Here is a 57,671-nt window from a genome sequence, read left to right as displayed (position 1 = left end):
CTCGACCGCGTCTACGGCGGCGACCGGCCGCACCCAGCCACCATCGGCTCGGTCAAGAGCGTCGTCGGCCACCTCAACACTGCGGCCGGACTCGCCGGCCTGGCCAAGGCGATCCTCGCGCTGGAGCACGCCGCCGTGCCGCCGCAGGCCCCGTTCGAGAAGCCCAACCGCCGGCTCGCCGGGACCGGCGGCCTGCGGATCGCCGCTGGCGGCGACGGCTGGCCCGTACCGGACGGCCCGCGCCGGGCCGCGGTCAGCTCCTTCGGCATCGGCGGCACGAACGCCCACGTGGTGCTGGAGCAGGCGCCCGACCTGCCGGCCCTGCCCGCCGGTAACGGCCGCGACGAGCACCAGGTGCCTGTGTCCGCCCGTACCGAAGAGGCCCTGCAGCAGCTCGCCGCCTCCTTGGCGGACGCCCTGGGCGGCCCCGGCGCCCCGGAGCTGGCCGACGTCGCGCACACCCTGCGCACCGGCCGCAGCCACCGCGCCGTCCGCGCCGTGCTGACCGCGCGCACCACGGCCGAACTGGCGGAGCAACTGCGCAAGCTCGCCCGGGAGGGCACCGCGGCAGCCGCTACCCTGGTCGGCCCCTACCAGGCGTGGATCGAAGGCACCGGCGAGCTGCCCGAACCGGAGCCCGCCGCCGGCCGGACCGGCCGGCGCGTCCGGCTGCCCGGCTACCCCTTCGCCCGCCGCCGGTGGCCTCGCCCCGACGCCCCGGCCCTCGCGCCGGACAGCCGGTCGCCCGAGGCGGCCACTGGCGCGCTCCCGGTCCGCACGGTGCGCCCCTTTGACCCGCTGGTGGCCGACCACCTCGTCGGTGGGCTGCCGGTCTTCCCGGCCGCCGCCCAGATCGACCTCGCACTGACCGCCGCTGGCCGACTCGCCGGCGGACCGGCGGCCGGCCTCGCCGACCTGGCGTTCCGCCGCACGGTCGAGGTGGTGGACCCGGTCGAGCTGCGGGTGGAGATCGAGGACGGACAGGTCCGAGTGGCTTCCGCGGACATCCACTCCCAGGCCCGGCTGCTGCCGGCCGGCGCACCGGAGCGGCCCGCCCCGCTCGACCTCGCCGCCCTGCGCCGCGCGTACCCCGAATCGGCGGAACCTGAAGCCCTCTACCGCTACTTCGCGGACAACGGCGTCGGCTACGGCCCGGCCTTCCGGGTCCTGCGCGAGCTGCACCACGGTCCCGCCGGGGTGCTGGCCCGGGTGACCGCCGCACCGGAGTCCGTGCCCGGCGAGACGGTCTCGCCCTGTGTCCTGGACGGCGCCCTCCAGTCCGTCATCGGCTGCGTCCTGCGCGAGGACCTGGCCGGCGAGACCTTCATCCCGTTCGCCATCGACGAGCTGACGGTGCACGCTCCGTTGCCCGGCCAGGTGTGGGTCACGGTCAGCCCGCAGCGGCTCGCCGGCGGCGGCCGGCGGGTGCGCCGGTACGACGTGGCCGTCGCGGCGGAGGACGGCGCCGTACTGCTGACGCTGCGCGGCCTCGCCCTGCGCCCGGTCACCGCCCCCGCTGCGGCCGGTGCGCCCGCCATGCCGCAGGACGTCCACCTGTTCGCCTCCATCGAAGAGGAGTTCGCCCTGCCCGGCCGGGACGCCGCCACGGCCGGACCCCTGGTGCTGATCGGCGACACGGCCCTCGACGGCGCCGACCTGGTGCTCCCGGCGCCCACCGACCCCGACGCCGCTGCGGCGGCTGGCGCCGAGCTGGCCGCGCGGCTGCCCGCCAGCGGTGGACGGCCGACCATCGTGTGGCCGGCCGCCGCCGACGACCCGCACACCGACCCCGCGGCCACCGCCACCGACGGCGCCCTGCGCGTCCTGGCCCTGCTGCGCGCCCTGCTGCGCCCGCTCGGCCGACGTGGCGCACACCTGGTCGTCCCCTACCCGGCCAGCTCCCCGGCGGGCGCGGTGACCGGCGCTGGCCTCGCGGCCCTGGGGCGCTCACTGACCGGTGAGAACCCCCGCTTCGACCTCACCGCCCTCGCCGTCGAGGACGGCGCCGGGCCGGCCCGGCTGCGCCGCGCGCTCGAAGCCCTGACCGTGCGCGTGCCGCTCTCCCGTGTGCTGACCGTCGCGGCTGACGGCGGGCTGAGGACCACCGTTTTGGCACCGCTCACCCCCGCCGCAGGTTCCCGGCCCGTCCTGCGCCACGGCGGGCGCTACTGGATCCACGGGATGGGACGCCTCGCCGCCCTCCTCGCCGAGCACCTGCTCGACCGTCACGCCGCACGGATCGTGCTCACCGGCCGGTCCGCCGCCGACGGCGCCCGCGGCGAGGAGCTGCGCCGGCTCGCCGACCGGGCGGCACGGACCGGCGGCTCCGTCGAGTACCTGCGGCTGGACCCGGCCGACCCGGCAGCCCTCGGCGACACCGCCCGGCGGATCGCGGCCGACGGCCCCGCCGTGAACGGCGTCTTCCACTGCGCCGGGGTCCTGCGCGACGGGTACGTCCTGCGCAAGACGGTCGCCGACGCCCGCGAGGTGATCGTCCCCAAGCTGGTGGGCGCGGCTGAGCTCGACACGGCCACGGCCGACTGGGACCTGGACTGCTTCGCCGTCTTCTCCTCTGTGTCGGGCGCCCTCGGCAGCGCCGGCCAGGCCGACTACGCCTTCGCCAACGCCGCCGCGGACGAGCTGGTCCGCCGCCGCGCGGACCGGGCCGGACGAGGCCGGTCGGTCTCGATCGCCTGGCCGTTCTGGGCGGACGGCGGGATGCGCCCGGACGGGCCGGCCCAGGAGGAGCTGGCCACCCTCGGCATGCGGGCCCTGCCCACCGAGGCCGGGCTCGCCGTACTGGAATCCTTGCTCGCCGGTCCCGCGTCCGCGCCCGTGGTGCTGTACGGCGACCGGGCGGCCCTCCTCGCCGCTTTCCCGCTGCTGACCTCCGAGACCCCAGCGGCCCCGGCCGCTCCGGCGCCGCCTTCGGCTCCGGTCGTGGAACAGGCGGCCCCGGCCGACGCGCCGGCCGAGGAGGTGACCGGCGTCCTGCACCGGCGGCTCGCGGAGGTCGTGGCCGAGGCGACCCGCACCCCCGTCGCAGACGTCACCGCCGACCGCCTCTTCGACGACTTGGGGATCGACTCCCTGCTGGCCATCCGGGTCGTCGAACTACTGGAACAAGACTTCGGGCGGCTCTCCAAGACCCTGCTCTTCGAGTGCCGTTCGGTGGCGGAGCTCGCCGAGTACCTGATGGAGGAGCACCCCGAGCGGTGCACCGCGCTCGCGGGCGGACCGAAGGAGCCCACCCCAGCAGCGCCCACCGCCCCGGCCGAGACCGCCGTTCCCGCCGCGCCGACCGTGTCCGCCGTTCCCGCCGCGTCGTCGGGGCCGTCCGCCGACGAACTCGTAGACCCCCGGGCGGTCGCCGTCATCGGCGTCGCCGGACGCTTCCCCGAGGCCGACGGCCTCGACGGGCTGTGGCGGAACCTGGCGGAGGGCCGGGACAGCATCACGGAGGTCCCGGCCGACCGCTGGGACGCCGAGGCCCTCTACGACGCAGACAAGACCCGCGTCGGCCGCACCCACACCAAGTGGGGCGGATTCATCGACGGGGTGGAGAACTTCGACGCCGCCCTCTTCAACATCTCGCCCCGGGAGGCGGGGATCGTCGACCCGCAGGCCAGACTGTTCCTGGAGAGCTGCTGGGCGGCCCTCGACGACGCCGGCTACACCCCGGACCGTCTGGTGTCCGCCGCGGAGGACCCGGTGCACCGGCGCGACGTCGGCGTGTTCGTCGGGGCGATGTACGGCGAGTACCAGCTCCACGAGGCGGAGGAGCGGCTCAGGGGCAATCCCGTGCTGGCCAACAGCGCCTACTGGTCCATCGCCAACCGGGTGTCCTACTTCTTCGACTTCCAGGGCCCGAGCGTCGCCGTCGACACGGCCTGCTCCTCCGCGCTCACCGCCGTCCACCTGGCGGTCGAGTCGCTGCGGGCCGGCACGTCACGGGTGGCGATCGCGGGCGGCGTCAACGTCCTCATCCACCCCAACAAGTACTTCATGCTCGGCCAGGGGAGATTCGCCTCCAGCGACGGGCGCTGCCGCAGCTTCGGCGCCGGCGGCGACGGCTATGTGCCGGGCGAGGGCGTCGGGGCAGTGCTCCTCAAGCCCCTGCGGGACGCGCTGCGCGACGGCGACCACGTCCACGCCGTGATCCGCGGTACCGCCGCCAACCACGGCGGCCGTACCAACGGCTACACCGTGCCCAACCCCCGCGCCCAGGCGGACCTGGTGACGAAGGCGCTGCGGGACGCCGGCCTGACCGCCCGCGACCTCGACTACATCGAGGCGCACGGCACCGGCACCGCGCTCGGCGACCCGATCGAGATCCGCGGACTTGCCTCGGCCTTCGCCCGGGACGGCATCAAGGGCCCGGGCAGCCTCCCGATCGGTTCGGTCAAATCCAACGTCGGCCACCTGGAGTCGGCCGCCGGTTCGGTGGCGCTCGCCAAGGTGCTGCTCCAGCTGCGCCACCGCACCCTGGTGCCGTCGCTGCACGCCACCCCGCCCAACCCGGAGATCGACTTCGACGGGGTCCCGTTCAGCGTGCAGCAGCAGCTCGCGCCGTGGCGCACCCACGACGGCGCCGCGCACCCGTTGCGGGCCGGGATCAGCTCGTTCGGTGCCGGCGGCGGCAACGCCCACCTGATCGTCGAGGAGGCGCCCGCGCCCGCCCCGCGTCCGGCAACCGGCCGCCGGGAGCCGCAGGTACTGTTCCTCTCGGCCCGGACGGACACCGCGCTCGCCGCTTACGCGCGGGACCTGAGGGACCATCTGCTCCGGGCTCGCTCCGCCGGCGAGGAGCCCTCGGCGACGGACGTCGCCTTCACCTTCGCGGTCGGGCGCGTCGACCTGGCCCGCCGCGTTGCCCTCCCGGCCGACTCGCTCGACCTGCTGCTCGCCGGTCTGGAAGCCCTGGCCGAAGGCCGGCCGCAGCCCGTCCCGCCGGCCGGCGAGGAGGTCGCCGCCTGGCTCTCCGGCCGGCGCATCGATCGCGAGGCCGCCTGCGGTGCCGCGCCCGTCGGCCGCCGCATCCCCCTGCCGCACTACCCGTTCGAACGTGTCCGCTGTTGGTACGACCTGCAGATCGCCCACCTGCACCGGCAAGGCCTCGGCAGTGCCGGGCAGGAACCCGCGTTCGCCCGGGACCACTTGCGCGACTTCGGCCGGGCGCCGTCCGACCGGCCGCAGGCCATGCCGAGTACCGCGCCGGCGCCGGCCGCCGTGCCCGTGTCGGCTGCCGAACGCGCGCAGGCCTCCGCGCCCACACGCGTACCCGCCCGGGCAGCGGTTCGCGCCGCCGTACCCGCGCCGGCTGCCGTACCCACCCTGACGCTGCGCGGTGCGGCCGAGCCGGCCCGCCGGCCCGCACCCGACCCGATGGAGAAGCCACAGATGACCAGCGACCGCAAGATCTCGCTCCGGCCGCTCGCTCCGGCCACGGCCGCGACGAGGCCCGCCGCACCGGCGACCCCGGCGGCTCCCGCCGCCGTGCCCGCCCCGCCTGCCGCACCGGCCCCTGCCGCCGTTCCGGCGGGCCGTCAAGAGGAGATCGCCGAGGAGATCGCCCGGCTGCTCGCCGGTGTGCTGTACCTCGAACCGGGCCAACTCGACCCGGAGGAGACCTTCCTGACCCTGGGCGTCGACTCGATCCTCGGCGTGGAGTTCGTCGCTGCCGTCAACGCCGCCTACCCGGTCGGCGTCAAGGCGACCGCCCTGTACGATCACCCGACGCCGGCCGCGTTCGCTCGGCACATTGCCGAGTCGCTCGGCGCCCCCGCCCCGGCACCGGCCTTCGCTCCGGCCGCTCCGGCCGCTCCGGCCGCTCCGGCCGCCCCGGCTGCTCCGGCCGCCCCGGCCGTGACGGTCGTGGCCGTCGACCCCGCCCCCGTCGCCCAGGCACTGCGCGAGGAGCTGGCGCGGACGCTGTACTGCGAGCCCGGCGACATCGACGACGAGACGAGTTTCAACACCCTCGGCCTGGACTCGATCCTCGGCGTGGAGTTCGTGGCGTTCGTCAACCAGACCTACGGGCTGGACGAGAAGGCCGGCATCCTCTACGACCACCCCAGCCTGGCCGCGCTGAGCCGCCACGTCGCCGGACGCGCCGCCCCGGTCCCGGCCGCCGCTGCGGAGCCCGCCGCCCTCCCGCTGCCGGTGCCCGGCGCCGGGGAGCCCTCCCAAGCGGACCTGGACGCGCTGCTCAGCGCCGTCCGCGACAACCGGCTGTCCATCGAGCAGGCGGTCACCCTGCTCACCCCGCGGCGCTGACCCCGCCCTCCCGCACCACCCCTACCGCCCGACCCGTACGAGAACCGAGGAACAGACACCATGACCCCCGACGAGATCTTCGCCGTCGTCCGCCGCAACCTGATCGACGTGATTCCGGATCTGCCCGAGTCGCAGATCACGCTGGACCACAGCATGCGAGAGCTGGGCGCGAACTCCATCGATCGGATGGACGTGGTCATCGCTACCCAGGACGACCTCGGCGTCCGGGTGCCCGCCGAGCAGCTGACCCGCGCCAACGACCTGCGGTCCCTGGTCGCCGTGCTCAGCGAGCACGTGTGAGTGACGACGCGCCCGAGGCCGCGGCGCAGCCGGTGGCGGTCACCGCGGCGGCCGTTCTCAGCCCGCTCGGCGACCGGCTGGACGGCTTCACCGCCACCCTGCTGGCGGGACGCAGTGCGGTGCGGATGCCGTCCGGGGACGGCTCCCCGGACGGCGGGCCACTGCCCGTCGCGGCCCTCGACGACTTCGTCCTCGGGACGTGGGCCGAGCGCCACCTCGCCGGCAACGGCGGGACCGCCGCCCTGCTGCGGCGGGTCGCCGGCCGGGCCGCGCTGCCGGCGAGGACCGCGGCCTGCGTGGCGCTGCGAGCCGTGCTGGATGCCGGACTCGAACCCGGCGGCGCGTGGGGCGAGGAGACCGCACTGCTGGTCGCCGGCAGCAACCTCGCCCTCGCCCACCAGGCCGCCACCGTGCTCGGCCACCACAGCTCGCCGGGGCGGCTACGGGCCTCGTACGCGCTGACCCACCTCGACGTGGACGTGGTCGGCACCGTCAGCGAGGTCACCGGCGTCCGCGGAGAGGGCTGGACGGTGGGCGGCGCGTCCGCCAGCGGCACGATCGCACTGATCCAGGGCGCCCGGATGGTTGCCTCGGGATGGGCGAGGCGGGTCGTGGTGGTGGCGCCGGCCGCCGAGCTGTCCCCGGTCGAGGCGGAGGCGTTCCGCCGGACCGGGGCCATGGCCCACGAGGCGTTGCGCGGTACGCCGGAACGGATGTGCCGGCCGTTCGACCGCGCCCGCCAGGGGTTCGTCCGGGGCGAGGCCGCCGCGGCGGTCGTCCTGGAGTCCGCGGCCGTCGCCCGGTCCCGCGGCACCGAGGTGCTCGCCGAGATCGCCGGTCACGGCCAGCGGTTGGACGCACGCCGGGGCACCGAGCCGGACGCCCGGGGCCAGGCCGCGGCAATGCGGGCGGCGCTCCGCTCGGCCGGCCTGACCGCGGAGGACGTCGACTACGTCAACGCGCACGGCACCGGTTCGGTCCTCGGCGACGAGGTGGAGGCCGCGTCGCTGCGCGAGGTGTTCGGCGAGCGCCGGTCACTGCGGATCAACTCCACCAAGCCCCTGACCGGGCACTGCCTGAGCGCCGCCGGGCTGGTCGAGGCCGTCGCCGTCATCGGCCAGCTGCGGGCCGGCCACACCCACCCCAACCCCAACCTCGACCAACCGCTGGACCCCGGACTGCCGCTGGTCGGCACCCGCGCCGAACGCCACCCGATGCGCACCGCCCTCAGCAACAGCTTCGCGTTCGGCGGCGTCAACGCCTCCGTCGTCCTGCGCCTGCCGGGCACCGCGCGCACGGCCGCGCCGGCCCACCCGAACCCTGACCACACCTGACCTTAGGGAGACCACCCCATGAAGCCGGTCGGCATCGAAGCCATCAACGTCTACTGCGGAGAGACCTACGTCGACGTCCCGACCCTGTTCGCGGCCCGGCAGCTCGACGACAGCCGGATCGACAACCTGATGATGGCCCGCAAGAGCGTCGCCCTGCACTGCGAGGACGCCGTCTCCTTCGCGGTCAACGCCGCCAAGCCCATCGTGGACGCGTTGTCGGAGGAGGAGCGCGGCCGCATCGAACTGCTGATCGTCGGCACGGAGTCCGGCGTCGACTTCGGCAAGTCGCTCGCCACCTACGTCCACGACCACCTCGGACTGCCCCGCTCCTGCCGCCTGTTCGAGACCAAGCAGGCCTGCTACAGCGGCACGGCAGCGACGCAGATGGCCGCGGCTGTGGTCGCCGCCAGCCCGTTCGACGGCGCCAAGGCCCTGGTGATCAGCAGCGACGTCGCCCGCCCCGTGCCGCACACCTACGTCGAGCCGAGCCAGGGCGCCGGCGCGGTCGCCATGCTGATCAGCGACCAGCCGGTCGTCGCCTCCTTCGACCGGGGCGCCAACGGCTTCCACAGCTACGAGGTGATGGACACCTGCCGCCCCGACCCGGAGGCGGAGGCCGGCGACGTCGACCTGTCGCTGCTCACCTACATCGACTGCCTCAAGAGCTCCTTCACCGACTACGCGCGTAAGGTCGAGGGCGCGGACCTGGTGGACAGCTTCGACCTGCTGGCCATGCACACGCCGTTCCCCGGCATGGTCAAGGGCGCGCACCGGGCCGTCCTGCGCAAGCTCAAGCGGATGTCCCCGCAGGCCATCGAGGACGACTTCACCGCCCGCCTGTCCGCGGCCGTCGAGTACCCGCGCCAGGTCGGCAACATCTACGCGGGCACCGTCTTCCTGGCGCTGGCCAGCACCATCGACAACGCCGTCATCGACCGGGAGCAGCGCGTCGGGATCTTCTCCTACGGCTCTGGGTGCAGTTCCGAGTTCTACAGCGCCGTCGTCACCCCCGAGTCGCAGCGCGCGGTGCGCGCCATGGGCATCCGCCAGGCCTTGGACAACCGCTACGAGCTGTCCGTGCCGGAGTACGACGAGCTGCTCACCGCCACCGCCGAGCTCAAGTTCGGCACCCGCGACTTCACCTTCGACCTGGACCGCTTCCCGCAGATCACCAAGGCTCGCTTCGACGGCGGCACGAACCGCCCCCGGCTGGTTCTGGAGGCCGTGCGCAACTACCACCGCGAGTACGTCTGGCTGGGGGCCGGCCGATGAGCCGCCAGGACGCCGTACGCGTCGTCCGCGGCCGCGGGCTGCTGCGGGCCGTGCTCGACCGCCCCGAGCGGCGCAACCAGATCGACGCCGACCTGCTCAGCTCGCTCGCCCGGGCCCTCGACCAGGCCGAGGGCGACCCGGACTGCCGGGTGTTCGTTCTGTCGTCCACGGGCGAGGACTTCTGTGCGGGCACCGACCTGTCCGGCGGCGACCCCGCTCCCGAGCCGCTGCCGGACGGCGCCGAACTGCCCTACTGGACCCTGCTGGAGCGGCTGACCCGCAGTCCGCTCGCCACCGTCGCGGTCGTCGACGGCCGGGCCACCGCGGGCGGGGCCGGCCTGGCCGCGGCCTGCGACCTCGTCCTGGCGGGGGAGCGGGCCCGCTTCCGGCTCACCGAGGTACTGGCCGGGCTCGTCCCGGCGATGGCCCTGCCCTTCGTCGCCCGCCGCATCGGCGAGCAGCGGGCGTTCGCCGCGACCCTGCGCGCCGAGGAGTTCGACGCCGGCACCGCACACCGGGCAGGCCTCGCCGACCTGGCCGGCCCGCGCGCCGAGGACCTGCTGCCCCCGGTGCTCGCCGGGCTCGGCCGGACCGACCGGAGCACCACCGCAGCGCTCAAGGACTACCGCGCCCGGCTGTTCCCCAGGGACGCCCACCTGGGCCACGACGCCTCGCGGCTGCTGATCGAGCGGTTCGCCGCCCCGGGGACCGGGCAGCTGCTGGCTCGGCTGCGCGAGGCCGGAGCGGCAGCATGAGCGCGGTCACGGCGAGCAACGGCGCCGCCGACGTGGTCCACCTGTCCTGGCAGGGACCGGTGGCCGTGGTCCGGATGGCCGACCACGAGGGCCGCAACACCTTCGGCCCGGCGCTCAGCCACGGCCTGGCCGACGCCGTCGACCGGGCGGTCGCCGAGGAACGCACCCGGGTCCTGGTCGTCGAGGGCATGCCCGAGCTGTTCTGTGCCGGCGGGTCCCAGCGGGAGCTGGTCCACTTCGCCCGGGGCGACGGCAGCTTCGACACCGACGACTTCTTCCGGGTCTTCGCCCGCTGCCCGCTGCCGGTGGTGGCCGCGGTCCAGGGGCACGCGATCGGCGGCGGCCTGGTGCTGGCGCTCTACGCGGACCTCGCGGTGTTCAGCGAGCGGTCGGTGTACGCAGCCAACTTCATGCGCTACGGCTTCACCCCCGGCATGGGCGCGACCCACCTCCTGCCCGCCCGCTTCGGCCACCAGCTCGGCACCGAGATGCTCTACACCGCGCGCAACCACCGCGGCGCCGAGCTCCGTGAACGCGGGGCGCCGGTCAGGGTCGTGGCGCACGACGAGGTGTCGTCCACCGCTCACTCGCTGGCCGCCGGCATCGCGAACGCGCCGCGCGCCTCGCTGGAACTGCTCAAGCAGGACCTGGCCGCACCGCTGCTCGCCGCCACCGACGCGGCGATCGCGCGGGAGGCGGCCATGCACCGCACCACCTTCCGGCTGCCCGAGGTGATGGACCGCATCGTCGGCGGCTACGGCGCCGCCGACCGCCAACACCCCTGACCCCCCGCCGGCCGAGAGCCGGACCGCCGCCCGACCAGACCGACACCGCCGACGCGAGGACCGCGAGAACTGATGGACGCGAAAGAGATCCTGACCCGATTCAAGGACGGGGGCCTGGACCGGGCCGCCGCCCAGGCGCTGCTCGCCGGCCGGAGCCCGGCGGCCGCACCGCGCCCGTCCGAGCCCGCAGCCGCTCCCTCCCGGCCCGCCGCCGAGCCCCCGGCCGGGACAGCCGCGCCGACCGCGCCCGCCGCCGGGCTCGTGGCAGGCCGGCCCGAGCCCGTCGCGGTGATCGGCTACAGCGCGCGCTTCCCCGGCGCCGCCGACGCGGACACGTTCTGGCAGCGGATCCTCGACGGCGACGACCTGGTCACCGAAGTGCCGCCGGAGCGCTGGCGCACCGAGGAGTTCTACGACCCGGACCCGGCCGCCGAGGGCCGTTCGGTCTCCCGCTGGGGGGCCTACGTCGCGGACGCCGACCGCTTCGACGCGGACTTCTTCCGGATGACTCCCCGCGAGGCCGAGCTGACCGACCCCCAAGCGCGCCTTTTCCTCCAGGAGGCGTGGCGAGCGCTGGAGCACGCAGGCCGGGACGCCCGCTCGCTCGCCGGAACCCGCTGCGGCGTCTACGCGGGGGTCATGCTCAACGACTACCAGGACCTGGTCGAGCGGGAGAGCCCGTACAAGCGGCTCCCCCAGGTGATGCAGGGCAACTCCAACTCGATCCTCGCCGCCCGGATCGCCTACCACCTGGACCTCAAGGGCCCCGCCGTCACGGTGGACACCGCCTGTTCGTCCTCGTTGACCGCACTGCACCTGGCCTGCCAGTCACTGTGGCTCGGCGAGACCGACCTGACGGTGGTCGGCGGCGTCACGCTGTACCTGACCGAACTCCCGCACGTGTTCATGAGCGCGGCCGGGATGCTGTCCCCCAACGGGCGCTGCCGACCGTTCGACGCCGCCGCCGACGGCATCGTGCCGGGGGAGGGCTGCGCCGTCGTGGTACTCAAGCCGCTTTCGAAGGCGCTCGCCGACGGCGACCCTGTGCACGCGGTGATCCGGGCGTCGGGGCTCAACCAGGACGGGCGCACCAACGGCATCACCGCACCCAGCGCCCGCTCGCAGGCCGCCCTGGTCCGCGACACGCTGCAGCGCTTCGCGGTGGACCCCGCCGGCATCGACTACGTCGAGTGCCACGGCACCGGCACCCCGCTCGGCGACCCGATCGAGGTCACCGCCCTCAACGAGGCGTTCGCCGGCGCCGGACTGGCGCCCGCCAGCGTGCCGATCGGATCGGTCAAGGGCAACATCGGCCACACCTCGGCCGCGGCCGGCCTGGCCGGGCTGCTGAAGGCGGCCGGCGTGGTGCGCACCGGGCTGGTCCCGCCGTCGCTGCACTACACCCGGGCCAACCCGCAGATCCCGTTCGACCAGGGGCCGTTCACGGTTGCGGGGGAGCGCCGCGAGCTGGCCCGCCCCGACGGCGGCCGCCCCCGCCGGGCCACCGTCAGCTCCTTCGGCTTCAGCGGCACCAACGCCTACGTCGTCGTCGAGCAGGCCCCCGAGCCGGCCGCCCGTCCCGCCACCGACGACGGCGCCCCGCCCGTCCTGGTCCCGCTGTCCGGCCGGCGCGCCGACGCGCCCGCCGCCCACGCCGCCGACCTGGCCCGCTGGCTGCGCGGCCCGGGCTCCGACGCGTCGCCCGCCGATGTCGCCCACACCCTGGCCGTCGCCCGCACCCACCACACGTACCGCTCCGCGCTGCTGATCTCCGGCCGGGACGAACTGCTGGAGTCGCTGGACCTGCTCGCCGCCGGTTCGGCCGACCCGCGGCGCACCGACACCGCGCCTGACGCCGCCGTGCCCGACGCGGCCGTCCGCCGCGCCCAGGCCGCACTGCTGGCCCGGCTGGTGGAGCGGGCGGGCGAGAACCCCGGCCCGGTCGAGCTGGCGGCCCTGGCCAAGCTGTACACGCAGGGACACACGGTGGATTGGGCCGCGGTCAGCCCGCCCGCCCGGCACAGGCGGCTCTCCCTGCCGGCCTACCCCTTCGCCCCGGACCGCCACTACGTCGAACGCCCCGCCCCCGTCACACCCCCGACGCCTGCCGCCACTTCGGCACTCGCCGAGGCCTCGCACGTGACTCCGGCCGAGTCGGCCGGCGCCCGCACCCCGCAGGAGGTCCTGGCCGACGTGCCGCTCATCGAACCGGTGCTGCACCGGCAGGAGTGGATCCCCGCCTCGCTCCCGGCCACCGCGCCTGCCCCCACGGCCCCGGTGCTCGTGCACGACCCGGCCGGCGACCTGGCGGCCGCTCTCGCCGCCACCGGGCTCGACGTCCACCAGCTGGGCGGGGACCGGACCGCCGCCGAGGCGCTGCGAGCCACCGGCGCGCAGGCCGTCACCGTCGTGCTGCGGCTCACCCCTCCCGCGGACGGCGCCCCCGCGACCGCCGCGGACCTGGCGGCGTTCGAGGCCGCCCGCTCGGCGCTGGCCGTCCTGCGCACCCAGCAGCTCACCCTGTTGGCCGTCACCGCGGACCCCACCCGCGCCGACGCGGCCGGAGCGCTCGTCCAGACCCTCCGCCAGGAGAACCCCCGGCTCTCCGGCCGCGCTGTGCTGACCTCCGACGGCACGCCGGACGCGAGCCGGCTGCTCGCCGAGATCGCCGCGCCGGCCGCTGAGCACGGGCACTTGGCCGACCTCCGCTCCGCCGGGCGGCTGCGTCGGGTGCTGGTACCGCTCCCGCTGCCCGCAACCCGCCCCACCGTGCGCCAGGACGGCGTGTACCTGGTCAGCGGCGGTGCGGGCGGCATCGGCCTAGCACTGGCCCGGCACCTGACGGACCGTCCGGGCACTCGCGTGGTGCTCTGCGGACGGACCGCATGGGACGACCTCGCCGAAGCGACCCGCAGCGCCGTTTCCGGCAGCGACCGCCTGCGCTACGCCCGGGCCGACGCCACCGACCCAGCGGCCGCCGCAGCGCTCGTGGCGGAGATCGTCCGGACCGAGGGCGCCCTGCACGGCGTCTTCCACGCTGCCGGCGTGGTGCGCGACGGCTACCTGGTGCGCAAGGACCCCCGGGACGTGGCCGACGTGCTGGCGCCCAAGATCCTCGGTGCGCGGGCGCTGGACGAGGCGACCGCGGCCCTCCCGCTGGACGCGTTCGTGCTGTTCTCCTCGGTGGCCGCGGTGACCGGCAACCTCGGCCAGAGCGACTACGCGTTCGCCAACGGCTTCCTCGACGGCTTCGCCACCCACCGCGCCGGGCAGGTGGCGCGCGGCGAGCGGCACGGCAGGACGCTGTCGGTGCAGTGGCCGCTCTGGGACGTCCCCGGGATGAGCATTCCCGAGCCGGTCCTGGAAGTGGTGGCCCAACACACCGGCATGGCGCCGCTGCCCGCCGCCGTCGGGCTCGCGGCCCTGGACCGCCTGCTGGCCGTCGACGGCCCCGAGGTCGTCTCGCTCTTCCACGGCGACGCGGCCACGTGGCGGGCCCACCTGGCCGCCCTCCACCTGGAGCGACCGGCCGCGGCCGCCCAGGTGACGGCCGCCGCTCCCTCCGCTTCCGTCGCCCCCGTCGTCGCGTCGGCCGATCCCGCTGCGGCGGATGACGGCCGGCGCGCCGAACTGGCCGACCGGGTCAGCCGGACGGTGGCCGACACCATCGGCCGCCCCGCGGGCAGCATCGGCGGTCACACCTCGCTGGAGTCGATGGGGCTGGACTCCGTCATGATCCGCACCCTCGCCTCCCGGCTCAGCGCCGAGGTGGCACCGGTCGGGCCGGAGATGCTTTTCGGCCTGCGCGACCTGGACGAACTGGTCGACCACCTGGTCGCCGCCCAGGCAGTCCCCGTAGCGGCACCGGCCACACCGACGGTCCCGCCGGCACCGGCCGCAATGGCGGCCACGGTCGTCGCACCGTTGGCTCCGGCGGACCCGGCCGTCGTGTCAGCCGCCCTCGCCGTCCCCGCCGCCGCGCCGGCATCCGCCGCCGGCACGCGGCCGGCGCCGTCCACCGATGACCGCTTCGCGATCATCGGCATCAGCGGCCGCTACCCGCAGGCGCCCGACCTGGACGCCTTCTGGCAGAACCTGCTGAACGGCAAGGACACCGCCTCCGACCTGCCCACCGACCGCTGGCCGGACGCCGGCGGCGTCAACGCCCGGGGCCACTTCCTCGAAGGCGTAGACGCGTTCGACCCGACGTTCTTCGGACTGTCCGCCCACGACGGCACCCTGCTCGACCCGCAGGAACGGCTGTTTCTGGAGGTCGCCTGGGAGGCGCTGGAGGATGCCGGATACACCGGCTCGCGTCTGCACGACCTCGTCGCGCCGGACGGCGAGCGCCGCAGCGTCGGCGTCTTCGCCGGGATCACCTCCAGCGACTACAAGCTGCTGGGTGCCGAGCGCTGGGCAGCCGGACACCGGGAGATGCCCTCCGGGCACTACTGGAGCCTGCCCAACCGGCTGTCCTACCTGCTGGACCTGCGCGGTCCGAGCCAGCCGGTCGACACCGCCTGCTCGTCCTCCCTGGTCGCACTGCACCTCGCGCTCGACGCGCTCCGCCGCGGCGAGTGCGCGGCCGCTCTGGTCGGCGGGGTCAACCTGTACGTCCACCCCTCCCGGTTCCGGATGCTGCGCCAGTCCGGCTTCCTGGCCGACGACGGCCTGTGCCGCAGCTTCGGCGCCGACGGGGCCGGCTTCGGCCCGGGCGAGGGCGGCGGAGCCGTTTTGGTGAAACCGCTCGCCGCCGCCCTGGCCGACGGTGACACCGTGCACGCGGTGGTCCGCGGCAGCGCGGTCGCACACGGCGGGCGGACCAACGGCTTCACCGCGCCGAGCCCGTGGGCGCAGGCAAGGGTGCTCCGTGCCGCGCTGCGGGACTCCGGCACCGACCCGGCGACCGTCAACGTGATCGAGGCGCACGGCACCGGGACGGAACTCGGCGACCCGGTCGAGCTGGCCGGCCTCCAGGACGCGTACGGCTCCGGCCGCGTGCCCTGCTCGTTGGGGTCGGTCAAGTCCGCGGTGGGGCACGGCGAGTCGGCGGCCGGCATCGCCGCGCTGACCAAGGTGGTCCTCCAACTGCGCCACGGCGAGCTGGTCCCCACCCTGCACGCCGACCCGGTCAACCCGGGCCTTCGCCTGGAGGACACCCGCTTCGTCCTCCAGCACACCCCGGGCCGCTGGGAGCGACTGACCGGCGCGGACGGCAGCCCGCTGCCGCGACGGGCGGGCATCAGCTCCTTCGGCGCCGGCGGAGTCAACGCCCACGTCATCGTCGAGGAGTACCTGCCCGAGTCGCACGGCCGCGCGGCCGCCGCCGAGCCGGGCCGCCCGGAACTGGTCCTGCTCTCCGCCCCGACGCGGGAGCACCTGGCGGTCACCGCCGACCGCCTCGCGCGCCGGCTGGAGGGCCCGGAGGCGCCCGCCGACCTGCGGGCGGTGGCGTACAGCCTGCGCACCGGCCGGTCCGCCATGGATTGTCGCCTCGCCGTGGTGGCGACCGACACCGCCGGCCTGGCGGCCGCGCTCGGCGCCTTCGCCCGCTCGGCCGGCACCGGCGAGGGCGGGGAGTCCGCCGTGCGGTACGCCGACCTGCGGGACGGCCGCCGCGCCCATCGGGACCTGGACACGGTGCCGGAGACCACCGCGTTCCTCGCCGACCTGTGGCGCAACCGGCGCCTGCACCAGCTCGGCGAGCTCTGGCTGTCGGGCCTCGACATCGAGCGTGCCGCGCCGCGTGAGCCGGGCACCCGGCTGGTGCCGCTCCCGACGTCGGCGTTCCTGCGGCGCCGGCTCTGGATCACCGACCCGGTCACGGCGGACACCACGCCCACACCGGACCCCCTGCCCACACCGGTGTCCGCTCCGGCACCGGCTCCCGCCCCCCTGCCCGCGCCGACCACCACCCCGACCCCGGCAGCCGCGCCCGCCGTAGCGCCGGCCAGTTCCAAGGATGCGGTGACCGAGCAGTTGTCGCGCCTCGTCGCGGGCTTCGTACCCGACGCGGCGGGGCCGGTCGACCCCGACCGCACCCTGCTCGAACACGGCATCGACTCGATCAACCTGATGAACCTGCGCTTCGAGATCACCGAGCGGTTCGGGCGGACCCTGCCGCTCCAGTTGCTCAGCGAGTCGACCGTCCCCGCGCTCGCCGCCCACCTGTCCGCCGACCGTGCCCACGACCGGGCCTGAACGAGAGAGTTGGTGCCACGCCATGACCATCCAGAGCAACCCCGCCGACCGATACCACCCCTTCTCCCTCACCGAGGTCCAGGAGTCCTTCTACGTCGGCCGGACGGCGGGCGGGCACGCTGGCGGCACCCAGATCCACCTGGAGTTCGAGGCAGACCGCCTCGACCCGGCGCGGCTGCGGGAGAGCTGGAACCGCTGCGTCGCCGACACCGACATGCTCCGCGCCCACCTGCTGCCCGACGCCCGCCAGGCCGTCCTGGAGCAGGCGCCCGAGTACCAGTTCGAGATCCGCGACCTCACCGCAGTCGGCCGCGACGAGCAGCGCGCCTCACTGGAGCAGATGCGCCGGCAGTCCGCCGCCGCCATCGACCCGCACCGCTGGCCGCTGTTCGCCGTCGCCGCCGCCGAACTGCCGGGCGGGCGCACCAGGGTGATGCTCACCGTCGAGGAGCTGATCGCCGACGGCCCGAGCGTTTCGCTGCTGGTCCAGGACTGGTACGCGCGCTACGCGTTCGGTGAGGAGCCCGGCGTCCCGGAGATCTCCTTCCGCGACTACGCGCTCGCCACCGGCGGCCGTCGCCCCTCCGAGGAGTCCCTCGCGTACTGGCGGGACAAGCTCGGGGCCGTGGACTTCGGCCGGCCGCTGCCGCTCGCCCGCCCGGACGCCGATCCGGCGGCCGCCGCCGACGGCGAGCACCGGCGCATGACGCTCCACTTGGACCGCGAGCAGTGGGAGCGCGCCAAGGAGGCCGCCCGCGAGGCCCGGGCCACCCCGTCGGCGATGCTGCTGGCGCTGAACGCCGCTGCTGTTGGCACAGCCGGCAGCGGACCGCTCCCGCTGGTCCTCACCACCTACAACCGCCTCCCGCTCCACGCCGACGTGGCCCGCCTGGTCGGCCCGTTCCTGTCCACCTCCGTCTTCGTCGCCCCCGAGGCGGCCGGAACCATGGGCGAGCTGGTCTCCGAGGTCAGCGGCCAGCTCTGGCGCGACCTGGAGCACGGCGACGTCAGCGGGGTGCGCGCGCTGCGCGAACGCGCCCGCATCGAGCCCGGCCGCCGGGCGGTCCCGGTGCCGGTCGTTTTCACCAGCCTGCTCGGCAGCATCACCGACCAGCGCGCCGCCGACCCCGGCAACTGGGCCGCACTGGTCGACGTCGACGAATCCGCCACCCGCACCCCCGGCGTCCAGCTCGAGATGTGCGTCCAGGAGCGTGCGGGGCAGCTCCACGTGTCCTGGGACTACCTGCCCGGGGCGCTGGACGGCGCCGAGGTGCGGGCCGCCTTCGAGCGGCTCGGAGCCCTGCTGCGCCGGGTCGCGGAGCTCGGCCCGGCCGTGTGGAACACCGACCTGCCGACCACCATCGCGCCGGACGCCGGTACCGAGACCGTCAGCCAGGCGTCCTTCGGCACCGCCGGGCGACTGCCGCTGACCGAGGTGCAGTCGGCCTACCTGGTCGGGCGGCTCGGCACCCTCGGCGGCGCCACGGAGACCCGCGTCTACCAGGAGTTCCTCCTGGAGAACCACGATGCGGACACCCTGGAGGCGGCCTGGAACCGGCTGGTCGCCCACCACCCGATGCTGCGCGCGGCCGTCCACCAGGACGGCACCCTGGAGGTCGTCCCGGCCGTCCCCCACTACCGCATCACCCGGCACGACCTGACGGGTCTGCGACCCACCGAAGGGCCGGCCGCCGACGGCGGGTCCCCGGTCGAGCGGGCGCTCGCCGACACCGCCGCCCGGCTGCGCGGCGGGACCTTCCCCCTGGGCAGCCGGCCGATGTACGCCCTGGAGGCCAGCATCCTCCCGGACGGCACCACCGTCCTGCACGTCGTCCTGGACGCGCTGCTCGCCGACGCACGCTCCTTCGCCATGCTCTTCGGCCAGCTGTTCGCGCTGCACGACGGCGACTCGTCGGTGCTGGACGAGCCCGCCGACCCGGGCCCGTACCTGCGCGGCCTCGTCGCGCCCGGCCAGGACGGTCCGGCGGAGGCCGCCCGGCTCGCCTGGCGGGAGAAGTTCGCCGCTCTGCCCGGAGGCCCCCCGCTCCCCGACCCGGCCCCGCAGGCCGCCCGGCTGCACCGCCGCACGGACCTCGGGTCCTGGCGGCGCCTCACCGAGCGGGCCGCCGCCATCGGCGTCCCGGCCGACATGGTGCTGCTGACGGCTTACACCGACGAGCTGCGCCGCACGTTCGGCCCGGAGCCGTTCACCGTGACCGTGGTCTCCTGGGACCGGCCCGCCGGCCTGGCTCACGCGGACCGCATGGTTGCCGACTTCACCCAGCTGGCCTGGGTGGTGGTTGACGACACGCTGCCGGCCGACTTCGCGCAGCGGGCCCGCGAGCTGTGGGGCCGGGTCCGCGCCGACCTGGAGCGCGGCGAGCTCCGGCCCGGCCTGGCCGAGCTGCGAGGCCGGGTCTTCCGCTCCGGCGGCAGGCTGCGGCTGCCGGTGGTCTTCACCCGGGTACCCGAGATCGATCCCGCCCTGCACCCGCGCGGCGTACGGCTACGCGAGAGCCAGTCGCAGACCGCCCAGGTCGCGCTGGACCACGTCCCGCTGCTCGTCGGCGACGACCTGGTGGGCCAGTGGGACGCCGCCGAGGGCTGCCTCTCCGCCGACCGGCTGGACACCATGTTCGAGGGCTACACGCGCCGTATCCGCTCCTTCGTCGAGTCCGTCGAGTCCGTCGAGTCCGCGGGATCTGCCGGGTCCGCCGGCGCGCTGTCGCCGACCATGACCGGACTGCTCGCCGAGACGCTGTCCCGCCACCCCGACCGCCCGGCCGTCCACTGGGACGGGCGCGTCGTCGACTACCGCGAGCTCGACCACCGTACGGCCCAGCTGGCCCACCAGCTGATCGCCTCCGGGATCCGCCCGGGCGACCACGTCGCCGTGCACATGAACCGCTCCGACGACTTGGTGGTCGCGCTGGTCGGCATCGTGCGCGCCGGAGCCGTCTACGTCCCCGTCGACCCGGCCAACCCGCCGGAGCGGGTGCGCTACCTGCTGGAGGACAGCGGCGCGCGCGTGGTGGTCGCCGACGCGGCGCTCGCAGCTGTACCGGCCGCCGCCGGCGCGGTCGTCCTTTGCCAGGACCGCGACGAGGACCGGGCTCTGCTGGCGTCCCGCCCGGTGACGCCACCTCAGGTGGAGGTGGGCCCGGACGACCCCGTCTACACGATCTACACCTCGGGCACCACCGGCAAGCCGAAGGGCTGCCGCAACACCCACCGGGGCTTCGTCAACCGGGTCCGCTGGATGCAGGACCGCTTCCCGCTGGGCGCCGATGACCGGGTCGCCCAGAAGACCCCGTACGGCTTCGACGTCTCGGCCTGGGAGTTCTTCTGGCCGCTGCTGGCCGGGGCGTCCATCGTGGTCGCCCGGCCCGGCGGCCACGTCGACCCCGGCTATCTCGCCCGGCTGCTGCGCGACGAGCGGGTGACGGTCGCCCACTTCGTGCCCTCCGTGCTCGGCCTGTTCCTGCGTGACCGGGCGGCGTCGGATTGCGCGTCGCTGCGGTACGTCTTCGCCAGCGGCGAGGCGCTTCCGGTCGCGACCATGAAGCAGTTCTTCCAGGTCCTGCCGGGCGGCGCCGAGCTGCACAACCTTTACGGCCCGACCGAGGCCGCCATCGACGTGACCCACTGGGCGTGCCGCCCCGATTGGGACGAGCCCACCGTGCCGATCGGCCGGCCGATCGCCCGCACCCGCATCCACTTGGTGGACGAGCGGATGGCACGGGTCCCGGACGGCACGCCGGGCGAGATCGTCATCGGCGGGGCGGGCGTCGCACTCGGCTACCACGGCCGGCCCGAGCTCACCGCCGAGCGCTTCGTGGCGTCGCCGTTCGCCGACGACCCGTCACCACGCCTGTACCGCACCGGCGACTTGGGACAGCTCGGCCCGGACGGCGAGATCAGGTACCTCGGCCGGATCGACAGCCAGTTCAAGCTCCGCGGCCTGAGGATCGAGCCGGAGGAGGTCGAGGCCGCGCTCACCGACCTGCCCGGGGTGTCCGAGGCCCGGGTGCTCCCGGTCACCGACCCGGCCACGGGCGAGCAAATCCTGGCGGCGGTATGCGTCGAGGCCGACGGCACCCTGGCCCCGTCCGTCGGGCAGATGCGCCGCGACCTGGCCCGCTCCCTGCCGCCGTACCTCGTGCCGAACAGCTTCCGGTTCGTGGACCGCCTGCCGCTGACGGCCAACGGCAAGCTCGACCGCCCGGCCGCCACAGCCCTCTTCGACACCACCCCACCGACCGCTCCTGCCGCTCCGGTTCCCGCCGCTGCCGCCCTGGCTCCTGGCGCTGCTGCTGCAGCCCCCGCCGCCCCCCAGGCCCCCGCTCTCACCGGCCACCCGGCCCCCGCCATCGAGGAGGACCCCGTGTACGACCCCCGGCCCGGACGACCCGAGGAGGGGACTGCCGCGCTCGTGAAGGCGGCCGTCGCCGACTGCCTCCGGCTGGAGGCGGTCGACCTCGACGCCGACCTGTTCGACCTGGGCGCGACCTCGTTCACGATGATCCGGCTGGCCCAGGAGATCGAGCGGCTGACCGGTGTCGCCCTGTCCGTGGACGCCCTGATCAGCGGGCCGACCGTCACCGCGCTGCTGGCCGCCATCCGTGCCGGCCAGGCCGCCGACCGGACCGAGCCGGAGACGGCCGGAACGGCCGCCCCCACCGGTCCGGAGGCCGACGCGGCGGCCGTGGCGGGCCTGGCCGCCGGCCTGCTCGGCCTGGCGGAGGCCGACCCGGACACCGACCTGTTCGACCTGGGCGCGACCTCGTTCACGATGATCCGGCTGGCCCAGGAGCTCGCCGAGCGGTTCGGGGCGGACGTCCCGGTGGACGCCCTGATCCAGACACCCACCGCCCGCGGCATCGCCGCAAGCCTGGCCCCCGCTTCTTCCGCGCCGCAGGTCGCTTCCGCGCGGCAGGCACCCGCACCCGCTGCTCGTACCGACATCCGGATCGCCCTCGACCCGCAGGCCAAGGCTGCGTTCAAGGAGGCCAGGGTCGCCGAGCGCCGGCTGCCCGGGTCGCTGGCCCGGCTGCCGTTCCCGGCGGCCGGCCCGCAGGACCGGCGGGCGCTCTACGATGCCTCCGCCTTCCGCGAGTTCGCCGACGGGCCGCTGCCCGGCGACCGGCTCACCGAGCTGCTGGGCACCCTGGCCCGCGGCGAGCTCGACGGCCGGGCCAAGCACCGCTACCCGTCCGCAGGCGGCTTCTACCCGGTGCAGGTCTACCTGTACGTCAGGCCGGGCGCCGTGGAGGGCGTCGAAGGCGGCCTCTACTACCTGCACCCGGGCGAGCGCGCCCTGGTGGCGATCGACCCGCAGGCCCGCTTCGGCACCGACATCCACGTCTTCCACAACCGCGCCCTGGTGGACGCCTCCGCGTTCGGCGTCTTCCTGGTGTCCACCCCGGCGGCCATCGCGCCGGCGTACGGCGAGCGCAACGCCGCCCGGTTCTCGATGATCGAGGCGGGACACGTCGCCCAGCTGCTGCTGACCGCCGCCCCCGAGCGCGGCCTCGGCATGTGCGCGGTGGGGGAGATGGACTTCGGCGCGGTGCGCGGGCACTTCGGCCTTCAGGACGACCAGGAGCTGCTGGTCTCGCTGTGGGGCGGTGCCCTGTCCGGGCCGGCGCTGCGCCGCCGAGCCGAGCTGGTCACCGCCGAGCGGCCACAGGAGAGCGCGCCGGTGCCGTCCGGGCCGCGCCCGGTGGCCGTGGTCGGCTTCGCGGCCCGGCTGCCCGGGGCCGACGACCTGCGAGGGCTGGACGCGATGCTGGCGGCCGGCGACTCCGCTCTCGGCCCCGCCCCGGAGGAGCGCTGGGCTCCGCTCCGGAGCAACGCCCGGCGCGCCGGCGCCCGCGTCGGCGGCTACCTGGCCGACGTGACGGCCGTGGAGGTGGAGGAGTTCGGTCTCGCGGACGCCGAGGTGGCCGCCGTCGACCCGCAGGAGCGGCTGCTGCTGACGGTCACCCGACACTGCCTGGAGGATGCCGCGCTCACCCCCGAGCGGCTGTCGGAGACCGGACAGGTCGGTGTGTTCGTCGGGTCGATGTGGCAGGACCACGCGCTCTACGGGGTGGCGGCCCGGGCCGAGGGACAGACCGGCACCCACGCCACCCGCGGCGGGCTCGCGCACCGCATCTCACATGCGTTCGGCCTGACCGGCCCGAGCTTGGTGATCGACACCGGCTGCGTTTCCGGGCTCGCGGCCGTCGAGGCGGCCTTTCGGGCCGTCGCCGACGGCCGGTGCGAGGCGGCCGTCGCGGCCGGTAGCAACTTGGTGCTGCACCCGGACCACCTGGACGTGCTGTCCGAGCTGGGATTGGTCGCGGAGCAGGAGGACTCCTGCGCGTTCACCGACCGGGCCAGCGGCTGGCTGGTCGGGGAGGGTGTCGGCGCGGTCCTCCTCAAGCCGCTCGACCGTGCTCTGGAGGACGGCGACCCCGTTCACGCCGTGCTGCGCGGCGGCGCGCTCCTGCACTCGGGAACGACCCGCCAGTTCGGGATCCCGGACCCGCGCCGCCAGGAGCAGGTGATGCGGGCCGCGCTCGCCGACGCCCGGCTGACGGCCGGGGACATCGGCTACGTCGAGGCAGCGGCAGCCGGCGCGGCGCTGGCCGACGCGCTCGAGTACACCGCGCTGGGACGGCTGTTCGGCGCCGCCGGCGCTGACGACGGCGGTGCGAACGAGGCCGGGAACGGCGCCCGAGCGGGCCTCGGGCCCGTGCCGGTCGGCTCGGTCAAACCGAACACCGGCCACCTGGAGGCAGCCTCCGTCTTCGCCCAGCTCGGCAAGCTCATCGCCCAGTTCCGCCGGGACCGGCTCTACCCGACCCGACTCACCTCGGCCGCCAACCCGGCACTCGCCTCGTGCGGCGGATCCGTGGCCCTGGCCGGCCCGTCCGCCGACCGGTGGCGCACCGCGCCCGGCGGCACCCGACGGGCCCTGGTGAACGGCTTCGCGGGCGGCGGATCGTACGGCAGCCTCGTGGTCGAGGAGCCGCCGGCCGCCGCGACCGCAGGACCGGCCGACGCCGACACGGGTGCCAGCGAGGGGATCGAGGTCCTCGTACTGTCTGCGGACAGCCCGGAGAACCTGGCCCGCTGGGCCCGCTCCCTCGCGGAGGAACTGGACGCCGACCCCGGTCTCGCCCTCGCCGCCGTCGCCCGTACGCTGCGGGAAGGACGCCGGGCGCGACCTGTCCGCGGGGCGGTGGCCGCCGACCGCGGCCGGGCTGCCGGGGCGCTGCGCACCCTCGCCGAGCGCGTGCTGCGCGACGGCACCGGCGCCACCGTCGAGGCCGCCCGGACGACGGCGGACCAGCAGGCGCTGACGGCGGTCTGGTCGGCCGGCGGCGAGCTCCCGGTGCCCGCCGCGCCCGCCACGTCCGCCGTGCCGCGCCGCCGGGCGCTGCCGCCGGTGCCGCTGTCCATCCGCCGGGTGCCGCTCCCGGTGCCTGCCGCCGCAGCCCCGCGGCCGGAGAACGGGCAGCAGCCGGACGGCCCGACCGGGACCGGGCCGACGCCGTTCGAGCGGATGGCCGGCATCGTCGCCCAGGAGACCGGGGCGGTGCTGGACCGGCTCGCCCCCGCCGACGACCTGTTCGCGATGGGCGTCACCAGCCGCCAGCTGCTGCGGATCGCCGCCCGGGTGGCCGCCGACGGAGGCAGCGAACTCCCCCTGGAGTCGCTCTTCACCGCCCCGGACCTCGCAGCCCTGGCCGAGCTCGCCTTTCCCACAGCCGTACCCGCCTGAACCACCTCCCCCCGAGAAGGAAGCCAACGACGATGACTCGGATCTTTATGTTTCCCGGACAGGGAGCGCAGCGCGTCGGCATGGGCCGGACGCTTCTCGACCGCTTCCCTGACCTCGAACGCGAGGCCAGCGACACGCTCGGCTACAGCCTGCGCCGGCTGTGCCTGGAAGATCCCGAGGGCAGGCTCGGCAACACCCGCTACACCCAGCCCGCGATGTTCGCCGTGAACGCCCTCGCCCACCGCGCGGCCGTCGAGGACGGTGCCCGCCCCGACATCGCCATCGGCCACAGCCTGGGTGAGTACAACGCCTTGGAAGCCGCCGGGGTCTTCGGCTTCACCGACGGCCTGCGGCTGGTCGCCGCCCGCGCCGCGGCCATGGCCGAGGTGGGCGGCGGAGGGATGAGCGCGGTCGTCGGGCTCACCGAGACCAAGCTGCGCTTCCTGCTGCTGCGCGCCGGATTCGGAACGCTGGACCTCGCCAACCTCAACACCGCGAGCCAGACCGTGCTGGCCGGGCCGCTGGAGGACCTGGAGGAGGCAGGCCAGGTATTGGAGGACGCCGGCGCGCGCATGGTCCGCCGACTGGACGTCAGCGGCCCCTTCCACTCCCGGTACATGGCGCCCGCCGCCGCCGCGCTCGTCCCGCTGGTTCGGTCCGCTCGACTCCGCCCACCGGCCTTCCCCGTGATCGCCAACCGCACCGCGGAGCCGTACCGCGCAGAGCTGGCCGCGGACCTGCTGCTCCAGCAGATCGACCACCCCGTGCGCTGGCACGAGACCGTCCGCACCCTGCTCGACGAGCCTGACGCGGTGTTCACCGAGATCGGCGAGAGCACCGTGCTGACCAGCATGGTCCGGCAGATCAAGCGGGACGCCGAGCCCGCCCGCGCGGCCCGCCCGCGCCAGGCCGTCGCCTGAAGCGACGCCCACGCACCACACGAAGGAGACGCGATGACGAGCAACACCCTGAGGTTCCGCCCGCCGGCCGGAGCGGGCTACTGCCCCCGCCCGGTCCCGGGAGCGGCCTTGCGCCTGTTCCTGTTCCACCACGCCGGCGGCTCCCATCTGTTGTACCGCGACTGGATCGCGCACTTCCCCGCCGACTGGGAGATCCACCTGCTGGACGCCCCTGGTCGGGGCCGGCTGACCGACATGCCGGCCTGCGCCGACGCCGAACGGCTGGTGGACTTCTTCCACGACGAGATCGTGCTCGCGATGGACCGCCCGTTCGCATTCTTCGGCCACAGCATGGGCGGCCTGGCTGCCTACGAGCTCACCAACCGGCTGGCCGCTGAGGGGCTGCCGCTCCCCGCATGGCTCGGCCTGTCGGCCCGCGGCGCGCCGAGGCAGCCGGGCCCGGCCGACAACCGCCACCGCATGCCCGACGCAGAACTCCGCCACCACCTGGCCCGGATGGGCGGCACCCCGACCGAGGTCCTGGAGGACCCGGACATCTGGCAGCTGTTCGCACCAATGATCCGCAACGACCTGCGGCTGGTGGAGACCTGGAGCCCGCGGCCGCACACGCCGCCGCTGTCCGTTCCGCTGTCCGTCTTCGGCGGCGCCGACGACGTGGTGGTCTCGCCCGCGCGGCTGGCCGCCTGGCAGCAGCACGCCGAACGGTTCCTCGGCCTTCACCTCTTCGACGGCGACCACTTCTACTTCCGCGGCCGCCCCGCCGAGATGGTCCGGCTGATCACCGGACAGGTCCGGACCGCGACGGCGGGCCGCCCGGTGACGGGAGGTGCGCGATGAGCGCGCGGGCAGCCGAGGGCGCACGGCCGCCCGCCGACGGCGAGGTCCGGCTCTGGGTCTGCGCCAACGACGACCTCGGGCCGGGCACCGCCACCGCCCTGGCCGGCCACTGGCTGGACGAGCACGAACAGGCGACCGCGGACCGGTTCATCTTCGAGCGAGACCGCCGCCAGTACCTCGTGGCACACGTCCTCGTGCGGCGCCTGCTCTCGCTGGAGACCGGCGTCCCCGAGGCGCTGATCGAGCTGCGCAGGTCCGACCGTGGCCGGCCGTCCGTACGGCCGCCCGACGGCGGCTGGCCCACCGCCGAGGGCCCGCTGGACTTCAACCTCTCGCACGCCCACGGATACAATGCGATCGCCGTCGGCCGGGGCCGCCGGGTCGGGGTCGACGTCGAACGGCTCGACCGGGTGAACAGCCGCGCACTGGCCGGAATCGCCGAGAGCTTCACGCCCGGTGAGCGCGGCTGGCTGGCCCGGATACCCGCAGGCGAGGGGTACGACCGCACGGTGCTGCGCCTGTGGACGCTCAAGGAGGCCTATGCCAAGGCGCGCGGGCTCGGCCTCGGACTGCCCTTCGACTCGTTCGGCTTCGTGCTGTCCGAGAACGGCGAGGTGGCCGCGTTCGAACCGCCGGCCGACGACCCGTCGGGAACCTGGTGGCTGCTCGAACTCGAACCCGAGCCTGGGGTGCTGGTCTCCCTCGCGGTCGAGGACGGGGCCACCCCGATGACCGCGCTCCGGCTGCACACCGGCTTCCCCTGGCGGCCTTCCGCCTTGCGCGCGAGCATCCACCCCGGGAACCCCGTCCCGCTGCTCGCCCCCGGGACCCTGTCCGCCGCGCTCCCCCTCGCCGGGGCCGCGTCCCACCGAGCGCACCCCACCGAACTCCAGAGGAGCGTCGCATGATCGGAACCGCACGGGTGGCGGACGCGACCGTCCATCTCGGGGCCGACTCCGTGACCAGGATCCGCGGCGACCGCACCGTCCTCAACGGCATCTCGCTGACCGTCTCGGCCGGCGAACGCCTCGGCCTCATCGGGGACAACGGCGTCGGCAAGTCCACCCTGCTCCGGGTGCTGGCCGGCCTCGACGCCCCGGACGGCGGCCGGGTCCGGGCCGGCCTCGGCGGCGGCACCCCCGGCTACCTGTCCCAGGAACCCGACCTGCCCGCCGACTGGGACCTCGCCCGCTGCCTGGCCGAGGCCCGCCGCGAGATCGACCGGATCGCCGCGCGGATGCACGAGGTCGAGCAGCTGATGGCCGCGGCCGAGGACGCCGAGCTGGCCGCACTCCTCGACAAGTACGCCGCGCTCCAGGAGGACTTCGAAGCCCGTGACGGCTGGCGCTTCGAGGCCAGGGCGTTCGAGGTCTTCCAGGCGCTCGGCCTGCACCGACTGCCGTCCGACCGCCTGGCCGGGCAGCTTTCCGGCGGTGAGCGGGCCCGGCTCGGGCTTGCCCTGCTCGTCCTACAGGAGCCGCCCGCCCTGCTGCTGGACGAGCCCACCAACCACCTCGACGACGAGGCCGTCGAGTGGCTCGCTGGCTGGCTCCGCGAGTTCAGGGGACCCTGCCTGATCGCTTCCCACGACCGCGACCTGCTGGACGGCGCCGTCACCGGACTGCTGGACCTGGACGGACCGCGCGGGTCGGTCGTCCGCTACGGCGGAACCTACCGCGACTACGCCGCCGCGCAGGCCGCCGCCCGGCGGCGCTGGGAGGCGGACCACGAGAACTGGACGGAGTCGCTCGCCGCCGCCCGGCTCCGGCTCAACCGCTCCGACCGGGCCGCCGGGCACTACCGGCCGCCGCGCGACAACGCCAAGATGAACTACGACCTGCGCGGCGCAGGAGCCCAGGCGGCGGTGGCACGCACCGCCCGCGCCGCCAAGGAGGAGATCAGGCGGCTCGAACTCCAGGCGGTGCCGCGGCCGCCCGCCCCGCTGAGCTTCACCGCGGTCGGCCTCGCCGACCGGGCGGGCCGGGGAGCCTCGGAGCCTGGGCAGGAGGCCGGCCCGCTGATCGAGCTCAGGGACGTCCGCACGGCCCAGAGCATCCGGCTGCCCGAACTCGCCCTGACCGGCACCGACCGGTTGGTGGTCGCGGGGCCGAACGGGGCGGGCAAGTCGACGCTGCTGCGGATTCTCGCGGGGGAGTTGGAGCCCGAATCCGGCACCGTCGCCACCCGTCCGGGCGTACGGGTCGGCTACTTGCCCCAGGAGAGCGAATACCCGGCCGGCCGGGTCCCGCTGCTGCGCACGTACGCACAGGTGATCGCCGCGACCGAGGACGAGGCGGCGGAGCAGTTGCTGGAGCTGGGCCTGTTCCGCCCGGCCGATCTCCAGGTACCCGTCGGCGCGCTGAGCGCCGGTCAGCGCAGGCGGCTCGACCTGGCCAGGCTGGTGGCGATGCGTCCGCACGTCCTGCTGCTGGACGAGCCCACCAACCATCTGAGCCTGCCGCTGATCGAGGACCTGCAGACGGCGCTGGACGACTTCCCCGGCCCGGTGGTCACCGTCACGCACGACCGCCGGATGCGCAGGTCGGCAGGCCGGACGCTCCTGCTGGAGCGGGACTGAGCAGGAGCCGATGTCGGCCTCGTGCGGGCACGCGCCGCCGGGGCGCCGGCTGGGGGTCAGCGGGCGGCCGCGGTGCGGGCGGTGAGCTGGTCCATCCGGCGGGCCAGGTCCTCCTGCTCGCGGGTCAGGTTCTCCAACCGCCTGCGCAGTCGCGCCAGTTCGTCGCCGAGGTCGAGAACGACGGCCCCGCCCTGGGGGGCCGTCGCCGCAGCCCGCTGACCGGCGGTGCCGGGCCGCGGCGGGAGGGAGCGGACCACCGGCGCCGCCGAGCGCGCCGCAGTGGGGGCCGGCTGCTCGCGGCCGGGGCTGAGGATCGACCGGACCCGTCGACGCAGCGCCGCACCGGGTTCCACCCCGAGTTCATCGGCCAGCCGCGTCCGGGCCCGCTCGTAGGTGCCGAGTGCCTCCGCCTGCCGGCCGCAGCGGTGGAGGGCGACCATCAGTAGCTCGTAGAACCGCTCCCGCACCGGATTGTCACCGATGAGCTCCTCCAGCTCGCCCGTGATCTCGTGGTGCAGGCCCGCCCGCAGGCTGGCCTCGTAGAGCGTCTCCAGGGCCACCAGCCGGTTCTCCTCCAGCTGGGCGGCCTCCGCCAGGCAGATGTCCCCGCCGAGGCTGCCCTGCAACGCGGGCCCCCGCCACAGAGCGAGTGCCTGGCGCAGCAGGTGGACGGCCTGCTCGGGATCGGTGGCGATCACGGCCCGGCCCTGGGCGCACAGCCGGTGGAACCTGCCGGCGTCGGTCGCGTCCGGCCCGGTGTGCAGCTGGTAGCCCAGCGCGTGGGTGTCGATCCGCTCCTGACCGGTCGATCCGGCGTCCTCCAACAGCTTCCTGAGCCGGGCGACGTGAGCCTGGAGGGCGTTGGCCGGGTTCGCCGGCGGGTGTTCGCCCCACAACTCGTCGATCAGGCGGTGGTACGACAGCAGATGGCCGGCCTTCACGACCAGGGCGCCGAGCAGGACGCGCTGCTTGGAGCCCGTGGGTACGATCCGCAGACCGCGCCGCTCGTCGTGGATCTCTACAGGGCCGAGAATGCGGAACTGCATCTTTCCTCACCTATGCGTCCGGATGGGGTCGTGGGACGGGTGCCGGGGCGTCAGCGCGGGGAGTTCGGGTCAGCGAAACCGAGCGGGACGGCCGGGGTCCTGCCGCGGACCATGTCGGCGACGACCTCGCCGATCCCGGTCGCGTGCTTGAAGCCGTGGCTGTTGCACCCGCCCGCGACGACGATCCGCGGGTCGTGCCGCAGCGGGCCGAGGACGAACTGGCCGTCCGGGGTACGCGCGTACAGGTTGGCCGTGGCCCGCGAGGGGGTGTCGCCGAGGCCGGGCACGGCCGCCGGGAGGATGCGGGAGAGCACCGACCAGTCGGCGGGGGAGACCGAGCGGTCCATGTTCTCGGGGTCGACGACGCGGAAGTGGCGTCCGCCGTCCTCCAGCCCGAGCTTGACCTCGGTGCCGCCGGGCAGGGTGCCGTGGCCCCAGATCACGTTCCCGTCGGCGAGCTCACGCATGAACACCGGAAGCCGCTCCAGGGTGAACCGCGGATCGGGCTCGGTCGGGGTGAACCAGGTCGTGGGCATCCGCAGCACGTCGAGGGGGAGCCCCGGCACCAGCTGGGACAGCCACGGTCCCGCGGCCACCACCACCCGGGCCACGCGCAGCGTCCGCAACGCGGTGCGCACCACGATGCCGTCGTCGCCGGGTTCGATCGCGGTGACCCGGGTGTCGGTGACCACGCGGGCCCCGGCCGCCCGGGCCGCCTCGACCGCCGCGGCGATGGTTTGCTCGGGGTAGGTCAGTCCGCCGGCCGGCTCCAGCACGCCCACGTGGTCGTCCGGCAGCCCGGCATGCGCGGGGACCCGCTCGCGCATGGCGGTCGGGTCGAGCAGCTCGACGTCCAGCCGATGCTCGCGGGCCGCCCGCAGCGCGCCGCCGACGATCCGCCCGCCCGGCGGGCCGATCAGCATGGCCCCGGTCCGCTCCATCAACACCCGGCCAGTCTGCTCCTCCAGCTCGGCCCACAGCTCCCGCGAGCGCTGCGCGAGCGGGACCAGGCCCGGGTGCTCCAGGCAGGCGGTGCGGAACATGCGGCTCTCGCCGTACGAGGAACCGTGCACGTTGCCGATGCCGTAGCGGTCGATGCCGATGACGTCGACCTCGTGCCGGGCCAGCTGCCACAGGGCGCAGGCGCCCCAGGCGCCCAGCCCCACGACGGCGGCCTCGGCGTCCAGGCCGGTAGCTGTACGGGCCATGTCCCCTTCTCCTCTTCTCCTCGTGTCCGTCTCGGGTCGCGATGTGCTCCGGTGCGGCCCCGCCGGCGCGTGCTGCCGCCGGCGGGGCCGGCGGGGCCGGTGGGTCCGCTCAGCCCGCCGCCGGCATCGCGGCGGCCTCCGCCCCGGCGGCCGCACCGGCCCGGCCGGTGAAGAAGGGGGCGACCTGCAGGGCGAACAGCTCCATGGCCCGCGCGGCCCGCTCGAACGGCAGGTGGCCGGGGCTGAACTGGAGGCTCAGGCACAGGTCCGACCCGTACTCGGCGGCGATCTCCCGGACCTGCTCGGTGACGTCCTGCGGGGTGCCGGCGAGGACCTTGCCGTCGGCGAGCGCCCGGTCGAAGTCGTAACTGCGGGCCTTCTCCACGAACCGCTCGTAGCCGGGGTACTGGCTGCTGCGGGTGTGGGCCCAGGACGAGACCGCCTCGGCCATCCGGGACACGTAGTTCTGCTCGTGCTCGCGGGCGTCCGCCAGCGCCAGGCCGCGGTCCTCGGACACGTAGCAGGTGTACTTCACCTGGATCCGCCCGCCGCCCGGGTGCCCGGCGGCGGCGCGCGCCTGCCGGTAGCCCTCGATCATCTCCTTCAGGCCCTGACGGGTGGTCACCGAGGGCACGACCTGGAGGTGGTGGCCGGCCCGGCCAGCCGCCGCGCAGGAGTCCGAACTGCTGGCGGAGGCGACAAACACCGGCGGGTGGGGCTGCTGGTAGGGACGGGGGAAGCCGGTGAAGGGCCCGAACCGGTGAACGGTGCCCTCGAAGACCGTGTTCTCCTCGGTCCACAGCGCGATGCAGGCCGCGATGCCGTCGTCGAACCGGGCGCGGCTCTCCTCGATCGGCACGCCGAAGGCCTCGAACTCGTCGGGCAGGAACGCCCGTCCGAAGCCGACGTCGAGGCGGCCGTGCGAGAGGTTGTCGAGCATCGCCAGGGTGGCGGCGAGCTTGACGGGGTGGGTGAAGGCGGCGATGACGGCGCCGGTCGCGAGCCGGATGCGGCTGGTCCGCGCGGCGGCGGCGGCCAGGAAGGCCACCGGATCGGGGCTGTAGCCGCCGTACGGGGAGCCGTAGTGCTCGACGATCTGTACGTGCTCATAGCCGAGCGACTCGGCCAGTTCGACCAGCCGAAGACTTTCGGCGTAATACTCGGCGGCAGTCTTCCGTTCCGGGTCCACGACCGGGAAGAAATTGACTCCGAATTCCATGACGGCTCCGTCCGAAGGTCCGATGCGGGGGCACTGGGTAAATGGGGCGAGATGATCGGTGAATGCACCCGGGGAGCAGAACGATAACCGGGCGGGCGGCCGCGGCCGGATTTTTGCGACCGCCCTCCCAGCGGGATTCCAACGGCTCTCAAGCGAGCGTGGGGCGCGGCCCTCCGCGCCGGGGGTGGCGGGGGCCGTTCAGCGGGCTGCCGCGCGGTCGGCCGCGGACAGCGCCCGCCACCAGGCGTCCACTGTCGGCGTGGCGATGAGCTCGGGGAACGTGACCTCGACGCCGCTCTGCTGACAGAGGCTCACGACCTGCATGACCGCGATCGAGTGCAGGCCGTAGTCGACGAGGTCCTCGTCGTCGCCCGGCATCTCGTCGGGGGTCAGTCCCATGCTGTCGGCGATCAGGGAGCGCAGTATTTCTTTGGTCATGGGCGGGTTCTCGGATGCGGTGTTCATGGCCAGGAAACGTAGCATCAGAAATGCCCCGACGAAATCCCCTCTGCGGCTCCTGGATTTCCTGCTGGGACGTTATTGGTGAAGCGCTTGAAAAGCGCTTGAGAAACCGGCACCGGCGGCTCGTCGGCGGCTACCTTCTGCTCTCGGGAGGACGCCCGCACAGTGCGGCGTCCCCCGGAACACGGACACCGCAGACGTTGGGAGTGAGGATGGAACGGCGAGCACAGGGCTGGCCCGCATCCAGTGGGACCGCCGCGCTGCGGGTTCTGCCCGGCGGAGCCGAGCCGGCCCGGCCCCGCGGCAGCCGGCACACCCTCCTGCCCCCGCTCGCGGACCGGGCCGCGCCGCCCGCCGCGTACCGGTGGGCGCCGGCCCACCACGACCTCGTTCTGCCCGAGGAGTCCGCGCCCGACGGCGCGGACACCGTCCGGGTCTTCCTGCTGGGGCCCGACGCGCTCGCCCGGGCCGGCCTCCGCGCCCTGCTGGAGAGCCAGCCGGGGGTCGTGGTCGCGGCCGAGGGCGAACCCGGCCCCCGGGCCCTGGCGGATCTGAGGATCAGCTGCCCCGACGTCATGGTGCTCCACGGGATGCCGGACCCGCAGCTGATCGGGCTGCCCGGAAGCCAGGACCTCGGCGGGACACCGATGTTGGCCGTCGGTGGCCCGGAGCCGGCCGAACCCGGCCCCCATCTGAACGGCTGCCTCCCCGCCACGGTGTCGCCCGCAGACCTCGCCGCCGCGGTGCGGATGGCCGCCGCCGGCTACCACCTCGGCCGCCGGCCGTCCCTGCGGACGGCCGACGACGACGGAGGCTTCCGCCGCGCCGAGGTCTCCGACGTCGACCCCGCCGACCTGACGGCCCGGGAGACCGAGGTGCTGGACCTGATCGCCCGCGGCCTGTCCAACGCGGAGATCGCCGGCGAGCTGATGCTCTCGGAGCACACCGTCAAGTCCCACGTGCAGAACCTGCTGGGCAAGCTCCGGCTGCGCAGCCGCGTCCAGGCGGTGGTCTACGCGTACGAGACCGGGCTGCGGCGGACCCGCTGACCGCCCGTCGGACACACCCGGGCACGTCAGGCGCGTCAGCCGTCCGTCAAGCGCCCGGGTCAGCATGCATTTCGATCTCGTCGACCCCAGTGGTCGGCTGCGCCTGCCCCCGGCCCGTCGGGCCGCGGCGGCCGGCTCGACAGGAGGGGAAGAGATGAGTGGTGCCAAGGTCGCGTCCATGGCCCTCACCGACGCACAGCTCGGTGTCTGGTTCGCCCAGGCCAGGGACCCGCACAGCACGGCGTTCAACACCGGCGAGTACGTCGAGCTGACGGGCCCGCTGGACGGCGGGCGGTTCACCGCGGCCGTGCGCGCCGCGGTCGAGGCCACCGAGGCCCTGCGGCTGCGCTTCCACACCCGCGCCGACGGCGAGGTACGCCAGCGGGTCGTCCCCGCGGACGAGCTGGCCTGGGAGCTACGCCACGTCGACGTCAGCGCCGAACCCGACCCGGAGGCCGCCACCGACGACCTGATCCGCCAGCAGCTGGCCGCCCCGATGGCGGTCGACGGCGAAGGACCGCTGTTCGACCAGGTCCTGTTCACCCTCGGCCCCGGCCGCCACCGCTGGTTCCAGCAGATCCACCACCTGCTGCTCGACGGCTACGGGCTGCGCCTGGTGGCCCGGCGCGTCGCCGACGCGTACAACGGCGCGGGCACGCCGGCCGAGGCGGACGACCTCGCCGCCCTGGTCGAGGCCGAGAGCGCCTACCGCGCTTCGCGCGGCCACGCCCGCGACCGCGCGTACTGGCTCACCTCCTGGGCGGACCGCCCGGAGGCACCCGCCCTGGGCACGGGACTCGGCACCGGCCCCGGCGCCCGCGACGACGCCCCGGTGGCCGACGAAGGCGGTGCCGCGCCACTGCGCCGCACTGTGTTCCTGCCCGCGGCCATCCGGGAGGGCCTGGACGCGCTCGGCCGCACCGCGCAGACCGGCTGGCAGGTGGCTGCGCTGGCCGCCGTCGCCCTCTACGCCCGGCGCCTGACCGGCGCCGGGGAGGCCGTGCTCGGTCTCCCGGTCACCAACCGGCGCTCCGGAACAGCCCGCCGCACCCCCGCCATGCTCGCCAACGTGCCGCCGCTGCGGGTGCCCGTCCAGCCCGGCACCGACCTCACCGGCCTGGTCGCCGAGGTCCGCGACCGGGTCGCCGAGGTGCTGCGCCACCAGGGCTACCCGTACGCCGAACTCCGCCGCGAACTGGGGCTGCTGGCGCAGGACCGCCCCCTGCACTCGATCGTTGCCAACATCATGCCGTTCGACCACGGCCTGGACTTCGAAGGCACCGAGGCGCAGGTTCACCCGGTGTCGACCGGCCCCGTCGAGGACCTCAAGTTCTCGGTATACGAGCGCCCCGGCGGTGCCGGTCTGCGGATCGACGTCGAAGCCGACCCCCTGCGCCACCGCGCGGAGGAGGTCGCCGCACACTTGGCCCGCCTCACCGCCCTGCTGCAGTCCTTCGCCACCGCCGACCCCGCGCTGCCCAGCGGCCGGCTGGACGTCCTCGCCCCGGGCGAGCACCCGCAGGCCGCCGTCGAGCCGTCCGCGTCCGAGCCGTGCGCCGTCGAGCCGTCCGCCCCGAACCGTCCCGCCGCGCTGCCCACCCTGTTCGAGGCGCAGGCCGCCCGCACCCCGGAGGCCGTCGCTGTCGTCGACGGCGACTGGCAGCTCACCTACCGCGAACTCGACGCCAGGGCCAACCGCCTCGCCCACCTGCTCACGGCCCGCGGCGCCGGCCCCGAGCGGACCGTCGCGCTCGCCCTGCCGCGCTCCGCTGACCTGGTCGTCGCCCTGCTCGCGGTGGTCAAGACCGGCGCCGCCTACTTGCCGCTGGACCCGGACTACCCGGCCGAGCGGCTGGCGTACATGCTGGCCGACGCCGGCCCGTCCGTGATCCTCGCGACGGCCGCCGCCCCGGTCACCGCCCCCGACGGCACGGCCCTGGTCCTCCTCGACGACGAGCCGCAGGCCGGCCTGCCGGACACCGCCCCGCGCACGGAATACGACCCACGCCACCCCGCGTACGTCATCTACACCTCCGGCTCCACCGGCCGGCCCAAGGGCGTGGTCGTCACCCACCACAACGTGGTGCGGCTGTTCACCGCCGCGCAGCGGCACTTCGGCTTCGGCCCCGCAGACGTGTGGACGCTGTTCCACTCCTACGCCTTCGACTTCTCCGTGTGGGAGATCTGGGGCCCGCTGCTGCACGGCGGCCGCCTGGTCGTCGTCCCGTACTCCGTCAGCCGTTCCCCCGGAGCCTTCCTCGACCTGCTGGCCGAGCAGCGGGTCACTGTACTCAACCAGACGCCGTCCGCCTTCTACCAGCTGATCGAGGCCGACCGGGAGCGGCCGCGGCCCACCGCCCTGCCCGCCCTGCGGCACGTCATCTTCGGCGGCGAGGCTCTGGACGCGTCCCGGCTCGGCGGCTGGTACGAGCGCCACGGCCACACCGCGGTGCTGTCCAACATGTACGGGATCACCGAGACCACCGTGCACGTCACCCACACCGCCCTCGACGGACCGGACGGCGCCCCCGGCTCCGTCGGCGCGCCTCTCGCAGACCTCCGCGCCCACGTGCTGGACGGCGCGCTGCGCCCCGTGCCCCCCGGCGTCACCGGCGAGCTGTACGTCGCGGGCCCCGGCCTCGCCCGCGGCTACCTCGGCCGCCCCGCCCTCACCGCCGAGCGGTTCGTCGCCGACCCCTTCGCGCCCGCCGACGACACCGGCGCACGCATGTACCGCACCGGCGACCTGGTCCGCCGCCGCGCCGACGGCACCCTGGAGTACGTCGGCCGCGCCGACCACCAGGTGAAGATCCGCGGTTTCCGCATCGAACTCGGCGAGATCGAGGCGGCGCTCGCCGCACTGCCGTCGGTGGCCCACGCCGCGGTGACCGCCCGCGAGGACACCCCGGGCGACCGACGGCTCGCGGCGTACGCCGTCCCGGCCGACGGCGTCCCGGCCGACCCGGCCGCCTGGCGCCGCGAGCTCGCCGCCGTACTGCCCGCACACCAGCTGCCGGCCTCGTTCACCCCGCTCGACGCGATCCCGCTCACCGTCAACGGCAAGCTCGACCGCGCCGCCCTGCCCGCCCCGGCCGCCGCCGCGGCGGAAGGCACACAGGAAGCCTCCGCCGGGCCGCTGGAGGAACTGCTGTGCGGCCTGTTCGCACGCGCCCTGGGCGTTCCCGAGGTCGGGCCGCGGGGCGACTTCTTCGCCCTCGGCGGGCACTCGGTGAGCGCCAACCGGCTGCTCTCCGCCGCCCGCTGCGAACTCGGCGTCGAGCTGACCATCCAGGACCTCTTCGAACGACCCACCCCCGCCGGCCTCGCCCGGCTCGCCCGGGGCGCCGACACCGCCCGCCCGCGACTGCGGCCCGCCGGCGACCTGGACGGACCGGCCGTCCTCTCGCCCGCCCAGCAGCGCATGTGGGTGATACGCGAGGTCGAGGGCCGCGCCCCGACGTACAACATGCCGCTGGCGTTGCGGCTCACCGGCGCACTGGACCGCGGCGCGATGCAAGCCGCCCTCGGCGACCTGATCGGCCGCCACGACACCCTGCGCACGATCTGCCCGGCCGGACCGGACGGCCCGCTGCCCCGGGTGCTGCCGCTCGACGACGTCCCGCCGTGGCTGTCCGAGACCGAGGTGGCCGAATCGGATCTGGCGCAGGCCCTCACCTCGGCCGCGCGCGAGCCGTTCGACCTCGACACGCAGATCCCGCTGCGCGCCCACCTGTTCACACTGGCCCCCGGCGAGCACGTCCTGCTGCTGGTTCTGCACCACATCGCCGGGGACGGCTGGTCGCTGCGCCCGCTCTTCGGCGACCTCGCCGCCGCCTACGACGCCCGCTCCACGGGCACAGCACCCCGCCTGGAGCCGCTGCCCGTCACCTACCGGGACTTCGCGCTCTGGCAGCGCGAACTGCTCGGCGACGAGAGCGACCCGGCCTCACTGGGCGCCCGCCAGCTCGACCACTGGCACACCGCGCTGGCCGGCCTGCCCGACCAGCTCCAGCTCCCCTACGACCGCCCTCGCCCGCCGGTCGCCCGGCACCGCGGCGGCTCGGTGCCGCTGACCATCGGCCCCGCGCTGCACGCGCAGCTCGACAGGCTCGCCCGCACCGGCGGCGCCACCGTCCACATGGTCCTCCAGGCCGCCCTGGCCGCAGTGCTCACCAGGCTCGGCGCCGGCACCGACATCCCGATCGGCTGCCCGACCGCCGGCCGGGACGAGGAGGCCCTCGACGGGCTCGTCGGCTTCTTCGTCAACCCTGTCGTGGTCCGCGCCGACACCTCCGGCGACCCGGCCTTCGCCGAACTCCTCACCCGCATACGCACCACCGCGCTGGCCGCCTACACCCACCAGGACGTGCCCTTCGACCGCGTGGTGGAGCGCCTCCAGCCGGCCCGCTCCGCCGCCCGACACCCGCTGTTCCAGGTGGTGCTCTCGTACCAGGAGTCCGAGGCCCGGCCGCGGCTGGCCGGACTCGCCGTGCGTCGCGAACCGGTCGACTTCGGCGTCGCCAAGTTCGACCTCACCTTCAACCTGGTCGAGCACCGCGACGACGCGGGTGCCCCCGACGGCATCCACGGCGACCTCGAATTCGACCTCGACCTGTTCGACCCCGCGACCGCGCAGGCAGTCGCCCGCCGGCTGCTGTCCCTGCTGCAGGCCGTCGCCGCCGGCCCCGAACTGCCGATCAGCCGGTTCGACCTGGTCGATGACGTCGAGCGGGCCATGCTGCGCCGGTGGAACGACACCGCCGCCCCGGTCCCGGACACCGGCCTCGCCGAGCTGTTCACCGCCCAAGCGCGCCGCACCCCCGACGCGACGGCCCTGGTGGCCGGCGGCACCGAGCTGACCTACGCCCAGCTTGACGCGCGGGCCGGCGCCCTCGCCGCCCGGCTCACCGCCCTGGGCATCGGCCCGGAGAGCCCCGTCGCCGTGCTCCAGGAACGCTCTGCGGACCTGGTGGTGTCCCTCCTGGCCGTACTGCGGGCCGGCGGCTTCTACGTCCCGCTCAACCACCGGAACCCGGCCTCTCGGATGAGCCAGATCATGACCATGGCCGGGGCCCGGGTTCTGCTGACCGACCGGGCCGCACACGAAAGGCACCGCTGCCACGAATGGGCCGGGCAGGCCGAGGTGGTCGTCGTGGACGATCCCGCGCCCGCGTCGGCGCCCGCCCCCGCCGCGGTCGTCCCGAGCCACCCCGACCGGCTGGCATACGTGATGTACACCTCCGGCTCCACCGGCACGCCCAAGGGCGTCGCCATCACCCACCGAGACGTCGCCGTGCTCGCCGCCGACCGCTGCTGGCGCACCGGTAACCAGCAGCGGGTACTGCTGCACTCCCCGTACTCGTTCGACACCTCCCAGTACGAGTTGTGGGTGCCGCTGCTGTCCGGCGGGACCGTCGTGGTCGCCCCGCCCGGGGACCTCGACACCGCCGCCCTCCGCGAGGCCGTCACGCGCGGACGGGTCACCGGCATGTGGCTCACCTCCGGGCTGTTCAACCTGCTCGCCGAGGAGAGCCCCGAATGCTTCCGCGGCGTGCGCGAGGTGTGGACCGGAGGCGACGTGGTGTCGCCCGCTGCCGTCACCCGGGTCCTGGCTGCCTCCCCGGACACGCTGGTCGTCGACGGCTACGGCCCGACCGAGACCACGACCTTCGCCACCCACCACTTCATGCGCGCCCCGTGGACCGAGGAGACCACCGTCCCGATCGGCAGCCCCCTCGACAACACCACCTGCCACGTCCTCGACCAGCGGCTGCGCCCCGTGCCGCCGGGAGTCACCGGCGAGCTCTACATCGGCGGCTCCCGTCTCGCCCGCGGCTACCTCGGCCGCCCCGACGCCACCGCCGAACGGTTCGTCGCCGACCCGTCCGGTACGCCCGGCGCACGCATGTACCGCACCGGCGACCTGGTGCGCCGCCGCGCCGACGGCATCCTGGAGTTCCTCGGCCGCGCCGACCACCAGGTCAAGGTCCGCGGCTTCCGCATCGAACTCGGCGAGATCGAGTCCGTCCTCGGCCGCCACCCCACCGTCGCGCAGAGCGCCGTACTGGTACGCGAGGACCGCCCCGGCGACAAGCGGGTCACCGCCTACGTGGTGCCCGCCGCGGCAGCCGCGGCCAACGCCGGCGAACTGCGCCGGCACGTCGCCGCGTCCCTGCCCGACTACATGGTCCCGGCCGCCGTCGTCCTGCTGGACCGGCTGCCCCTGACCCCCAACGGCAAGCTCGACCGCCGGCAGTTGCCCGTCCCCGAGTTCGCCCCCGCAGGCGACCACCGGGCCCCGGCCGGCCCCCGCGAGGAACTGCTCGCCGGCCTGTTCGCCGGCGTCCTCGGCCTGGAGCAGGTCGGTACCCACGACAGCTTCTTCGACCTGGGAGGCGACAGCATCATGGCGATCCAGCTGGTCGGCCGCGCCCGCCGGTCCGGCCTGCTGCTCTCGCCCGCTCAGGTCTTCGAGCACAAGACCGTCGCCGCCCTGGCCGGCGTCGCCACCGCGACGGCCGACAGCGAGCCGGCCCCCGGCACCGCACCGGCGGACGACCAGGCCTGGGGCGACGTACCGCTCACCCCGGTCATGCACTGGCTGCACGAACGCGGCGGCCCCGTCGAGGCGTTCAGCCAGTCCCTGCTCATCCGGGTGCCGGCCGGGCTCGGCGAGCAGCGCCTGGCCACCGCCCTGCGCGCCCTCGCCGACCAGCACGACATGCTGCGCGCGGTCCTGTCCGCCGACCCGGACAGCGGTTGGCGGCTGCGCATCGACCCGCCCGGCGGCGGCAGCGCTGACGACTGGGCCCGCAGGGTCGACACCGCCGGCCACACCGACGACGCACTGCGCACCCTGATCACCACTGAGGCGGCCGCCGCACGTAGCCGGCTCGACCCCTGGTCGGGCGTGATGGGACAGGCCGTCTGGTTCGACGCCGGCCAGAAGCGGTCCGGACGCCTGCTGCTCACCCTCCACCACCTGGTGGTCGACGGCGTGTCCTGGCGCATCCTGCTGCCCGACTTGGAGGCCGCCTGGCAGGCCGCGACCGGGGACACCGCCCCGCGCCCGGCTCCCGCCGGAACCTCCTTCCGTAGCTGGGCCCGGCACCTGGCCGCCGAGGCCGCCCGTCCCGCCCGCACCGCCGAACTCGACCTGTGGACCAGCCGCCTGGCGGCGCCCGCCCTGCCCGTCACCGACCGGCCGCTCGACCCCGCCCGGGACACCTCCGCCACCGCACGCAGCCTCACCCTGACCCTTCCGGCGGCCGCCACCGAACCCCTGCTCACCACCGTGCCCGCCACGTTCCACGCCAAGGTCGACGACGTCCTGCTCACCGCCTTCGCGCTGGCCGTCGCCGATTGGCGGGCCCGCCGCGGTCTTGGCGACGCGTCAGCCGTCCTGCTCGACCTGGAGGGCCACGGCCGCGAACCAGGCGACAGCGGCGCCGATCTGTCCCGCACCGTCGGCTGGTTCACCAGCCTCTACCCCGTATGCCTCGACGTCGGCCCGCTCGATCGCCGCGACGCTCTGTCCGGCGGCCCCGCGGCCGGACAGGCCGTCAAACGCGTCAAGGAACAGCTGCGGGCACTTCCCGACGGCGGCCTCGGCCACGGCCTCCTGCGCCACCTGAACGCCGAGACCGCGCCGCTCCTGGCCACACTGCCGACGCCCGACCTCGGCTTCAACTACCTGGGCCGCTTCCAGGAGCCGGACGGGCTGGACGCCGAATGGACCGTCACCCCCGACGCCGAATCCCTCGGCGAGGGCACCGACCCCGGACTGCCGATGGCCCACGGCGTCGAGGTGAACGCCCTCACCCTGGACGGCCCCGGCGGCCCCCGCCTGACCGCCACTTGGAGCTGGCCGCAACACCTGCTCGACGAGGGCTCCGTACGCGACCTCGGACAGGGCTGGTTCCGCGCCCTCGAAGCCCTCACCGCCCACGCCGAGCGCCCCGACGCCGGCGGGCACACCCCGTCCGACCTCTCCCTGGTCTCCCTGAACCAGGCCCAGATCGACCGACTCGAAGCCATGTGGAAGGTTGCCCGATGATCCAGAACGGCCTCGCCGACGTCCTGCCGCTGTCGCCGCTTCAGGAGGGGCTCCTGTTCCAGGTCCAGTACGACCCGGACGGAGTGGACGTCTACAACGTCCAGATGGTCCTCGAACTGCGCGGCCCGCTCGACACGGACGGCTTGCGGGCCGCCGTCCAGGGCCTGCTGCGCCGCCACCCCAACCTGCGGGCTGGCTTCTGGCAGCAGGACATGGACCAGCCCGTCCAGTTCGTGCCGCACCACGTCGACCCCGAATGGCAGGAGCTCGACCTCACCGCCCTCGACCCGGCCGCCCGCGAGGACGCGCTCGCTCGGTTCGTCGCCGAGGACCGCGCCCGCCGCTTCGACCCCGCCAAGCCGCCGCTGCTGCGCCTGAGCCTGGCCGCGCTCGGCCCCGACCACCACACCCTCGTGCTGACCACCCACCACCTCCTGATGGACGGCTGGTCGATGCCGCTGATGGTGCGCGAGCTGTTCCAGCTGTACGAACGCGGCGGCGACGACCGCGGCATGCCCGCCGCACCCCCGTACCGCACCTACCTGGCCTGGCTGGCCGGACGCGACCAGGACGCCGCCCGCGAGGCGTGGCGCGGCTACCTGGCGGGCCTGGAAGCCCCGACCCTGGTCGGCAGGTCCGGCAGGGACACAGCCGCCCCCTCAGAGCTGCCCGGCCAGTTCTGGTACGAGCTGGACGCCCCCGCGTCGGCCGCGCTGGCCGCCGCCGCCCGCTCCCGCGGCCTGACCCTGAACACCGTCGTGCAGGGCGCCTGGGCGGTGCTGGTCGGCCACCTGCTGGGCCGCGACGACGTGGTCCTCGGCGCGACCATGGCCAACCGCCCGCCCGAGATCCCCGGCATCGAGTCCACCATCGGCATGTTCATCAACACCCTGCCGGTCCGCGTGGCACTGCGCCCCGCCGAGCCGTTCGCCGACCTGCTCGCCCGGGTCCAGCGCGAGCAGGCCGCGCTCATCGAGCACCGGCACATGTCGCTCGCCGAGATCCAGCGGACCGCCGGCCACGGCGAACTCTTCGACTCCGCGGTCGTGTTCGAGAACTACCCGCTCGACCCGGCCGTCCTGCGCGCCGAGAGCCGCGGCCTGCGGCTGGCCGACTTCCAGGTCGGCGACGCCACCCACTTCGCCCTGACCCTGCTCGCCATCCCGGGCGAGCGGATCCGCTTCCGCCTCGACCACCGCGCCGACGTGCTGGACGCCGCCGGCGCCCGCACCCTGCTGGAGCGGCTGGAGCAGCTCCTCGCCGGCTTTGCCGCCGACCCCGACCGCCCGGTGGGCAGGCTCGGACTGCTCTCCGCCGCCGAGCACCACCAGGTCGTCGAGGGCTGGAACGCGACCGGCCGCGCCGTGTCCGACCGCACCCTGCCCGAGCTGTTCGAGGAGCAGGCCGCCCGGACCCCGCAGGCCACTGCCCTCGCCTTCGAGGGCCGCACCGTCGACTACGCCGACCTGAACGCCCGCGCCAACCGGCTCGCCCGCCGGCTGGCCGCCCGCGGCGCCGGACCGGAGCGGACCGTCGCGCTGCGCATGCCCCGCTCCGTCGACCTGTACGTCGCCGTGCTGGCCGTGCTCAAGACCGGTGCCGCCTACCTGCCCATCGACCCCGAGTACCCGGCCGACCGGATCGCCGCCATGCTGGAGGACGCCCGTCCGGCCCTGATCCTCACCGAGGACGACGTCGCCGAAGACCTCGCCGAGGACCTCTCCGGCCTCCCCGACGGCAACCTGACCGACGCCGAGCGGACGGCGCCGCTGACCCCGGCCCACCCGGCGTACGTCATCTACACCTCCGGCTCCACCGGCCGCCCCAAGGCCGTCGTCATGCCCGGCGCCGCCGTCGTCAACCTGCTCGCCTGGCACCGCCGGCAGATCCCCGCCGACGCCGGCACCACCGTCGCACAGTTCGCGTCGCTCAGCTTCGACGTGGCCGCCCAGGAGATCCTCTCCGCCCTGCTGTACGGCGCCACCCTCGCCGTCCCCACCGACGCGGTACGCCGAGACGCCGACGCGTTCGCCGCGTGGCTGGAGGAGTACCGCGTCAACGAGCTGTACGCGCCCAACCTGGTCATCGAGGCGCTCGCCGAGGCCGCCGCCGAACACGGCCGCACCCTGCCCGACCTGCGGCACATCGCCCAGGCCGGAGAGGCGCTCACCGCCGGCCCGCGCGTCCGCGACTTCTGCGCGGCCCTGCCCGGCCGACGCCTGCACAACCACTACGGCCCGGCCGAGACCCATGTGATGACCGGCGTCGAACTCCCGGTCGATCCGGGTGGGTGGCCGGAGCCGGTGCCGATCGGTGGGCCGGTGGACAATGCGCGGCTGTATGTGCTGGACGGGTTTCTGCGTCCGGTGCCGCCGGGTGTGGTGGGCGAGCTGTATCTCGCGGGTGCGGGTGTCGCCCGTGGTTATCTGAATCGGCCGGGTTTGACGGCGGAGCGGTTCGTCGCCGACCCGTTCGGTGTGTCCGGGACCCGTATGTACCGCACGGGTGACCTGGCGCGGTGGGACGGCTCGGGTGTGCTGGAGTTCGCCGGTCGTGCGGATCACCAGGTGAAGATCCGGGGTTTCCGGATCGAGCCGGGTGAGGTGGAAAGCGTGCTGGCGGCGCAGGTGGGGGTGGCGCGGGCTGCCGTGTTGGCGCGGGAGGACGGGCCGGGGGAGCGGCGGCTGGTGGCCTATCTGGTCGCGGTGCCGGGTTCGGTGCCGGATCCGGGTGTGCTGCGTGAGGCTTTGGGCCGGGTGTTGCCGGCCTTCATGGTGCCGTCGTCGTTCGTGGTGTTGGAGTCGTTGCCGTTGACGCCGAACGGGAAGCTGGACCGGGCGGCGCTGCCGGCGCCGGGCCGGTCGGCGGAGGGCCGGGGCGTGCCGCGCACGCCGCAGCAGGAGATCCTGGCGTCGCTGTTCGCGGAGGTGCTGGGACTGTCCAAGGTCGGCATCCACGAGGACTTCTTCGACCTGGGCGGGCACTCGTTGCTCGCGACGCGGCTGACCAGCCGGATCCGTACCGTCCTCGGTGCCGAGATCGCCGTCCGCGACCTGTTCGAGGCACCCACCGTCGCCGCCCTCGCCGAAACCCTGGACGAGGCCCGCGAGGTCCGCCCCGCCCTGCGCGCCGCCGACCGCCCCGAACACGTCCCGCTGTCCTTCGCCCAGCGGCGCCTGTGGTTCCTCAACCGCCTGGAAGGGCCCAACTCCACCTACAACATCCCGCTCGCCCTGCGCCTGCGCGGCGAGCTGGACCGACCGGCGCTGCAGCAGGCCCTCACCGACCTGACGCACCGCCACGAAAGCCTGCGCACCGTCTACCCGAGCGCCGACGGCCGGCCTTACCAGCACGTCCTCGCACCGCACCAGGCCGAGCCCGGCCTCGTCGTCGTCCCCGCCGACGAGGCCGCACTCGCCGAGATGCTGGCCGAGGCCGCCCGCCACGAGTTCGACGTCACCGCCGAACCGCCGCTGCGCGCCTCCCTGTTCACCCTCGCACCGGACGAGCACGTCCTGCTGCTGGTGCTGCACCACATCGCCGGCGACGGCTGGTCGCTCGCGCCCCTCACCCGCGACCTGACCCGCGCCTACGCCTCCCGCCGGGACGGCGCCGCCCCCGACTGGGAGCCCCTGCCGGTCCAGTACGCCGACTACACCCTCTGGCAGCAGGAGATGCTCGGCTCGCCGGACGACCCCGACAGCCTCGGCGCCCGCCAGCTCGACCACTGGGCCCGGTCCCTGGCCGGCGCTCCCGAACAGCTGGAACTGCCCACCGACCACAGCCGCCCGGCCGCCGCCGGCCACCACGGCCGCACCGTTCCCTTCCACCTGGGGCCCGAGCTGCACGAGCGCCTCACCGCCCTGGCCAGGTCCTGCGACGCCAGCCTGTTCATGGTCCTGCACGCCGCGTTCGCCGCGCTGCTCACCAAGCACGGCGCCGGCACCGACATCCCGGTCGGCAGTCCCATCGCCGGCCGCACCGACGAGGCCCTCGACGACCTGGTCGGGTTCTTCGTCAACACCCTCGTCCTGCGCACCGACACCTCCGGCGACCCGACCTTCCGCGAACTCGTGGCACGCACCCGCGCCACCGACCTGGCCGCCTACGCACACCAGGACCTGCCCTTCGAGAAGCTCGTCGAGACCCTCAACCCGCAGCGCTCGCTTGCCCGCAACCCGCTGTTCCAGGTGCTGCTGGCCTTCCAGAGCATGCCCACGGCACAGCCCTTGCTGCCCGGCCTCGACGTCGTCCACGAGCCGGTCCGCGTCGGATTCGCCAAGTTCGACCTGGCCCTGGCCGTGGCCGAGGAACGGCACGCCGACGGCCGCCGGTCGCTGCGCGGCGACTGGGAGTTCAGCACCGACCTGTTCGAGCAGGCCACCGTGGAGGCCCTCGGGGCCAGGCTCGCCGCCCTGCTGGAGTCGGTCGCCGCCGACCCCGACCAGCCGATCGGACAGGTGGGCATCCTCGACCCGGCCGAACGCCAGCGGATCCTCCACACCTGGAACGACACCTCCCGCCCCGGCGCGGATGCCACCTGGCCGGAGCTGTTCCAGGCCCGCGTCGCCGAGCACCCCGACGCCGTCGCCCTGGTCTGGGAGGGCACGGAGACCGGCTACGCCGACCTGAACACCAGGGCCAACCGGCTCGCCCGGCTGCTCGCCGCACGGGGCATCGGCCCGGAGCAGGTGGTGGCCCTGTCGCTGCCCCGCTCCGCAGACCTGATCGTTTCCGTCCTCGCCGTGCTGAAGACCGGCGCCGCCTACCTGCCGGTCGATCCCACCTACCCGGCCGAGCGGATCGCGTACCTGCTCCAGGACGGCGCCCCCGCGCTCGTCCTCACCAACACCTCCGTCGCGGCCGACCTGCCCGGCGGCGTACCGCAGCTGCTGGTCGACCAGGTCAGCCTCGACGGCGTCCCCGGCCACGACCTCACCGACGCCGAGCGCACCACGCCCCTGCACCCGCTGCACCCCGCCTACGTCATCTACACCTCCGGCTCCACCGGCCTGCCCAAGGGTGTGCCCGTACCGCACCGCAGCGTGGCGTCCGTTCTCGTCCCGCTGATCGAGGAGTTCGGCCTCGGCCCCGGCAGCAGAGTCCTGCAGTTCGCCTCGATCAGCTTCGATGCCGCCCTGTGGGAGATCACCCTCGCCCTGCTGTCCGGCGCCGCCCTCGTGGTCGCACCGGCCGAGCAGCTTCAGCCCGGCCCCGCGCTGGCCGAGCTCGTCGCCCGGACCGGCACCACCTTCCTCACCCTCCCGCCGACCGCCCTCGCGGTCCTCGCCGACGGTGCCCTGCCGGCCGGTGCGGACCTCGTTGTCGCCGGCGAGGCGACCTCCCCCGACCAAGTCGGACGCTGGTCCGCCGGCCGCCGGATGACCAACGCCTACGGGCCCACCGAGGCCGCGGTCTGTACCACCATCAGCGCCCCCCTCGCCGGCGCTGTCGTACCGCCGATCGGCCGGCCCGTCCCCAACGCCCGCGTGTACGTCCTCGACGCGCTGCTCCAGCCGGTACCGCCCGGCGTGGTCGGTGAGCTGTACCTGGCCGGCGGCGGCCTGGCCCGCGGCTACCGCAACCGGCCCGGCCTGACCGCAGAGCGGTTCGTCGCCGACCCGTTCGGCGCGCCCGGCGCCCGCATGTACCGCACCGGCGACCTGGCGCGGTGGCGCCCCGACGGCGAGTTGGAGTTCGCCGGCCGCACCGACCACCAGGTGAAGATCCGCGGCTTCCGGATCGAGCCCGGCGAGGTCGAGGCCGCGCTCGCCACCCACCCGGCGGTCGAACGCGCCGCCGTCATGGCCGCCCGGCACGAGGACGACCGCCGCCTGGTCGCCTACCTGGTCCCCGCCGAGGCCGGCACGCCGGCCGACGGCCGCGACCCGGGCCGCGAGCAGAGCCAGCTCGACAGCTGGCAGGAGACCTACGACGAGCACTACGGTGAGCTGACGGGCACCTTCGGCGACGACTTCGACGGCTGGAACAGCAGTTACACCAACACCGCCATCCCCGCCGAGGAGATGGCCGACTGGCGCAACGCCAGCGTGGACCGCATCCGCGCCCTGCGCCCGCGCCGGATCCTGGAGATCGGCTGCGGCTCGGGCCTGATCCTCGCCCCACTGGCCGGCGAGTGCGAGGTGTACTGGGGCACCGACATCTCCCCGGCCGTGGTGGCGCGGCTGCGTGGGCAGGTCGACAGCTTGCCCGAGCTCGCCGGGAAGGTCGAACTGCGAGCCCAGCCCGCACACGTACTCGACGGCCTGCCCCGCGGGTTCTTCGACACCATCGTGCTCAACTCCGTCGTGCAGTACTTCCCCAACGCCGACTACTTGGCGGACGTTCTCACCGGCGTCCTGGACCTCCTCGCCCCCGGCGGCTCGGTCTACGTCGGCGACGTCCGCAACCACCGGCTGCTGGACACCTTCCGCACCGCCGTCGAACTGCGTAGGGCCGGCGCCTTCGCCGACGACGGCGCCGTCCGCCGGGCCGTCGCCCAGAGCACCGCCGACGAGCCGGAGCTGTTGCTCGACCCCGACTTCTTCACGGTGTTCGCCGCGGCCGCGCCCGCGGTCACGGGCGTCGGCCTGGAAGTCCGCCGCAGCCGCCACCACAATGAGATGAGCCGCCACCGCTACGACGTGGTGCTCCGCACCGCCGTCCCCGCCGCCGTCCCCGCCGGCGTCGAGGAGACGCTCGACTGGGACGCCGACCGCACCGGCCCGGACGCCCTCGCCACGCTCCTGGAGCAGCGCCGGCCCGCGCGCCTGCGCGTCACCGCCGTCCCCAACCTCCGCCTCGCCCAGGAAAACCGAGCCCGCCTGGCACTTCAGGACGACGGTGCCGCCATCGCCCTCGCCCGGCTGGACGAGCCGGCCCCCGCCGGCCTCCCGGACTGCGAGGACTTCCACGCCCTCGGCGAACGGCTCGGCTACCGCACCGCCGTCACCTGGTCCGACGGCCGCGACGGAGCCCTCGACGTGGTGTTCACACTGCCGGAACTGCCGGAGACGGGAGGGGACGCCGCACCGTACCGCTCGACCGTCCCGGCCGGCACCCCGCTCGCCACCCTGGCCAACGACCCCGGCCGCGCCCACAGCGGCGGCGAACTGGCTGCCGAGGTCCGGGCCCACGCCGAGCGGATCCTCCCCGCCCACATGGTCCCTGCCGCATTCGTCGTCCTCGACGACCTGCCGCTCACCCCCAACGGAAAGCTCGACCGCGCCGCACTGCCCATGCCCGACTGGGACGCCGACGCCGCCGGCCAGGCCCCGCGCAACCAGCGCGAGGAGATCCTCAGCACCCTGTTCGCCGAGGTCCTCGGCCTGCCCAAGGTCGGCATCGACCGGGACTTCTTCGCACTCGGCGGCCACTCGCTGCTCGCCACCCGGCTGCTCAGCCGGATCCGCGCCGTCCTCGGCACCGAACTGGCCGTACGCGACCTCTTCGAGGCGCCGACCGTTGCCGCCCTCGCCACCCTGCTCGGCAACGCCCAGGGCGTCCGCCCGCCGCTGCGCCCCATAGAGCGGACCGGCCCGCTGCCGCTGTCCTTCGCCCAGCACCGGCTGTGGTTCCTGCACCGCCTGGAAGGCCCGGGAGCGACCTACAACATCCCGATGAGCCTGCGGCTGACCGGCGAGCTCGACGCCGCCGCGCTGACCGAGGCGCTCGCCGACGTGTCCGCCCGCCACGAGACCCTGCGCACCCTCTACCCGGAGACCGACGGTGTACCGCACCAGATGGTCCTCCCGTCCGGCGGGGCCCGCCCCGCCCTGCGCACGGTGGACACCACCGCAGCCGACGCGGACGCGCTGATGGCTGCCGAGGCCGGCATCGGCTTCGACCTCGCCACCGAACTCCCGCTGCGTGCCACGCTGTACCGGCTGGCACCGGACGAGCACGTCCTGCTGCTGGTGCTGCACCACATCGCCGGCGACGGCTGGTCGTGGCGGCCCCTCGCCCGCGACCTGTCCACGGCCTACGCGGCCCGCGTCGAGGGCCGCGCCCCGGACCACGCGCCGCTGCCCGTCCAATACGCGGACTACACCCTGTGGCAGCGCGACCTGCTCGGCGACGAACACGACCCCGACAGCCGGTACGCCCGCCAGCTCGACCACTGGACCGGCGCACTGGCCCACCTGCCGGAGATGCTGGAACTCCCGCTGGACCACCCCCGCCCGGCCGTGATCAGTTACCGCGGCGACCACGTCCCGTTCACCGTGCCCACCGCACTGCACCGGCGGCTGCTCGCCCTCGCCGCCGACACCCGCGCCAGCCTCTTCATGGTGCTCCAGGCCGCCTTCGCCGAGCTGCTCACGAAGCACGGCGCCGGCACCGACATCCCGATCGGCAGCCCCATCGCCGGCCGCACCGACGAGGCCCTCGACGATCTGGTCGGGTTCTTCGTCAACACCCTGGTCCTGCGCACCGACACCTCCGGCGACCCGACCTTCCGCGAACTCGTCGAACGGGTTCGGGAGGGCGACCTGGCCGCCTACGCACACCAGGACCTGCCCTTCGAGAAGCTCGTCGAACGGCTCCGCCCGGAGCGCTCCCTCGCCCGCCACCCGCTGTTCCAGGTCATGCTGGCATTCCTCAGCGACGGCGAGGCACAGCTCGACCTGCCCGGACTGCGCGCGACGCCCGCACCGGTCGGCGTCGGCATCGCCAAGTTCGACCTGCACCTGAACATGGTCGAGCACCGCAGCGCCGACGGCGGCCCCGCCGGGATCCAAGCGGCCCTCGAATTCAGCACCGACCTCTTCGAGCGATCCACCGCCGAGGCCGTCACCCGGCGCCTGCTGCACCTGCTGGAGCAGGTCACCGCCGACCCGGACCGCCCGCTGAGTGGCATCGACATCCTCGACCCGGCCGAGCAACACCGCCTGCTGACGGACTGGAACACGACGAACGGAGCGCAGAACGATGAGTGCATACCGGCGCTGCTTGAGCGTCAGGTGGCGCATACGCCGGATGGTGTGGCACTGGTGCACGAGGGCGATCGGCTGACCTACGCCGAGCTGAACGCCCGCGCCAACCGCCTGGCCCGCCGCCTGGTCGCCCGCGGCGCCGGACCGGAGCAGATCGTCGCCCTGGCCCTGCCCCGCTCCGTCGACCTCGTCGTCGCGCTGCTCGCCGTTCTCAAGACCGGCGCCGCCTACCTGCCCGTGGACACCGAATACCCTGCCGCGCGGATCACCCAGATGCTGGGCGACGCGGCACCGGTGTGCATCGTCACCGTGCCCGGAGCCTGCGACGGACTGCCCGAGGGGCTCGACCGCCTCGACCCGTCCGACAGCACCGGACCGTCCGACGGCCACACCTTCGGCGGTGAACCGGCCGAGAGCAACCTGACCGACGCCGAGCGGACGGCGCCGCTGACCCCGGCCCACCCGGCGTACGTCATCTACACCTCCGGCTCCACCGGCCGCCCCAAGGCCGTCGTCATGCCCCACGCGGGCCTGGCCAACCTGCTGACCTGGCACACCGGGCGCTTCCCGGGCGGACCGGGCGTGCGCACCGCCCAGTACACCGCCATCGGCTTCGACTTCTCCGTCCAGGAGATCCTCTCGCCGCTGGTCATGGGCAAGACCCTGGTCGTCCCGACGGACGCGGTGCGCCGCGACGCCGACGCGCTCGCCGCCTGGCTGGAGGAGTACCGGGTCAACGAGCTGTTCGCACCCAACCTGGTCGTCGAGGCGCTCGCCGACGCCGCCGCCCGCCGCGGCAGCACCCTGCCCGACCTCACCGACATCCTCCAAGGCGGCGAGGCCCTTACCGCCGGCGAACAGGTTCGAGCGCTGTACCGGACGCTCCCCGGCCGACGCTTGCACAATGTCTACGGCCCGGCCGAGACCCACGCTGTCACCACCCACACCCTCCCGGTCGATCCGGGTGGGTGGCCGGAGCCGGTGCCGATCGGTGGGCCGGTGGACAATGCGCGGCTGTACGTGCTGGACGGGTTTCTGCGTCCGGTGCCGCCGGGTGTGGTGGGCGAGCTGTATCTCGCGGGTGCGGGTGTCGCCCGTGGTTATCTGAATCGGCCGGGTTTGACGGCGGAGCGGTTCGTCGCCGACCCGTTCGGTGTGTCCGGGACCCGTATGTACCGCACGGGTGACCTGGCGCGGTGGGACGGCTCGGGTGTGCTGGAGTTCGCCGGTCGTGCGGATCATCAGGTGAAGATCCGGGGTTTCCGGATCGAGCCGGGTGAGGTGGAGAGTGTGTTGGCGGCGCAGCCGGGGGTGGCCCGGGCTGTGGTGCTGGCGCGGGAGGATCGGCCGGGGGAGCGGCGGTTGGTGGGCTATCTGGTTGCGGTGCCGGGTTCGGTGCCGGATCCGGGTGTGCTGCGTGAGGCTTTGGGCGGGGTGTTGCCGGCCTTCATGGTGCCGTCGTCGTTCGTGGTGTTGGAGTCGTTGCCGTTGACGCCGAACGGGAAGCTGGATCGGGCGGCGCTGCCGGCGCCGGGCCGGTCGGCGGAGGGCCGGGGCGTGCCGCGCACGCCGCAGCAGGAGATCCTGGCGTCGCTGTTCGCGGAGGTGCTGGGACTGTCCAAGGTCGGCATCCACGAGGACTTCTTCGACCTGGGCGGGCACTCGTTGCTCGCGACGCGGCTGACCAGCCGGATCCGTACCGTCCTCGGTGCCGAGATCGCCGTCCGTGACCTGTTCGAGGCACCCACCGTTGCCGCCCTGGCCGACATCCTCCAGCGGGACGACCGTGGCCGGCGCCCCGCTCCCCGCGCCACCGACCGCCCCGAACACGTCCCGCTGTCCTTCGGACAGAACCGGCTCTGGTTCCTCAACCGGCTCGGCGGGCCTGACCCCAGCTACAACCTCCCGGTCGCGGTCCGCCTCACCGGCCCGCTCGACGAAGCCGCCCTCGGCGCCGCCCTCGCCGACGTCACCGCGCGGCACGAGAGCCTGCGCACCGTCTTCCCCGACCATGACGGCACGCCCTATCAGCGGGTCCTCACCGGGGACGACGCCCGCCCCGCCCTCGCGGTACGGGCCACCAGCCCGCAGGACCTCCCCGGCGACCTCGCCGCAGCGGCACGGCACGGCTTCGACCTCACTCGTGAACTGCCGCTGCGCGTGACCCTGTTCACCCTCGCACCGGACGAGCACGTCCTGCTCCTGCTGCTGCACCACATCGCCGGCGACGGCTGGTCGCTCGCCCCGCTGGGCCGCGACCTGACCCGCGCCTACCGGGCCCGGCTCGACGGCGGCGCACCCGACTGGGAGCCCCTCCCGGTCCAGTACGCCGACTACACCCTGTGGCAGCGCGAACTGCTGGGCGACGAGGACGCCTCGGACAGCCTGCTGCACCGCCAGCGCGACCACTGGAAGCAGACCCTGGCCGGGCTGCCGGAACAGCTCGATCTGCCCGCCGACCGGCCCCGCCCGGCCGTCGCCGGCAACCAGGGCGAAGCCATCCTGCGGACCCTCCCCGCCGATCTCCACCGGGACCTGCTGGCCCTGGCCCGGCAGAACGGCGCGAGCCTGTTCATGGTGCTCCAAGCCGGCCTCGCCGCCCTGCTCACCCGGGTCGGCGCCGGCACCGACATCCCGATCGGCACCCCGGTCGCAGGACGCACCGACGACGCGCTCGACGACCTCGTCGGACTGTTCATCAACACCTTGGTCCTGCGCACCGACACCTCCGGCGACCCGACCTTCCGCGATCTGCTCGGCCGCGCCCGAAAGACGGCCCTGGCCGCCTACGCCCACCAGGACCTGCCCTTCGAACGGCTCGTGGAGGCCGTCCGCCCGGAGCGGTCGCTCGCCCACCACCCCCTGTTCCAGGTCCTCCTCGCGCTCCAGAACACCCCGGAGGGCGGCCTGTCGCTCCCCGGCGTGACCGTCCGCCCCGAGATGGTCGACCTCGGCGCCGCCAAGTTCGACCTCACCTTCAACCTGGTCGAACGGCACGCCGAGGACGGCACCCCTGGCGGCATCGACGCCATGCTGGAGTACCGCACCGACCTGTTCGACCCGGCCACCGCCGAGGCACTCGCCGACCGCCTGGTACGGCTGCTGGCGCACGCCGCCGCCGAACCGGACCGGCCGATCGGCCTCCTGCCGATCCTCGACGACGCCGAGCACGAGCGCGCGGTGACCGGCTGGAACGCCACCACCCACCGGCCGGCCCGCGCCGCGGCGACCCTGACCGGCCTCTTTGCCGAGCAGGCCGCCCGCACCCCGGACGCCGTCGCTGTGGCAACCGGCTCCGAGCAGCTGACGTACCGCGAACTCGACACCCGGGCCAACCGGCTCGCGCACCGGCTGATCGCCGAGGGCGTCCGCCCGGAAACACCGGTGGCCGTCCTCCAGGAACGCTCCGCCGACCTGGTGGTCTCCACCCTCGCGGTGCTCAAGGCCGGCGGCGTCTACGTCCCCCTGCACACCGGACACCCTGCCGAGCGGATGCGCCAGGTGATCGCCCAGACCTGCGCCCCCCTGCTGCTCACCGACCGCGCCTCGCTGGACCGCCTGCCCGACCCGGGCACCCGCGGCCTGGTCGTCGACGCGCAGACCGCAGACGACGCGGACGCCGCCGGCGCCTGGCCTGGCCACGACCCCGGCGTCGCCGCCGCACCCGACCGGCTCGCCTACGTGATGTTCACCTCCGGTTCCACCGGCGTCCCCAAGGGCATCGGCATCACCCACGGCGACGCCGTCGACCTCGCCCTGGACCGCTGCTGGGAGCCCGGCCCCGACTCGCGGGTTCTGATGCACTCCCCGTACGCGTTCGACATCTCCACCTATGAACTGTGGAGCCCGCTGCTGTCCGGCGGCCGGATCGTCGTCGCCCCGCCCGGCAACCTGGACGCGGCCGTGCTGCGCCGGGTCGTGGCCGACGAGGGCGTCACCGCCCTTCTCCTGACGGCCGGCCTCTTCGGGGTCGTCGCCGACGAGGCGCCGGACGCCTTCGCCGGAGTCCCCCAGGTGTGGACCGGCGGCGACGTCGTGCCGCCGACCGCCGTGCGACGCGTCCTGCAGCACTGCCCGGGCACCGTGGTCAAGGTGCTCTACGGCCCGACCGAGACCACCCTCGGCTGCACCTGGCACGCGTTCACCGACGCCGGCCGGGTCCCGGACCTCGTGCCGATCGGCCGCCCGCTGGACAACACCCGCGCCTACGTCCTGGACGCCCGGCTCCAGCCCGTCCCCCCCGGGGTCCCCGGCGAGCTGTACATCGCCGGCGCCGGCCTCGCCCGCGGCTACTGGGGAGAGCCCGGACGCACCGCGGAGCGGTTCGTCGCCGACCCGTTCGCCGACCACTTCGACGACACGGGCTCCCGGATGTACCGCACCGGCGACCTCGCGCGCCACACCGCCGACGGCGTGATCGAGTTCCTCGGCCGCTCCGACGATCAGGTGAAGATCCGCGGTTTCCGGATCGAACCCGGCGAGGTGGAGAGCGCCCTCGCGCTGGACCCGGAAGTCGCCCGGGCCGCCGTCGTCGCCCGCGCCGACCGCTCCGGCAGCACCGCCCTGGTGGCGTATGTCCTGCCGGCCGACCCCGCCGCCGCACCCGACCCGGCCCGGCTCCGCGCCGACCTGGAGGCCAGGCTGCCCGACTACATGGTCCCGTCCGCGTTCGTGGTGCTGGACACCCTCCCGCTGACCCCCAACGGGAAGCTCGACCGGGACGCCCTGCCCGCACCGAAGTGGGCCGGCCCCGGCACCGGGCGGCTGCCCCGCGACCCCCGCGAGGAACTGCTCTGCGGCCTCTTCGCGGAGGTGCTCGGCCTCGAACGGGTCAGCATCGACGACGGCTTCTTCGAACTGGGCGGCCACTCCATGCTGGCGACCAGGCTGATGGGCCGTATCAACACCGTCCTCGGCACCGAGCTGACCGTACGCACCCTCTTCGAGGCCCCGACCGTGGCGGCGCTCGCCGCCCGCACCGACGGCCCGCAGACCACGGCCGACCCGCTGGGCGTCATCCTCCCCCTGCGGGCCGAGGGCACCCGGCCGCCGCTGTTCTGCCTGCACCCCGCCGGCGGATTCGGCTGGATCTACTCCGGCCTGCTGCGCCACCTCGACCGCGACCAGCCCGTGTACGCCGTCCAGGCCAGGGGACTGGCCCAGGACGAACCGCTTCCGCCGACCCTGGACGAGATGGCGCAGGACTACGCGGAACAGATCCGCAAGACCGCCCCGAACGGCCCCTACCAGCTGCTCGGCTGGTCCTTCGGCGGACTCCTCGCACATGCCGTCGCGTCGCGGCTGGAAGCCGAAGGCGCCGAGGTGACCCTGCTCGCCGTCCTCGACGGCTACCCCGGCTCCTACAGCTCCGGCGAGCACCAGGTAGGCGAACAGGAGGTCATGGCGATCCTGCTGAACGCCGCCCAGGTCGACCGGACCGCACTCGGCGACGGCTCCCTCAGCCGCCCGGAGGTCATGTCACTGCTGCGCGAGTCCGGTAGCGCCCTCGCCGGCCTGGACGAGGACACCGTCACCCGCATGGTCGCCGTCTTCCTCAACAACACCCGCCTCTTGGAAGGCTTCGTGCCCGGCTACTTCGGCGGCGACCTGGAGTTCTTCGCGGCCACCCGCGACCGCACCGACCCGACACTGACGGCCGACCTGTGGCAGCCGCACATCGGCGGCCTCATCGACGAGCACCGCCTGGACACCGACCACGCCGGACTCGCCCGGTCCGACGCCCTCGCCGTGATCGGCCGCACCCTGGCCGCCCGGACGCCCCGGCCGACGGCCGCGACGCCCCGATGAGTCCCGCCCCATCCACCCGAACGGAGACCCCCTTGCCTTCCACCCTCATCGCCGGCGCCGTGCCTGGCACCACTTCCCGCCCGCACACCCCGGACGTGGCCGACACCACCCTGACCGGCGACTTCGCCGCCGACCGCGACACAGCCACCGGCCTGCTGCGCACGCTCACCGCCCGCATCACCGAACTGCCGACCCGGCGCGAGCGGACCGAGCAGCAGCAGCGCACCGCCGACACCCTCCACCGGGGCGCCCGCACCCTGCGCCGGGACTTCCTCGCCCGCCACGCCGAGCAGGTCTACACCGAGCTGACGGACGGCCACACCCGCCACCCCCGCCTGGACCGGCTCGCCGAGCTGGCCGCCGACCGCTACCCCGGGCTGGTGCCCGGCCGCGACCTGCTGGCCGCCGACGCCCGGCTCGCCCAGCGCGACAAGGAAGGCTGGGAAATCGACCTCGGCATCTTCTTCCACGCCGTCCTCGACTCCCCCCGGGCCGGCTCCCACCTGCTGTGCACCATGCTGCGGCCCACCCCCGACGCCCTTGCCGCGCTCCCCGAGTACCGCCGCACCGGCCGGGCCGACCTGAAGCTCGCCACCGTCACCCGCCGCGACGGCATCGCCCACCTCGAGCTGTGCAACGACGCCTACCTCAACGCCGAGGACGACGCGGCCGTCGCCGCCCTGGAGACCGGCACCGACCTGGTGCTGCTCGACGAGGCGAGCCGGGTCGGCGTCCTGCGCGGCGCCCCGATGTCGCACTCCGCCTACCGCGGCCGACGGGTGTTCAGCGCTGGCATCAATCTCACCCACCTCTACCACGGCGAGATCTCCCTCCTCGGCTTCTTCCTGCGCCGCGAGATCG

The 57,671-nt window shown here is 74.6% G+C and carries 20 protein-coding genes (2 of these 20 cut by a window edge); 16 read left to right on the top strand and 4 right to left on the bottom strand.

All coding sequences use genetic code 11. The features are described from left to right. The 12 genes from OG534_RS37740 to OG534_RS37685 all read left to right on the top strand — a co-directional run. Window positions 1-6,276, top strand: the 3' portion of a protein-coding gene (locus OG534_RS37740) for a beta-ketoacyl synthase N-terminal-like domain-containing protein (RefSeq protein WP_326594150.1). It extends 993 nt beyond the left edge of the window; only the last 6,276 of its 7,269 coding nucleotides appear in the window; its start codon lies off the left edge, out of view; the stop codon is at window positions 6,274-6,276. 60 nt (window positions 6,277-6,336) lie between these two features. Continuing rightward, window positions 6,337-6,576 carry a phosphopantetheine-binding protein gene (locus tag OG534_RS37735; protein WP_326594149.1) on the top strand — a complete coding sequence of 80 codons (240 nt, stop codon included), beginning with the start codon at window positions 6,337-6,339 and terminating at the stop codon, window positions 6,574-6,576. After that, on the top strand, window positions 6,573-7,910 hold the full coding sequence (locus OG534_RS37730) for a beta-ketoacyl synthase N-terminal-like domain-containing protein (RefSeq protein WP_326594147.1): 1,338 nt from the start codon (window positions 6,573-6,575) through the stop codon (window positions 7,908-7,910). Before OG534_RS37735 ends, OG534_RS37730 begins: the two co-directional genes overlap by 4 nt. Before the next feature lie 18 nt (window positions 7,911-7,928). Beyond that, window positions 7,929-9,182, top strand: coding sequence for a hydroxymethylglutaryl-CoA synthase family protein (locus tag OG534_RS37725; RefSeq protein ID WP_326594146.1), 1,254 nt, complete (start codon window positions 7,929-7,931; stop codon window positions 9,180-9,182). Further along, a complete protein-coding gene (locus OG534_RS37720) occupies window positions 9,179-9,937 on the top strand; it encodes an enoyl-CoA hydratase/isomerase family protein (RefSeq protein ID WP_326594144.1) in 759 nt (252 codons plus the stop codon). Before OG534_RS37725 ends, OG534_RS37720 begins: the two co-directional genes overlap by 4 nt. Beyond that, a complete protein-coding gene (locus tag OG534_RS37715; RefSeq protein ID WP_326594143.1) occupies window positions 9,934-10,722 on the top strand; it encodes a polyketide synthase in 789 nt (262 codons plus the stop codon). Before OG534_RS37720 ends, OG534_RS37715 begins: the two co-directional genes overlap by 4 nt. A 72-nt stretch (window positions 10,723-10,794) precedes the next feature. Continuing rightward, window positions 10,795-16,923 (top strand): SDR family NAD(P)-dependent oxidoreductase, encoded by a 6,129-nt coding sequence (locus OG534_RS37710; protein WP_326594141.1) that lies wholly within the window; start codon window positions 10,795-10,797, stop codon window positions 16,921-16,923. 22 nt (window positions 16,924-16,945) lie between these two features. Further along, on the top strand, window positions 16,946-24,694 hold the full coding sequence (locus OG534_RS37705) for a non-ribosomal peptide synthetase (protein ID WP_326594139.1): 7,749 nt from the start codon (window positions 16,946-16,948) through the stop codon (window positions 24,692-24,694). 32 nt (window positions 24,695-24,726) lie between these two features. Further along, window positions 24,727-25,614 (top strand): ACP S-malonyltransferase, encoded by an 888-nt coding sequence (gene fabD / locus OG534_RS37700; RefSeq protein ID WP_326594138.1) that lies wholly within the window; start codon window positions 24,727-24,729, stop codon window positions 25,612-25,614. 33 nt (window positions 25,615-25,647) lie between these two features. Next, a complete protein-coding gene (locus OG534_RS37695) occupies window positions 25,648-26,451 on the top strand; it encodes a thioesterase II family protein (RefSeq protein WP_326594137.1) in 804 nt (267 codons plus the stop codon). Further along, complete coding sequence (locus tag OG534_RS37690) at window positions 26,448-27,359, top strand: 4'-phosphopantetheinyl transferase family protein (protein WP_326594135.1); 912 nt, start codon at window positions 26,448-26,450, stop codon at window positions 27,357-27,359. The genes OG534_RS37695 and OG534_RS37690 overlap by 4 nt, the downstream gene beginning before the upstream one ends. Then, window positions 27,356-29,029: an ABC-F family ATP-binding cassette domain-containing protein gene (locus OG534_RS37685; protein ID WP_326594133.1), complete on the top strand. Its 1,674-nt coding sequence runs from the start codon at window positions 27,356-27,358 to the stop codon at window positions 29,027-29,029. Before OG534_RS37690 ends, OG534_RS37685 begins: the two co-directional genes overlap by 4 nt. A gap of 56 nt (window positions 29,030-29,085) precedes the next feature. Here the strand turns inward: OG534_RS37685 and OG534_RS37680 are convergent, their stop codons facing one another. The 4 genes from OG534_RS37680 to OG534_RS37665 form a co-directional block, all read right to left on the bottom strand. Then, the gene (locus tag OG534_RS37680; protein WP_326594131.1) at window positions 29,086-30,075 is read right to left on the bottom strand and encodes an AfsR/SARP family transcriptional regulator; all 990 of its coding nucleotides are present in this window, start codon (window positions 30,073-30,075) and stop codon (window positions 29,086-29,088) included. A 50-nt stretch (window positions 30,076-30,125) separates the two neighbouring features. After that, window positions 30,126-31,283, bottom strand: a complete 1,158-nt coding sequence (solA, locus tag OG534_RS37675) for an N-methyl-L-tryptophan oxidase (RefSeq protein WP_326594129.1) — start codon at window positions 31,281-31,283, stop codon at window positions 30,126-30,128. A gap of 109 nt (window positions 31,284-31,392) precedes the next feature. Next, window positions 31,393-32,502, bottom strand: a complete 1,110-nt coding sequence (locus OG534_RS37670) for an LLM class flavin-dependent oxidoreductase (RefSeq protein WP_326594127.1) — start codon at window positions 32,500-32,502, stop codon at window positions 31,393-31,395. 198 nt (window positions 32,503-32,700) lie between these two features. After that, window positions 32,701-32,940 (bottom strand): phosphopantetheine-binding protein, encoded by a 240-nt coding sequence (locus OG534_RS37665; protein WP_326594125.1) that lies wholly within the window; start codon window positions 32,938-32,940, stop codon window positions 32,701-32,703. Window positions 32,941-33,176: 236 nt separating this feature from the next. Between OG534_RS37665 and OG534_RS37660 the strand changes: the two genes are divergently transcribed. The 4 genes from OG534_RS37660 to OG534_RS37645 all read left to right on the top strand — a co-directional run. Further along, window positions 33,177-34,013: a response regulator transcription factor gene (locus tag OG534_RS37660; RefSeq protein WP_326594124.1), complete on the top strand. Its 837-nt coding sequence runs from the start codon at window positions 33,177-33,179 to the stop codon at window positions 34,011-34,013. Between the two features lie 154 nt (window positions 34,014-34,167). Continuing rightward, complete coding sequence (locus tag OG534_RS37655) at window positions 34,168-42,069, top strand: non-ribosomal peptide synthetase (RefSeq protein ID WP_326594123.1); 7,902 nt, start codon at window positions 34,168-34,170, stop codon at window positions 42,067-42,069. After that, window positions 42,066-56,810: a non-ribosomal peptide synthetase gene (locus tag OG534_RS37650; RefSeq protein ID WP_326594122.1), complete on the top strand. Its 14,745-nt coding sequence runs from the start codon at window positions 42,066-42,068 to the stop codon at window positions 56,808-56,810. The genes OG534_RS37655 and OG534_RS37650 overlap by 4 nt, the downstream gene beginning before the upstream one ends. Before the next feature lie 32 nt (window positions 56,811-56,842). Beyond that, a protein-coding gene (locus tag OG534_RS37645) for an enoyl-CoA hydratase/isomerase family protein (RefSeq protein ID WP_326594121.1) crosses the window boundary here: on the top strand, window positions 56,843-57,671 show its 5' portion. 569 nt of this gene lie beyond the right edge of the window; 829 of the gene's 1,398 nt are visible here — the first part of the coding sequence; it begins with the start codon at window positions 56,843-56,845; its stop codon lies beyond the right edge, outside the window.

The organism is Streptomyces sp. NBC_01294, from assembly GCF_035917235.1.
In the GTDB taxonomy this organism is placed as follows: Bacteria; Actinomycetota; Actinomycetes; order Streptomycetales; family Streptomycetaceae; genus Streptomyces; species Streptomyces caledonius.
This window is presented reverse-complemented; position numbering and strand designations above follow the sequence as displayed.

Bases quoted from the DNA above. Each gene is read 5' to 3' on its own strand.
- OG534_RS37680 (WP_326594131.1), bottom strand. From the start codon at position 30,075: ATGCAGTTCCGCATTCTCGGCCCTGTAGAGATCCACGACGAGCGGCGC.
- OG534_RS37705 (WP_326594139.1), top strand. From the start codon at position 16,946: ATGACCATCCAGAGCAACCCCGCCGACCGATACCACCCCTTCTCCCTC.
- OG534_RS37720 (WP_326594144.1), top strand. From the start codon at position 9,179: ATGAGCCGCCAGGACGCCGTACGCGTCGTCCGCGGCCGCGGGCTGCTG.
- OG534_RS37725 (WP_326594146.1), top strand. From the start codon at position 7,929: ATGAAGCCGGTCGGCATCGAAGCCATCAACGTCTACTGCGGAGAGACC.
- OG534_RS37650 (WP_326594122.1), top strand. From the start codon at position 42,066: ATGATCCAGAACGGCCTCGCCGACGTCCTGCCGCTGTCGCCGCTTCAG.
- OG534_RS37670 (WP_326594127.1), bottom strand. From the start codon at position 32,502: ATGGAATTCGGAGTCAATTTCTTCCCGGTCGTGGACCCGGAACGGAAG.
- solA (WP_326594129.1), bottom strand. From the start codon at position 31,283: ATGGCCCGTACAGCTACCGGCCTGGACGCCGAGGCCGCCGTCGTGGGG.
- OG534_RS37685 (WP_326594133.1), top strand. From the start codon at position 27,356: ATGATCGGAACCGCACGGGTGGCGGACGCGACCGTCCATCTCGGGGCC.
- OG534_RS37735 (WP_326594149.1), top strand. From the start codon at position 6,337: ATGACCCCCGACGAGATCTTCGCCGTCGTCCGCCGCAACCTGATCGAC.
- OG534_RS37690 (WP_326594135.1), top strand. From the start codon at position 26,448: ATGAGCGCGCGGGCAGCCGAGGGCGCACGGCCGCCCGCCGACGGCGAG.
- fabD (WP_326594138.1), top strand. From the start codon at position 24,727: ATGACTCGGATCTTTATGTTTCCCGGACAGGGAGCGCAGCGCGTCGGC.
- OG534_RS37655 (WP_326594123.1), top strand. From the start codon at position 34,168: ATGAGTGGTGCCAAGGTCGCGTCCATGGCCCTCACCGACGCACAGCTC.
- OG534_RS37710 (WP_326594141.1), top strand. From the start codon at position 10,795: ATGGACGCGAAAGAGATCCTGACCCGATTCAAGGACGGGGGCCTGGAC.
- OG534_RS37665 (WP_326594125.1), bottom strand. From the start codon at position 32,940: ATGACCAAAGAAATACTGCGCTCCCTGATCGCCGACAGCATGGGACTG.
- OG534_RS37715 (WP_326594143.1), top strand. From the start codon at position 9,934: ATGAGCGCGGTCACGGCGAGCAACGGCGCCGCCGACGTGGTCCACCTG.
- OG534_RS37660 (WP_326594124.1), top strand. From the start codon at position 33,177: ATGGAACGGCGAGCACAGGGCTGGCCCGCATCCAGTGGGACCGCCGCG.
- OG534_RS37695 (WP_326594137.1), top strand. From the start codon at position 25,648: ATGACGAGCAACACCCTGAGGTTCCGCCCGCCGGCCGGAGCGGGCTAC.